A 56,439-nucleotide genomic window follows, 5' to 3' on the forward strand; every position below is an offset into this window, starting at 1 on the left:
TATACGCCCAATATGGATACCGGTGATTTTGTCATCATCGTAAATGCTTCCAAAGCGATCCTGACCGGCAAAAAGCTGGATCAGAAAATCTATTATCATCACAGCGGATATGCCGGCGGCCTGAAAGAGACCAAATACCGGAAGTTGATGGCTGAAAAGCCTGAATTCGCTGTCCGTCGTGCCGTGGTCGGCATGCTGCCCAAGGGCCCCCTGGGCCGTCAGATGGCCAAGAAACTGAAAGTATATGCCGGAGCCGAACATGACCAGGCTGCTCAAAAGCCTGAAGTGCTCGACCTGAAGTGACGCGGAAAGGAGTAAAACAAAATGGCTAAGGTAGAATACAATGCTGTAGGTCGCCGCAAGAAAGCCGTTGCCCGCGTTCGTCTGGTCGCCGGCGATGGAAAAATCGTTATCAACAAGCGTGATATCGACGATTATTTCGGACTTGAAACCCTGAAGATGACTGTTCGTCAGCCCCTGAATCTGACCAACATCGGAAACTTCGATGTGATGGTGAATGTTAAGGGCGGCGGACTGAGCGGACAGGCCGGTGCGATCCGTCATGGCATCAGCCGTGCCCTGTGCAAGACTGATCCTGAGCTTCGCGGTACGCTGAAGAAGGCCGGCCTGCTGACCCGTGACCCGAGAATGAAGGAACGGAAAAAGTACGGCCTCAAGGCTGCACGTCGTGCTCCGCAGTTCAGCAAGCGCTGATCTCGAGTCGAAATCATCAAAAAACCCTGGAACCTCAACGGTTTCAGGGTTTTTTCATGCCAGGAAATCTTTGATGGTTTTTCATGGCGTTCCATGGTTTTCGACCGATTTTTTATAGTTAACGAGGGGCTAACCGCCGTTTTGTGGGCCTTTATAGTTAACAAATGGGCTAAATGAGGGAGAGCAAAAAGTGCGTTTTTCGAGGATTGAAGGGCGGCATGTCTCCTCCCCGAAAAGCGGTTTGATCCCTCTTTCCTTGCCTCTATCCAGACTACGATTTGAAATTGGTCCTTTTGGCCGAATCTGGCCGAAACAGACAGTTCCAATCCGGTTTTATCATCATCCAGGACACCTGGCAGAAAGTTCTTCTGCCTGGCGTCTTTGTCTTCTCAGAAGAAAAGCCTCCATTACACAGCCCGGTTGTTGTACGAAACGGCAGCCGGGCTTAAGTTGTGATATCTTATATACTTGTATAATGGCTTTGATTGATTTATAATACATATAATCGCTTGCCTGCAGACTGTAAATGGAATACTGCTATTTAGAGAGGAAAACAATGCTTATTAACGGAATAGAGTACGAACTGAAGCCCCTGGAAGAGGGTGACGAAGACCTTATAGAAGGCAAGGTCGGCGAATACGATCACTCCGTGGCGCTGCCCGTTCCGGGAGCAGAGGAGGAAACGTTGTATTTCAAGATCACAGACGGCGACGGCAGGATAATCGCCGGATGCATACTGGCAATAGACACGTGGAAGGTTGCCGATCTGGACATACTGTGGGTGGATGAAAAGTACCGCAGGAAGGGCCTGGGCTCCGCTCTTATCAAAGAAGCTGAGCGCACTGCAAGAGAAAAGGGCTGTGATCTTATGACCCTTGGCACATTTGACTTTCAGGCAAGGCCGCTGTACGAGAAACACGGTTACAAGCTTTGCGGTGTGATAGAGGACTGGCCGAAGGGGCATTGCAATTATTCGCTGTCGAAGCGTCTGGATCTTCCTTCGAAGGAATATGTCCTGTCAAGGCCGGAAGAAATAATGGAGTGCGAGATCCATGCCGGAACTAAGGAAGACGGAGATGTCATCCTTAAAGGGCTGGGAGATTACAATGATGCCCAGTATCCAAGCGGGGACGATAACGACGAGCAGCTTGGGAGAAAGATCACCGATGAAAACGGGAACATAATCGCCGGGTATATCGCAGGCTACAGCCCATGGGGCAACGCATATGTCGATATCTGGATAGACGAACCGCACAGGAATAAGGGACTCGGCGAATACTTCCTTAAAAAGGCCGAACAGGACACGAAGGAGAAGGGCGCATTGTTCATGCTGCTCGGTACGTTCGACTGGCAGAGAGACTACTTCGTAAAGCACGGGTACAAGATCTGCACCAGAACAGAGGACGATCCGAAGGGACACAGCTACAGCATACTGACTAAGGACCTTTATTAGGGCAGTACGGCCTCAAGGCTGCGCGTCGTGCTCCCCAGTTCAGCAAGCGCTGATTTCAGAATCCCGTTCTCCGGAATCAATCGATTCCGGAGTTTTTATTTGCTTGATTTCATCCGGAAAATCCTGTATACTGCCATTTGCGCTTATGCGTGGTGAGTTCGAGACCTTCCTCACCTAAAACAAAACTAAAGGAGAATTGAAACATGAAAAAGAGTTCCACCCAGTTCGTTGTCTATGGCGGTCTGATTGCCGCACTGTATGTGGTATTAACCCTGGTTTCACAATTGTTCGGTCTCGCTAGCGGTGTGATTCAGGTCCGTCTTTCCGAATCCCTGTGTATGCTGCCCTGCCTTACATCAGCCGCTGTTCCGGGTCTCAGTATCGGATGCCTGATTGCCAATTTCATTATGGGAAGTCCCTGGCAGGACGTTGTCTTTGGAACACTCGCAACCGTAATCGGAGCTGTCGGAACATGGATGATGCGAAAAAAGGCCCCGCAGTGGTCCTGGATCCCGCCGGTTCTCAGCAATGCGATTATTGTTCCGATCGTGCTGATCTATGCTTATCATGTACCGGATGCATGGTGGTTCCTGGTACTGACAGTCGGGGCCGGTGAGCTGATCGCATGCGGACTGATCGGAATATATGTTTATCCTGTCGCACAAAAAGCCCTTGGTATTCAAAAGGTTCAACCACAATGATAAGAGTTTGCCGGATAAAAAAACCGGCAAACTCTTGATTTTGGACTGTTCTGGTGTTAATATCATTATGTTGTATTGAAACATTATAATACAACAGAAAGAGGCATAGCATTTGAGCAAGCTCCTGAACGTCAGTTCCAGTCCGCTCTATCATCAACTGAAACAACGGATTGCCGAAGATATTGAAAAAGGAAATTATCCCGTCGGCAGCCGCATTCCTCCCGAGCATGAGCTGGAAAACATTTACCAGGTCAGCCGGGTAACTGTACGCCGGGCCCTGGCTGAGCTGACGGCAGACGGAATGCTGGAACGCAAGCAGGGAAAAGGCACTTTTGTGTCTGAACCGGTACTGAGCCGCGATATGAAAAGTATCCACAGTTTTCATGATTCCTGCCGGAAAAGCGGCAAACGGGCCGGGACACGCGTAATCCGGATTACGGAAAAGCCAGCAGACTCCGCCGATTGTGAAGAGCTGGGCCTTTCACCCGGGGAGCATGTTATTGAAACCATCCGCGTCTGGCGTGCAGACGGAATTCCAGTCGCACTTGAAACCAACCATTTCCCAATGACCTATGCCTATCTTGAAAATGAAAACCTGAACGGCAGCCTATATCAGGTCCTGCGGCAGTACGGTATTGAACCGGATCAGGCAACCCACGAAATATCCCTGGTTTTCGCAGATGATACCGATGCTTCACTGCTTGACATCCGAGCCGGAGACCCATTGATCCGACTGAGGGAAGTTGTGTATGACCAGAAGGGAAGACCTCTCCACAACAGTATCCAGCTGATATGCGGCGACCGTTACATTACCTATATCTGATATTGATAAAGGAGACTGAATATGGCAGATACCAAGCTTTCTGTAAACCCTGATATTCCGGTATCCGGTCCGGAAGGAAACCTGTCTGTTCCCGAACAGGCGAAAGCTGAAAACGGGGCCCAGAAATTCTGGAACGGCGCCCTGAAACTGGTAAAAGGGGAAAACACTGCCAAGCTCATCGAGGATTTTACCGCTGAAATGACCCTGGTGGCTGAAGGCCTCTGCGAAGACCAGTCCAAACTCCGTCGCGAAGTAGACAAAATGATTACCGATGAAGACCGTCATATCCAGAAGGTTGAAAGCAAAATTGACCTGGTTGAAAAAACAGTTGATGAAGAGAAAAATGCTGTTGACCAGACCATTACCGAGCTTCGAAACCGGATTGCAGTCCTGGAAAAAAAAACAAGTAAAGAATCTTCAAAAATCAAAAACAGCCGAAGCATCGTACGCGACCTGACCTGGCTTGTCGGAATCGCCGCCGGGGCCTGGGTCCTTGTTACCATTATCCAAAAATTCTTCTGAAAAGGATTATCCCAATGAAGACATATGAAGAAATCGTCCATGAATATCGAAAACGCCAACATGATACGGTTGTTGACACAATTGCCACCGGCCTGACCTATGTCGACAAAATCGCCGTGGATACCGGCCTGCTGGAAGAAACCGGCCTGCTGGCAGAACTGAGCAGCAGCATCGGAGGCGTCCTGCCTTTTGTGATTATTTCCGCTACAGAAGGCACCAAGGTCCTGCTGGGGAAAAAACCGGGTAAAACCGGCCTGAAAGACGGTATGTTCCGAATGGTTAAAACCGGTACTGCAATCGGAATCGGTACTGTGGTTACAGGCGCAACCGGCTTATGGGCGGCCATTCCCGTTACCATGGGCGTCCGTGCACTATTTGACCAGTACCGCAGCAAAGCGCTGACCGGCCACCGGGTTCAAAGCCGTATAGCGCGCCTGAAGGAACTGAACCAGTTCATCCGTCAGGGCCATCCGAAGGAAGAAGAGGAAAAGGTTGTCCTTGTTGAAGATAATGACGGGTTTTCAGTATCCGGTTATGTTGAGTAAAAAGGACGGATTGTGAAATGAGATTTACCAAAATGCAGGGGCTCGGCAATGATTACGTATATATAAACTGTTTTGAAGAAAAGGTACAGGATCCTTCCGCCCTTTCCATTCGGGTGAGTAATCGTCACTTTGGAATCGGAAGTGACGGCCTGGTCCTGATCAAACCATGTGAAACCGCTGATTTTGAAATGAAAATGTACAACGCTGACGGGAGCGAAGCGGAGATGTGCGGAAATGCTTCGCGCTGTATCGGAAAATACGTGTATGACCGCGGCCTGTGCCGCAAAACAGAAATCACCCTGAAAACCGGCGCCGGTATCAAACGCCTGATCATCCGGGATGAAAACGGAAAAGCCGCATCCGTACGGGTTGATATGGGCCGGCCTGAAATCGGTCCGATGAATGAAATGCTTTCCGTCTGCGGAAAAACCTATTCATTTACCCGGGTCAGTATGGGAAATCCCCATGCAGTTATATTTGTTGATGATGCAGACCATTTCGATGTGCATACCATCGGAAAGATGATTGAATGTCATCCGCTGTTTCCGAACCGTACCAATGTGGAATTCGCCACTGTGATTGATCCCGGTTGTGTCCGGATGCGTGTCTGGGAGCGGGGGAGCGGTGAAACACTGGCATGCGGGACCGGCGCATGCGCAACACTGGCCGCTGCGGCTATCAGTGGACGGACCGAAAAAAAGGCCGTTCTGAAACTGAACGGCGGGAATCTTCTGATTGAATGGAAAGACGGAATTGTATACCAGGAAGGCCCGGCTGAATTTGTATTTGACGGAGAGCTTCCTGATTAATCCACAAAACCCTTATTCTTCACCCAGGAGGAGATTCAGGAGTCCGTACTCCTCCATGTCATCCATTACACTCTGACAGGCGCTTGCAGGCACTTCATCCAGGAAATTCAGTATTCCGGTAATCAGCGGGCGACGGATTTTCTGGGAGAAATCACTGACTGTCTTGTCGTTTACAGAAAATACATTGAAATGCCTTGTCAGATCGGCAGCATTATATGCAGGAACGGCCTGCGGCTCAACCGGAATAAATGTTCCGCTGCATGTGAGTATGCCAGCCGAATCTGCAGAGCCATCCGCCAGATTATTTACGGAGATTGAAAAATCTCCGCTTTCATTTGTCTCTCCGCGTATCTGAATGTCGAAATTCGGAAGTACTGATCCGATTACTTCCAGATCAGCAGAAAACGATGAATTCACCGGCCATTTTTCCGGAATCGAATGGATTCCCAGCCTGAAATCCAGCAGGGAAGAAGGAATTCCTTCTGTTTCTCCGGTAGCTGCGTTTTCGCCATCCTGCAGATGATATGATCCAATGATGGAAATATCGGATAATCCGTCTGAGGATGCAGACGAATATGACAGGGCAGGTGCATATCCATTATCTGTAAGGGGAAGCGTGTATGCCCACGAATCTCCGCCTGATGACGCTTCATACAGTACCAGTTTATCCTGATTCATCCATTTAATCGTATCGCCTTCAACCCGAACCGTAAGATCGCGATTGACAGCAACATTCTGCAACAGATACTCCGGCAGCTTATTGATTTCATTTTCCAGAATCAGATGATCATCCGAAAGAACGGATAAACCGGTAATCCAGTAAATAAGCCGCTGATCTTCCTGAAGTGTTCTGGACCAGAGATCTGAAATTTTCTTCAGCTTATTCTTCTGGATTTTCTGGCTTTTTGTAACCGTTCCAATGGTTTCCTTCCAGTCTGCTGTCAGCTGATGAAAAGCATTTTCCGTAACATACGGAAACAGCAAAGCAATATACTGCAGGGGGATATGAAGATTGTTCCAGGATTTCAGTGCAAATTCCATCAGCACAAAATTATTAAACCAGATTGTTTCATTTCCGATGAGGGACGATGTCATACAGATGTGTTCCGGAATTCCGAAGAAATGCATGGACACAGCAGCAGACGGATTTGTCAGTGGGATGATATTCAGATTCAGATCCATTGATCCTGTTTCTGAAGACCAGGTCAGATTTCCTTTCAGTGAAAGCATATCCAGCAGCTCAGCATATCCACGGATATGGGAACGGATACGGGGCTGGAATCCTTCCGCATCCAGATGGAAGCGCAGGTCAAAATCATAGGAATATACGTCAAGATCCTGATTTTCCGAAGCAAATGCCTCGGCAGCAGAAAAAAGCAAAACAGCCGATATTATAACAGCCATCAATCTTCTCATGGATATTCCTCCGTTTGATTCGGGGTCTTTTCCGGATCATCAGTCATCGTCTGAATCGATAACCTGCCAGGTATTCGGATCCATGTCCCGTTTTTCTTCATACAATTCATTCAGTCTTTTCTGCGTGGAAAAATTGGCAATTCCGGAAACTTTCAGGTGATTATCCGGATCCTGCTGAAACAGTCGTACGGATTCCGCTGTGGCTGTTCCAAATGATCCGGTAACATGTTCATCTGCAAGCAATCCAAGGTATGCGAGTTTTTCCTGCAGTTCCAGGACCTTTTTCCCTTTACAGCCATATTGCATTGTAATGTCCGCCACATCGTGCACAGTTCCATATCCAAGAATGCGTGAATAGTTCAGGTCATATTCATCCCGTGCAACAGCGGACGGCTTGTTTCCTTCGATCACATGGATCCTGACAGATCCATCTTCTGTATTTCTTGTGCAGTATTCCACCAGCGCAACATGATCGGTATCTGTATCGCTGGTCCAGGTAAAAAAAACCCAGTCTCCCGGCTGCGGGATATAATCCCCGGATGAAATAAATGAATCCTGTCCCTTCAGCCATTCATATCCCCAGCCGTCCACCTGTCCCTTTCGAATGACATACCTGCCGTTTGATATAAACCAGTTCCTGCCGGAATTTGATCCGGAATAGCGCGGATAAACCACATTCAGGAGGGAAGTACCGTATTGTTCATCCACCTGATTCACACACCAGCACTGAAATTCCGCACACCACTGGCAATACGGATCTCCGGCCCAGTCACCATATTTTGTCCATCCGTGTTCTTTTTCCGTATATCCCACTTCTCCTGAAGCGATTTCCAGCAAATGGGTAACATAATCCGGCACCGGCCAAACCGGGTCCAGTCTGATATCCTCGCAAAGGCCCGCAGAAGAAAACAGGCAGGATACAGCCAGGAGGAATAAACCCACCCTTTTGCGGAACTCCATGAAAAACCATTCCTCCCCGCTGATATTTCCAAATATACTTACTTTATTATTATATCATAATATCTGAGATATAAAAGGGGGAGCCTTTCATGTACAAAAAAAGCAGGTGCCTGAAGCACCTGCCTGTAATTGAAATCAGATTATTTGATTTCGACGGTCGCACCGACAGCCTTGAACTGCTCAGCGATCTTTTCGGCTTCTTCCTTGGAAGCGCCTTCCTTGATGGTCTTGGGAGCGGACTCAACGATGTCTTTCGCTTCCTTCAGGCCCAGGCCGGAAATCACTTCACGGACAACCTTGATGACCTTGATCTTTTCAGAGCCGGCATCCTTCAGGACGACGTCGAATTCGGTCTTTTCTTCTTCAGCAGCAGCGGCAGCAGCACCGGCAGCAGGGCCACCCGCAACCGCGATCGCGCCGGTCACACCGAACTTTTCCTTCAGTTCGTCAACGAGTTCCTTAACCTGAAGCAGAGACATGCTCTCAATTGCTTCGAGAATTTCCTGATTCGTCATTTTCAATAACCTCCAATTTTCATCATACAGCTTGTAAACATCCAACAGGAATTAGGCAGCTTCCTTTTTCTCGGCGATCTGCTCGAGCACGGAAACCAGCGCGGAAACAGGGGAGATCAGGCAGCCAACGATTGTGGCCAGCAGTTCTTCCTTGCTGGGCGTCGCAGCCAGCTCCTTGATCATCTTCACATCCGCTGCTTCATTACCGATCAGGCCGCCCTTGATTTCCAGAGAGGTCAGCTTGTTCTTCTCAATGAAGCTGTTAATGATTTTAGGTGCTGCGGTAACGTCCTTTTCACCGAACACAAAAGCATTCGGGCCTTCGAGAAGCGCATCCAGCCCTTCGATGTTCAGTTCCTTTACGGCACGGGCAACCAGGCGGTTCTTCAGAACACAGTAATGCACATCATTTTCACGGCACTGTTTCCGGAGTTCGGTCACCTGTTCAACTGTCAGTCCGCTGTAGGAACAAATCACCATCGATTCGGCGTTCTTCAGCTTCTCAACGATTTCAGAAACGACCTGTTTCTTCATCTCAAGATTACTGCTCATTTCTATTACACCTCCAGCCCGGCTCAGAATAAAGAAACCCTTGCGTGCAGGCGCAAGGGAATATCAAAACAATTCACTTACACCTCGGCAGGCGGGATCATTCCCATTAAACCGTTTCCGGTACCGGCTGTCTACGGCCGCGGGTTCTCAGAACCAATAGAAAAAATACCATAATTACTGATAATTGTCAAGAATTTTTTACCAGGTATGTTTAAGTGCTTCCTTTACACAGTTCTGGTGTGTTTTATCCACTTTTCCCGAACCATGCGTTTTACTTCCGCTGAAGTGAATGCAGAAATGTCCATCAAATTTATTGTCTGCAATTGTTTGAGTACCATGAGGCATACCGTTCATGGATGCCGCATATACATGGCCGTTGTATTTTACCAGAACAGCACGGCGCTTCCAGCTCCAGTGTCCGTAAATGGACTTCATTTTTGAAGTATCGGATGAAGTCAGCGGTTCTGCATCGATGTGATTATATCCGCTCCAGCGTTTCACGGTAAAAACTTTCCCTGTTTTTATATCTTTCACCTTAAAGGTTGCCCCTTTGGGAATTTTTTTTGATCCGCCGTTAAACCAATCCAGTTTTTCAGTCTTCAGTTCCTCTTTCTGGTTATCTGTCCCGGAAGAGGATGCTTTTTTCGCTTTTGAACTATTGAGTTTTTCCAGGGTCTTTTTTCCGACAACACCGTCATTTGTCAGTCCGTTGTTTTTCTGGAAGCTTTTTACTGCTTTTTTGGTCGCATCTCCAAAGTCCCCGTCCACGGAAGCCGTAAAATATCCCAGTTCCTTCAGACGTTTCTGGACCTTTTTTACCGCATCACCCTTATCTCCCTTTTTGCAGGTTCCATCCGAAGAAGACTGTTTCTTTCCGGAATCTGAAGAAGATGATGATGTTTTTTTATCAGAAGAACTTTTCTTATCGGAAGAAACAGTGAGATATTTTTTTGCCGCATATCCGGTTTTTCCGCCTACAGAAACCTTATACCAGCTTCCGCTGGTTCCCTTGATTTCGACTTTTGTGCCTTCCTTTACGACTTTAATCACATCACTTTTCGAGGAGGCAGATTCCCGGATATTCAGGGAACTTGTATTTACAACGCCTGTATCTGCAACGGCTGAAACTGCAAGCATGGAGAAAAGGAGAATTGTCCCCAGAATGGCTCCAAACCGATTCTTCATACAGATTGATCTCCTTTCCAAATAATCGATTATATTTTATTACGTATTTATTACAATGTCAAGTCGATTTAATATTATTTTGTAGCAATTAATTAATCAATATATATTATATATTAACATTTGATATGGTTTCTTTTTTTTGCAATCGGCTCTGATTATGATATAATACGATGGTTTCATCCATAATTGATTTCAAGGGGAGGACCGCCATGCTGACCCAAGCACCCAAAGGAACAAAAGACGTATTGCCCACTGAAAGCTACCGGTGGCATTATATTGAGGAGAAAATGCGCAAAGCCGCGGAGTTATCCGGATACCGCGAAGTGCGTACGCCTGTATTTGAACATACTGAACTGTTTCTTCGCGGTGTCGGCGATACAACGGATATCGTGCAAAAGGAGATGTATACGTTCCAGGATAAAGGGGAGCGTTCCGTTACACTGAAACCTGAAGGAACTGCCGGCGCTGTACGCTGTTTTCTTGAAAGCAATCTTTATGCAGAAGCGCTTCCCTGCAAGATGTATTACCTGAACGCCCCGATCTTCCGGTATGAAAACCCGCAGAGCGGACGTCTGAGAGAACACCATCAGTTTGGCCTGGAATGTTTCGGTGCGAAGGAGCCGACCGCTGATGCAGAATTGATCCTGCTGGCGTACCACCTTCTTCAGGATCTCGGTATTTCCAATCTGAGCGTCAACATCAACAGTATCGGCTGTCCCAACTGCAGGCCCGAATATCACCGTGTCCTCAAGGAATATCTTCAAAGCCGGAAGGACTGCCTCTGTGATACCTGCCGCGGACGTATGGACCGAAATCCCCTCCGGATTCTCGACTGCAAGGAAAAAAAGTGCCAGGAAATCACAAAGGATGCTCCCAGTATGCTGGACATGCTGTGTGATGACTGCAGGGTCCATTTTGAAGAATTGCAGAAATGCCTGAGTGAAGCCGATATTCCATACCGTATCAACAGCCGGATTGTCCGGGGCCTGGACTACTATACCAAGACGGTATTTGAACTGATCACCTCCACACCGGACGGTAATCTGACCGTCTGCGGCGGCGGCCGGTATGACAACCTTGTTTCCCAGATCGGCGGGCCCGATCTGCCGGCTGTCGGCTTCGGGATGGGGATCGAACGGGTCCTGATGCTGATGGATTCTGAAGGGATTTCGATTCCAGAACCTGAACGGTACGATCTGTTTGTCACTTATATGGGTAACAACCGGATGAAAGCATTCAGCCTCGTCCAGAAACTCCGTCGTGACGGATTCAAGGCAGATATGGACCACTGCGGGCGCAGCCTGAAAGCGCAGTTTAAATTTGCCAACAAGACCGGTACAAAATGGACCGGTGTAATCGGCGACGATGAAGCTGCTTCAGATTCCGTAAAACTGAAAAATATGTCAACCGGAGAAGAAACCACTGTTCCAGCCGCCCAGGCAGAGATTATTCTCCGCCAGAATAAATAACAGCGAAAAGAGATGTGATTAAAATGCAGAACAGAACCCATACATGCAATGAATTACGAATTACAGATATCGGTAAAACCGTTCAGCTGAGCGGCTGGATGGAAAACATACGGGAAGTCGGGGGAAGCCTGGCTTTCATTGTCCTGCGCGATTTTTACGGTTCCACCCAGCTTGTAGCGGAAACTGAAGATATCCTGAATATTTTCAGAAGCCTCAACAAGGAAAGCGTTGTTTCCGTTACCGGCACCGTACGCGAGCGCGACAGCAAAAACAGCCGTATGGATACGGGTGATATAGAAGTGGTTCCCACTCATGTCGAAGTGCTAGGAAAATGCCGTTACAATGCGCTTCCGTTCCAGATCAGCCGCAGCCGCGAAGCTGATGAAAGCCTGCGGCTGAAATACCGTTACCTGGACCTGCGCAATCCTGATGTCAAAAAGAATATTGTGATGCGCTGCAACGTGGTATCCGCACTTCGGCAAGCCATGAATGCAGAAGGGTTCCTGGAAATCACGACACCGATCCTGACAGCTTCCTCACCTGAAGGAGCCCGTGACTACCTGGTTCCTGCCAGAAAGCATCCCGGTATGTTTTATGCTCTTCCGCAGGCACCCCAGCAGTTTAAGCAGCTGCTGATGACCAGCGGTTTCGACCGCTATTTCCAGATCGCTCCCTGCTTCCGCGATGAAGACGCCCGGGGGGACCGAAGCCCCGGTGAATTCTATCAGCTTGACATGGAAATGTCATTCGCATCCCAGGAAGACGTGTTCGGTGTGATGGAACGTGTGCTCCCGCCTGTTTTTTCCAGATTCGGAAAATACCACACAGCTTCCTCGGCTCCATTCAGAAGGATACCTTATCTGGAGGCAATGGAAACCTACGGATCTGATAAACCCGACCTTCGGATTGATCTTACCGTACGCGATGTAACCGCCCTGATCGGAGACTGCGGTTTTGAACCTTTTGCCGGCAATACCGTCAAAGCCGTTCCCGTTTCCGGTTTTTCCTGCACTCGGAAGCAGATTGAAAAATTCTGCGCTGATGTTGAGGTTGTAAGCGGAAACAAGACATACTGGTTCAGGCTCGATGAAACCGGTGAGCTTTCAGGCGGAATTGCAAAGTTCCTCCAGGCCCGTAAGGATGAAATTATCCGGACACTGTCTCTTCAGCCCAACACATTTGTCGCTCTTTCTTCCGGTTCCCTGCGGGATGCCCAGAAAACCGCCGGCGTCATCGTGAAAAAGCTCGGTGAGCTCTGCCCGGATCACATGGACAAGGAACGGTATGAATTCTGCTGGATCGTCGATTTCCCGATGTATGAGATCAGTGAGGAAAGCGGAGAACTGGAATTCTGCCATAATCCTTTCTCGATGCCGAACGGCGGACTGGATGTACTTAATAAAGCGGCTTCCGGTGAGATTGATCCTCTGTCCATCACTGCTTTCCAGTATGACCTTGTCTGCAACGGTGTTGAACTTTCTTCCGGCGCCGTCCGGAATCATGATCCGGAAATTATGATCAAGGCATTCGAACTCGTCCGCCTTGGGGAAGAAGACGTAAAAGCCAAATTCCCGGCTATGTATAACGCCTTCTGTTACGGTGCACCGCCGCATGCCGGTATTGCTCCCGGCGTGGACCGGATGGTGATGCTGCTTGCCGGCGAGGATTCCATCCGTGAAGTGATTCCGTTCCCGATGAATAAAAATGCCCAGGATATCATGATGGGTGCTCCCGGAAAAGTTGAACAGAAACAACTGGACGAACTTCATATATCGATTGTGAAGGATGACGAACCCGCTGAATGACCGGAGATTGTCATATCCGTCTTTTTCTGATATAATTATTTGAACTTTGAAGTCCCGATATGAGGAGGAATACGCAAATGGCAGCTAAAAAGAATCCGAATAACACATTGCCTCAGACCGTTGATACGGATTCCGCCCCTTCCTCGACAATTACATATGCAAATGAGGTCGTTGCCATTATTGCCGGTCTGGCCGCCAATGAAGTGGAAGGAATTGCCGGAATGTGCAATGCGAACGGGAGCATCCTGGGGAAAAACCGGAATGTCACCCGTGGGGTCAAAGTGGAAATCGGAACTGAAGAAGCCGCGGTGGACCTCTATGTAGTCGTTGAATACGGTGTTCCGATCCAGCGCGCTGCAATGGATGCGCAGGAAAGCGTCCGGAAAGCAATTGAAAGCATGACCGGTCTGCATGTTGTCCGTGTGGACGTCCATGTGCAGAGCGTCAGTTTTGAGAAGGAAAACAAAGCCCTTCAGGCCGGCGCAGCCAGCGCCGCCCTGGAAGCCGGAGATGAAACAGAAAGTATCCGCACCCCCGTTTCCGATCCTGTTCCCGAGGCGCCTCAGAATGTTCCGGATCCGATTCCCGAACCTGTTCAAGTTCCCGAAACAGCTGCTGAAGCCCCTGCGGAGGCTCCGGGTCCAAAGGCCGATTCTCCAAGCGCCAGAAAGAAATCATCCAAGAGCCGTAAAACTGCTTCTCCCGCCAGTGAATCCCGTGCAGAGGAGAAAAATGAGACTGCCGGCGAAACCGAAGAAAACGGACAGGGGGGTTAATCCCCTCTGTCTTTCTGACTGTCATGGGAATATTTACAGAACGGAGGCAATAGCATGAAAATTCGTGTTTTGGACCGGATTCTGGTAGCGGTTGCCGGAATTGTCCTGCTGGCACTCTGCGCCGCCCTGGTCGCACAGGTTTTCTTTCAGGCAGATGTTGTCCGCTTTATCAGTGACCAGGTCAATCTGAATTCCCGGCTTTTCCGGATTATTGCCGCATGTATCGCCGGAGTTCTCCTGCTGATCGGAATATACTGTTTCCTGATGCTTTTCCGCCACCGCAGCAAGCGGGATAAGTTTATCCTGCAGAAAATGGAAAGCGGCGATCTCGCCATTTCCCTGAAAGCGCTTGAAACCATGGTCTCCAAATGCATGGAGCAGCATCCTGAGATTCAGACCGAAGGAATCCGCCTTGAAAACCAGCGGGACGGACTGATCATAAAAATCCGCGGCAAGGTTGCCGGTGGGATCAGTATCCCCCTGACCATCGATACACTCCAGAAGCAGATCAAGCAATATGTAACTGCCTGCAGCGGAGTGGAAGTAAAAGGAATCCGGGTACAGATTGAGTCCTCGGGTGAAGAAGCACAGGATGCACCTTTTGCGATTGACCCGCCTGCTGCCATTCCGCTGCTTCGCAGCTCCGAAAAGAAAGAAGAAATTCCGGAAGAATTACCCGCTTCAGATAATCCGAAAGAATCTTCCGTCCCCGAAACAGCCATTCCGGAAGAACCGGCTGCTGTTCCTCCATCGAAATCTGCTGCAGAAGCGGCCATGGAGGAAGCAGAAAGCCGGATGAAGGAATACGAAATGGAAAACGAGGATGACCGGCCGATCCACCAGCGCATTTTCAGCACACCGGAAGAACCCTGTATCATGCCCCTTCCTCCGGAAGACCTGATCGAGCCATCCGGCAGTGCTGCAGATGAAACCGATCATGCATCGGATATACTCCCGGAAAAGAAGACGGAAGATGCTCAGATGATTTCACCGGAAGAAGCCATTCCTTCCGGGATCGAAGATCAACCGGATACGAAAGAATAATAAGTGAGGAATCTTAAAATGAAAAATCTGAAATTCGGCGAAACCTCCACGGGCCTGATTCTCGGCGGCATTCTGGTCGCTCTCGGTGCACTTGTGATGCTGATCGGATTCTGGCGGGTACTGATCCTGGTTTGTCTTTTCGGCGTCGGTTATTTTATCGGCACCGTGGACAATAAAGAGGATTTCTTCAAACAGCAGATCCGGAAAGTGATTCCGGACAAATCCGCTCAACCCATCAACCTGAAGGAAGAAATTGCCCGCGAACAGGAACAGGTTCAGATTCCGCAGAAAATGGTTTTTAATTTCGAAGAGGAGAAGACTGAAGACCAGTCTGAGGAGTAATCATATATGTCCCGAACAACAGCTCGTATTGCCGCCATGCAGATGATATTTGAACGTATTTCCGGAGGTCAGGGCGGCGAAGAAACCCTGCAAATGGTTTATGAAGAACTCCGGGAAAACGGAATACCCGGTAACAGGAAAATCGATGGCCGCGAGCCTGATGAAGAGGATCGTGCGTATATCTCGCGCGCCTTTGACGGCGTCCTGAGCCACCAGGACGAGATAGACGGACTGATCAGCAAAACATCCCAGGGCTGGCCGATTGACCGTATGTCGCTTGTTGACCTGACAATCCTCCGTCTTGCCGTATGGGAAATCCTGTATGATCCGTCCATTCCCGGAAGTGTTTCCATATCGGAAGCCGTTGCAATTACAGAGTGTTACTCGGATCCGGAAGACAAAGGCTTTGTCAACGGAATCCTGGGAACCATCCTCCGTTCCTGCGAGGCTGAATCGTGAGCGATGTCGTTATCGGAATAGATACCAGCAATTACCGGACATCTGTTTCTGCAGTAACAATTGACGGCAGAATTATCCTGAATGACCGCAAGCTGCTTCCGGTATCCCACGGTGATCGTGGACTGCGGCAGAGTGACGCGGTTTTTTCTCATATCAGGCAGCTCCAGTCTGTCGGGAATCCGCTGAGGGAAATTGCATCCAGTCACCGGATTGCCGCAGTGGCAGCGAGTGTATCCCCGGCCGACGGAGCTGAATCCTATATGCCGGTTTTCCAGGCAGGAAAAACGATTGCCATGTTGCTTTCATCCGGCCTGAATGTCCCTTTTTTTCCGACCACCCATCAGCGCGGCCACCTTGCAGCTGCAGCTGCCGGGACCATTATCCAGGATCTTGACGATTATCTCGCAATGCATCTTTCAGGCGGGACCACCGATCTGTTATGCGTACAGGGGGATCATATCCGCCGGATCGGTTACGGAATGGACCTGCATGCCGGGCAGCTTGTTGACCGTGCCGGGGTTTCCATGGGACTGGATTTTCCATCCGGTCCGCAGCTTGAAAAACTGGCCGCAGAAGGCGAAGAGCACAGCCTGCTTGGGTGCAGTATGGAAGCAGATGACCTGAACTGCCACCTGAGCGGTGCAGAAGCCCAGATCCGGAGATGGATCCTGGAAGGAAATATGTCCCGGGAAAACATCGCGCGTGAAATATACAGCCTCCTGTCCAGAACATTCGCCCGCATGGCTTATGCCGGATTCCGGACCACCGGATTCCGAAACCTGCTTGTAACCGGCGGAATTGCTTCATCACCATTATTCCGGAAGATGTTTTCCGATCGGATTTCCAAACTCAGATGTCCTGTAAATCCTGTTTTCGGAAAACCGGAATTCAGCGGAGACAACGCGGTCGGAGTTGCACTGATCGGAATTCATAAACTGCTTCAAAGCAGATAAATATCCTGGAGGAACAGAATATATGTCCGCTAAAATACTTGACGGAAAAATCATGTCCGCAGAGCTGAAAGCACAGATTGCCGAAAGAACCCAAAAAATGAAAGAAAAAGGAATTGTTCCCGGTCTGGCTGTTATTCTTGTCGGTAATGATCCGGCCAGTGAGATTTATGTCCGCAACAAGCAAAAAGGCTGTGAAGAAGTCGGCTTTTACAGCCGGACAATCCGTATGGAGCAGAATATCTCCCAGCGGGAACTAGAGGACGAGATTGACCGGCTGAACCAGGATCCCCGGATTCACGGGATTCTGGTTCAGCTTCCGCTTCCAGCCCATCTTGATGAACAAAGTGCCCTTGCCCGAATTCTTCCTGAAAAGGATGTGGATGGTTTCCACCTGATCAATGCAGGCCGCCTGTTGTCCGGACTGCCTGGCGTTACAGCCTGCACACCCAAAGGCGCCCTTTACATGATTAAGCATACCGGGCTGGATCTCAGCGGAAAAGAGGCTGTGGTCGTCGGTCGAAGCAACATTGTCGGAAAACCAATGGCTATGCTGCTTCTTCAGGAAAACTGCACTGTGACTATGTGCCACAGCCGTACCCAAAACCTGAAGGAGCATACACTGAATGCGGATGTCCTGGTCGTCGCTGTCGGCAAGCCCGGGATCATAACGGGCGATATGGTCAAACCGGGGGCAGTTGTCATCGACGTCGGTATTAACCGGGTAGACGGAAAAGTCTGCGGCGATGTGGATTTTGAGTCCGTAAGCCAAAGAGCCGGCTGGATTACGCCGGTTCCCGGCGGTGTCGGAAGGATGACGATCGCCATGCTGCTTTCCAATACGGCTGACGCTGCTGAAAGGGCCGAAAGCCATGCCTGATCCTAACGGCATATCCGTATCAGAACTGAATCTGATGATTGCCGAAGCCATTCGCCGGGAGCCAAGGACCCGAAGCGTTTCCGTCTGCGGCGAAGTCAGCGGTTTCAGGCATCATATTGCTTCCGGCCACTGGTATTTTTCCCTGAAGGATGCCGAATCCTCAATCAGCTGCGTCATGTTCCGGCAAAATACTTTTCGTTCCGCAATCCGCCCGACGGACGGCCAATCCGTTCTGGTTACCGGATATGTGGATGTATATCCCCGAAACGGCACATACCAGCTTTATATCACTTCCATGCAGGAAGCAGGCACCGGAGATGCCTATGCAAGGCTGGAAGCCCTGAAACGAAAACTTTTCAGCGAAGGCCTGTTTGATCCCTCCAGGAAGAAACTCCTTCCGAAGGTCCCACAAAAAGTGGCGGTCATCACGTCAGCAAGCGGTGCAGCGCTTCATGATATCCTGAATGTTTCCGGTATGCGCTGTCCGTTTATTCCGATCGTCCTCGTACCGGTTACCGTACAGGGTGATCATGCAGGTGCCGATATTGCCAATGCCATCCGCCTGGTCAATCAGACATCAGACGCGGATGTGATTATTGTCGCCCGCGGCGGTGGATCCACTGAAGACCTCTGGTGTTTCAACGATGAGGCAATTGTACGTTCCGTTTGCGACAGCCGGATTCCCGTTGTATCCGGTGTCGGGCATGAAATTGATATCACCCTTTGCGACCTTGCCGCTGATGTCCGGGCATCCACCCCCAGCAACGCAGCTGAAATTGTTTTTCCGGACGTTCGTGAACTCCATGCCGTAATCCGCTCTGTCCGGACCAGACTTGTCCAGTCTGTCCGGATGAAGATGAGTGACGCGGAAAAGAGTATCCATGAAAAACAACTGATTCTTTCCTCAGTATCCCCGGAGAGGAAAGTCGCAAAGCTTTCAGCAGAAAGCATGCTGAAACGAACTGCTTTGCTCAGCGCCGTACGAATCCGGATCAGCCAGATTGGAACCGGATTGCAGAATTCATCCCGGGAACTTGATTCCGCCATCCATCACCGTACAGAACATGCGATGATCATCCTCGATCGTCTGCGTGAGCGCCTCCGGGCGATCAATCCGTCTGCTGTACTGGATCGTGGATATGCACTTGTAATAAGTCCTGAGGGAAAAATCATTACCCGAAAATCCCAGGTAAACGGCATTCCTGAAATGAAAGTCCGATTTGCGGACGGAGAAATTGAGGTGGAACACCATGGATAACAGTCAAAATCCCGCCAGCTTTGAAGAGAAGCTCCAGGCCGTCCAGGATATGATTGCAGGAATTGAAAGCGGAAAACTGTCTCTGGAAGAATCCGTACTTCAGTATGAAAAAGGAATCAGGATGCTTTCCGAACTTGACGCAGCACTGGAAAGCATGAACAGGCGGATTACCGCCCTGCATGACGGGAAGGAGACGGAAATTGAAAGCGCAGAGCTATGAAGAATACCTGAAACTGGTTGAAGAAAACCTGCTTCCGATGCTTTCGGGTCTGGGAAGTATCCCCGAACGGCTGAAGAATGCCATGTGCTACAGTCTTGAAGCCGGCGGGAAACGGATCCGTCCCGTACTTCTGCTGGCAGCCTGCGAAATGGCAGGCGGTTCCTGCCGGAATGCACTTCCATATGCCTGCGCGCTGGAGATGATCCATACATACAGTCTGATTCATGATGATCTTCCGGCAATGGACAACGATGATCTGCGCAGGGGAAAGCCCACCAACCACCGTGTATTCGGTGAAGACATGGCCATTCTTGCCGGAGACGGTCTCCTGAATGCCGCTGCTGAACTGATGGCCAATACTGCAGCGGAATCCGGAGATATCCGCGGAGTCCAGGCTATGGCTTCCATCATGATGCACGCCGGGGTTACCGGTATGATTGCCGGACAAACCGCCGATATATCCGCTACCGGACAGAAAGCAGATCCTGATACGCTGACCTATATTCACACCCATAAAACAGCCGACCTCCTGATGGCAGCTATGGAAGCCGGTATTATTCTCGGCGGTGCAGGCAAAAAAGAAATTGCATCCGCATCCGAATACGCGTATCATATCGGTATGGCATTCCAGATGACCGACGACCTGTTGGATGTGACCGGTCAGGCGGAAATGATGGGGAAGAATCCCCACGCTGATGCGGAAGCAGACAAAATGACCTGGGTTTCCCTGAAAGGGATTGAAGGAACCCGTCAGGATGCCGAAAGAGAAATCATGCTTGCAAACAAGGCACTGGAGAAATTACCGTACAATACTGAATTCTTTACTGCGTTTGCCGGTAAAATAATCGGAAGAAATCATTAATTGAGGTGAGTATCATGGCTATGGATCGTTTCTGGGAAGAAGTTGCTGTAAAGCAAAAGAATACGTTAAACCGAATCCTGTATCTGTTCAGCTGGGTTGTAATTGTTTTTTCCGGCATTATTGCCGTGATGTCCTTCAGTTCCCTGACTTCCGGTTTCTCCATGGGAGCCGGTATTGACTGGCCGACGGTTGTTATTCTCCTGGTTTCCGGCGGTATTGCTGTTTATACCTACTTTATGCATGACAAAATCCTGACCGAATATGAATACACCTTTACAAACGGTTCCCTTGATTTTGCCGAAGTATACAACAACAAAAAACGGAAATCCCTCGGAAGCCTGAACGTCAAAAATGTGGAATCTTTCGGCAAAGTCAATTCCGACAAATTCCGCCGTTACGTCAATATGCCCGGAATCAAGCGAATGAACTGGTTCCTGAACCGGGAAGCAGAGCTCTACTATTTCTACTTTACAAAGGATTCGGACAAGAAGATGATTATTCTTGAACCGAGTGAGGAACTGGTTTCCTACATCAGGGAGTATCTGCCCCACGGCGCCTACCAGGAGTAACAAATGAACGTTTATCTTGACAACAGCGCGACGACAAAACCCTGCGAAGCTGCCGCTGCGCTTACGCAGGAATACCTTGAAAGCGGATGGTATAATCCATCCGCTTTATACAGGCCTGCCCTGGAAACTGAAAAGAGAATCAATGCTGTCCGTGATAAATGCCTTTCCGCTGCCGGCGCTGCCGGGAACCGGATGATTTTTACGTCCGGCGGAACGGAAAGCGATAATCTCGCCATTTTCGGATATATGCGGGGACGCCGTGAAAGCGGCACCGTATTGATCTCTTCCATCGAGCATCCTGCCGTTTCTGCCTGTGCGGATGAACTCCGCAGGATGGGGCATCATACAGAAGAATTACCTGTTCGCAGAGACGGTATCATTGACTGTGAAAAGCTGGAAACCATCCTGAATTCCGATACCGCGATGATCTGCGTAATGCAGGTCAATAATGAGACCGGTGCGATACAGCCGGTCCGCGAGATTGTTGAACTGAAAAACCGGATCTGCCCGGAAGCAGCGGTTCATATTGACGGTGTGCAGGGTTTCCTGCGGGTGCCGGTCGATTTTAACCGGATCGGTATCCAGTCCTATGCTTTTTCCGCCCATAAGATCCATGGCCTGAAAGGAACCGGCGGGCTGATTGTTTCAAAGGATTTCCCGCTTCATCCGGTAATCTTCGGCGGCGGACAGGAAAAAGGGTTCCGTTCCGGAACGGAAAACACCCTCGGCATCCTTGCCCTCGGTGCCGCAGTCGATGCATGGAATTCCCGGGACACGGAGAATATACGCAGACTCAAAATCCGCCTGTGGCAAAAACTTTCCGAACAGATTCCGGGAGCCGTTGTCAACGGCCCGGTGCCCGATGCGGCAGAATCGGCTCCGCATATCCTGAACATGGCCTTTGAACCGGTCCGTAGCCAGACCATGCTGTTTGCCCTGGAAGGAAACGGTATTCTTGTTTCTGCCGGCAGTGCCTGTGCCAGCCGGAAGCAGAAGATTTCTCCGGTGCTGAAAGCCATGAATATCCAAACTGTGCGCGCAGACTGCTCCATCCGTTTCAGCCTGAGCCGGGAAACGACGGAAGAAGAGATCGACTATACCGCAGAATGCGTCGTAAAACAATATGAAGCACTGAAAAGATTTGTTCGCAGATGAGGTGTTATCCATGCAGGAGCTTTTACTTGTCCGTTACGGGGAAATCTTCCTCAAGGGCCTGAACCGGCCTTATTTTATCCGTTCCCTGATCCGGAAGATCCGTTATGCCGTCCGCGGGATGCACGCGGAAGTATGGATTCATGACGGACGGATTTTCATCCGCGGTTTCGATGACCTGGATGAATGCATCGACCGGGTTACCCGGGTTTTCGGTGTGCACAGTGTCAGTCCGGCCCTTGAAATGCCCAAGGATGACTTCGATGCGATCTGCGACCAGGCGATCCGGATGACCAATGACCTGAAGGGAACCTTTAAAGTCAACGCGCGCAGGAGCGACAAGCGCTATCCGATGAACTCCCCGGCGATCAACGAAGAAGTCGGATACCGCATCCTGAACGCAAATCCGAACCTGAAGGTCGATGTCCACAATCCGGATTTCCTGATGAATATCGAGATCCGTGACATGGCTTACCTGTATGTCAAAATCATCCCCGCTGTCGGCGGTATGCCCGTCGGCACCAACGGAAACGCTACGCTGCTGCTGTCCGGTGGTATCGACAGCCCGGTTGCCGGATGGATGATTGCCAAGCGCGGCGTCCAGATCAATGCCGTGCATTTCCACAGCTATCCTTATACTTCAGACCGTGCAAAGGAAAAGGTGCTGGACCTGGCCCGGAAACTCAGCTTCAGCTGCTGCGGAATCAAGGTGCATGTCGTTCCGTTTACGGAGATCCAGATGCAGATTCATGAAAAGTGTCCGGACGAGTACACGACCCTGATCATGCGCCGCTATATGATGCGGATCGCTGAACGGATTGCCCGGCAGGAAAACTGCGAAGCCCTGATCACCGGCGAAAGCATCGGCCAGGTGGCCAGCCAGACAATGACCGCGCTCGGAACAACTGATTCGGTTGTGAACATGCCGGTATTCCGGCCCCTGATCGGTTTTGACAAGAGTGAGATCATCGAGATTGCGCGGAAGATCGGTACGCTGGAAATTTCCGAACTGCCCTATGAGGACTGCTGTACAGTGTTCACTCCCCGGCATCCTGCCACCCATCCCAAGATGGAAAAGATTCTGGAAGGGGAGAAACACCTGGATGAGGAAACCCTGATCCGGGAGGCCCTTGACGGCACGGAAATCATCCGTGTCTGATCCTTTCCGCCGGATTACTTCACAAAGATTTAACTTGTTTTCAGATATTGGATATGGTATGATTATTGGGACAGGTATCGCCCATGAGGGCGGTTTCTGTCCCACTATTTCTGCAGGAAGGGAGCCATGCATCCAATGGACCGAGATTTTATCTCCCTGATGCGGAAGCTGGCGCCCGATCTGACGGATGAAATGACACGGCGCGCCTTGATCCTGGAACGGATTTCCGCGCTTCAGCCAGTGGGCAGAAGACAGCTTGCCATGAAGCTGAATCTTCCGGAGAGAGAAATACGGAATACCGCCCTCCTGCTGAAGGATCTAGGTTACCTGGAGCTTGATGCAAACGGAATGTGCCTCAGCCGGAAAGCAGAAGAAGTGCTGAACAGTGCCCGTGAGTTTTCACGGGTGATGAGCGGCATTACCGAAATGGAAAAGACCCTGGCTGAACTGCTGCAGGTTGACCGTGTCATGATTGCCCCGGGGAACGCGGATGAAGATCCGCATGTTCTCAGCGATGTGGGACGAATCTGTGCTGCCGGCCTGCGGAACATGCTCCAGAACGGCAACACCCTCGCCGTTACAGGCGGAAGTACTGTGGCGGCTGTTGCCAGAAACCTTCAGAGTCCGGTTCCGCTGAATGTCATGGTAGTACCTGCACGCGGCGGTATCGGACGAAACGTGGAGCTGCAGGCCAATACACTGGCTGAAGAAATAGCCGGACGTCTTGGCGGACATTACCGGCTGATCCATCTTCCGGATAACCTGGACGCTGTTGCCATGCAGGAAATGCTGAAAATGCCGGAAGTCAGCGAAGCGCTGGAACTGCTGGAACGCGCAGATGTCATTCTCCATGGTATCGGCACTGCCCGGGATTCCATGAAAAACCGGTATATCGACCGGACAAGGCAGACCCGGCTCATCCAGGAAGGAGCAGAAGGGGAGAGTTTCGGTGCATTTTATGATATAACCGGCAAATGCCTGCTGACCGCATCCAGCATGGGTGTAGACCCTGCCCGGCTGAAACCCACCTGCCGGATGATTGCAGCCGCAGCCGGCGCCAATAAAGCCGAAGCGATCATCTCTGTAATGCGGCATAAAAGGCACCAGCTTCTCGTTACGGATCAGGCAGCAGCCGAGAAAATGATCCGTATTCTCCACTCATGATTGCAGATCCCAGTGGGATTTATGCGATACATTTTATGCTAAACTATTTGCAAAGGAGCGTTCATCCATGGCAAAGAAGACAGTTGACGACATTCAGGTAAAAGGAAAACGGGTTCTGGTTCGCTGTGATTTCAACGTACCCATGAAAGACGGTGTCATTACGAACGACAAGCGTATTGTCGCTGCGTTGCCCACCATTAAAAAGCTGATTGCTGACGGCGGCAAAGTGATCCTGTGCAGCCACCTCGGCAAGCCGAAGAACGGTCCGGAAGAAAAGTTCTCCCTGGCCCCTGTGGCGGTCCGCCTGAGCGAGCTTCTCGGACAGAACGTCGTTTTCGCCAATGACGACAATGTCGTCGGTGAGAATGCCAAGGCCGCTGTCGCTGCCATGAAGGACGGCGATGTCGTGCTGCTGCAGAACACCCGTTTCCGCAAGGAAGAAACCAAGAACATCGAAGACTTCAGCAAGGAACTGGCAACCCTGGCCGATGCCTATGTGGACGATGCTTTCGGCTCCTGCCATCGCGCACACTGCTCCACCGCAGGCGTAACTGCCTATACCAGCCCCAATGTTGCCGGTTATCTGATCGGCAAAGAACTCTCCATCATGGGCAAAGCCCTGGAAAATGCGGACCGTCCCTTCGTCGCAGTACTGGGCGGCGCGAAGATCGAAGACAAGCTGAACGTGATCAACAACCTGCTGGAAAAGGTTGACACGCTGATCATCGGCGGCGGTATGGCGTTCACCTTCCTGAAAGCGAAGGGCTATGAAGTCGGCAAGAGCCTGCTGGATGAAACCAAGATCGATTACTGTACCGAAATGATGGCAAAAGCTGCCGAAAAGGGCGTCAAGCTGCTGCTGCCCATCGATACCGTATGCGCCGCCGGTTTCCCGGATCCGATCGACGGACCCGTGGAAGTCACCGTTGTGGATTCTGACAAGATTCCGGCCGATATGGAAGGCCTGGACATCGGACCGAAGACCCGTGAACTGTTCGCGGATGCTGTGAAGACCGCCAAGACCGTGGTCTGGAACGGACCGATGGGCGTTTTCGAAAATCCCACCCTGGCGCAGGGCACCCTGGCGGTTGCCCAGGCAATGGCGGATTCCGAAGCTGTGACCATTATCGGCGGCGGCGACAGCGCTGCGGCTGTTGAACAGATGGGCCTCGGCGACAAGATGACCCATATCTCCACCGGCGGCGGTGCCAGCCTGGAATTCCTGGAAGGGAAGACCCTGCCCGGTGTTGCCTGCCTGGATGATAAATAAGAAAGGAATCATAGCCATGCGTAAATCGATTATTGCCGGAAACTGGAAAATGAACAAAACTCCCGAAGAAGCAAAAGCGCTTGTGACGGAACTGAAGCCCCTCGTGAAGGACGCGATCTGTGATGTCGTGGTCTGTGTGCCCGCCGTGAACTTTGCCGCGGTGAAAGAAGCTGCCAAAGGCAGCAACATCCACCTGGGCGCGGAAAATGTGCACTGGGCCAAGAGCGGCGCTTATACCGGTGAACTGAGCGCTGATATGCTCAAGGCCTGCGGTGTGGAATATGTTATCATCGGCCACTCTGAGCGCCGTCAGTACTTCGGTGAGACCGACAAGACCGTGAACCAGCGTGTGCTGGCTGCTGTTGAAGCCGGTCTGAAGGTCATTATGTGCGTAGGCGAGAACAAGGAAGAACGCGAAGCAGGTTATACCAACGCATTGGTTGAATACCAGACCCTGATCGGCCTGAACGGACTGACCAAGGAACAGGTTGCCAAGGTCATCATCGCTTATGAGCCTGTCTGGGCGATCGGCACCGGCCTGACTGCCACCGATGAGCAGGCTAATGAAACCATCGGCGTAATCCGTGCTGCGGTTGCCCGCAAGTACGGCAAGGGAACTGCCAACAAGGTCCGCATCCAGTACGGCGGAAGCATGAATCCCAAGAACGTCAAGGGCCTCATGGCCCAGCCGGAAATCGACGGCGGCCTGATCGGCGGTGCCAGCCTGAAGGCTCCTGATTTCAGCCTGGTCGTCAACTACGACAAATAATCCGGTTTATTCAATAGGGGATCCGGTATAATTGCCGGATTCCTTTTTTAATATAAAAAACAGGCAGCTTATCCGCTGCCTGTTATTGTGTATGCCCGGCAGGATTCGAACCTGTGACCTTCAGAGTCGGAGTCTGACACTCTATCCAGCTGAGCTACGGGCACTCAACGGATGGTATAATACCACACCGCTGAGCGAAAGTCAATTGCTTATTCGATTACCAGAGAATATCTCCTGCGGAAACGGCGGAAGCAAACGGCCCGGGAATGGTATCAATTCCCCTGGGTGCTCCGAAATAGTCCTGATTGAAGATAATATCCGTTCCATCCGGATTTTCAAAGCGCTGTTCCGGTTCGAATGCCTTTCCGAGGGATTCTGTCGCAATTATCCCATCTGTGAAGTTTTTCAGGTATGTGTACAGATTCGTCTTGATTGAATATTTTCCGTCCTTCTCTACCAGCTGAACCTTCACTTTTGCAGTCTTGTTTTCCAGACAGTGCTTTTCCTTCGCATAGATATTGCATCCATTGAAATAGGCGTTTCCATCCACCCAAACCGGCAGATGGCCAAAGTGGGCTTTCCCCAGGCCGCCCATATTCGGTTCTGCACCGGGCAGGAAAGGCGCAATCCATTCGTCATAGGTCGGGAAAATATCGAATGCTGCCGTGCCAACCGCCTGGTAATCCGCATCCGTCGGTTTTTTGTCCGGATTCGTAACCGGATATGCCTGGACAAAGATATTGTTATAGATCCGGTCATCCCCGTGAAGTATGGTCATAAACCCAGCTACTTCTGTCCGATGGCGGATATGATATGGCGTATACCGCGGTTCGCGCTGTCCGTTCACAATGCTGTCCACACCGCTGTTGATCAGGCTGAAGGAGCCAAGCATCAGGTTATGGATTACTGCAATTCCTTCGCTGGGAATTGTCACATTCACCGGGCTCATCAGTACATTGTTGTCAATCAGGGTCGGGCCATGTCCGACTTCGATAAAGATATCCGTGGAGAACATGGCTCCCATGGCTTTTTCACGTTCATCCGGTTTCCAGTTGTCATGCATGAGGTTCTGGGTAATCCGCGCCCCCTGCGCTTCCCAGTCGAGCCATACGCCCATGATACAGTTATGAATATGATTGCGCCGGATTGTCACGTCAATACCCGCATGAAGCTTAATTCCGGCTGTTTCCGCGCCTCCCAGCTGCTGGGAATTGCAGATATGATGAATATGGCAGTCTTCAATGATGGAAAACACGCCGCCCATCCGGCCCACAATACCGGTCTGCTCACAGTGATGCACCTCACACCGGCGGACAATATGGCTGCCAACATTTTCTTTCAGCCAGCCATGATACTGACCGCGGCAGACTGCATCCCGCTCCATCTGGGTCGGGCTCTTCACCCGCTTATGGTAGAAATACATGTCATTTTCCGGATCGAGGTATTTTCCGAGGGAGATCCCGCAGCAACGGCTGTTGCTGACTTCGCAGTCTTCAATAATCCAGCCCTTGGACCAGTGCGGACCAATCAGCCCGTCCTGATACGCTGCCGGAGGAGCCCAGGTTGTCGCCGCTTTTGTCAGCACAAATCCGCTGACTGTAATATATCCAACACCATTTTTATCGGGCATGAAAACATTCCGGCGGACACTGATTTCCACATTTTCCCGGTTGGGATCATATTCCTGGAAGTTTGCATAGAACACTGTTTCGTCGCCGTCCTGCTCCGAATACCAGAGGTATTTCGCCTCATCCTGGTCCCAGGCATATTTATCCGGCTTTCCGGCCTGGCATTCCTTGAGCGATGTGGTTTCATACATCATCCTGTCATTCAGGAAAACCGAGCCTGTATGACGGACAGTCGGCGCAAAATACCAGTCACCGCATACCATTGTCGTATAAGGATTATAAGCGCCGAAAATGCTGTTCCTGACACGCGCTGTCCATACTTTCCCTTTGACTTTCTTCCATCCGGTGAGAACTTCAGCACCGGTAATCACTGCCGCTTTCGGAGATTCGCTGCGATATACAATCCGCTTATCCTCCGTACCCGCAAAAACCGGATTGACATATTCCCGGTAAGTTCCCGGCGCAACAACCACCTCATCGCCGGGGCGTGCGATTTTAGCCGCATCATTGATGTGCCGGAAAGGAGTTTCCCGGCTTCCGTTTCCTTCACAGCCGGCATTAATGTTGACGTAATAGATCATTGTTCTACCTCCTTTGTATTATCGATAAATCCGGTAATGCCCGGAAAGCATCATCAGGCAGAAGAAATACAGGCAATTGTCATAATACCGGCGGACGCCTTTCCGGAGCGGAGTATTCACAAAGGCTTCCATGAAATATTTCCGGTGCCGGCTCCGGCTTGCAATGGATGATGCGCCGAGAACGGCAATGATTGCAACCGGATGCATTGCAGGTTCTTTTTCCGGAGTCCCGTCCAGTTTGTAGGCACGCAGATCAGCCAGATCCTGTTTTGCGAAAAAGTCCTGAATCCGCGTACAAATATCGTCTTCTTCCTCATGCGGCCCAAACCACAGATGATCCAGAGCAATATTTTCAACCACGCGATATGCATCTGAATAGTATTCCCAGGGTTTCCTGAACAACAGAACTGTTTTTCCGTCATAACCGGCATATTCAGGGCTCAGCCCTGTTACCGGGTGGGCAGACAGCACGATATACTTCCTGCTTGCTTCCGCTGCACATTTCCAGAATTCCCGGTCCTCAGGATTGGCTTTTTCCGCAAATAGGTCATAGAAATGGGGAAGATGATAACTGGGATCAGAAATCTTCATATTCGGTACAAACCGGATATAACGGTTCTCCGGTTCCCACATCGGTTCACCGCCGATGACAATTTCGTGCTGGTGGACCGCATGATGAAGGATGTCCCGTGCTTCCGCCGAATAGTTGAAAATACCTTCTCCATCCCCCCAGCGGGCTGACGCCATAAACAGCGCCATGGCAAAGTATTCTTCCCCGTCCGGAGCCGGCCCGTTTGAATTGGATGTCCCGTCCGGAAGGACCGACCATGCAAAATATCCGGCATTGGGGCCTTCTTTCATCCGCATATAGCGGTCAGAAAACATCCAAAGTTTATCGAAGATATCCTTCCGGTCCATCTGTACACACATCATCATGCCATAGCTCATGCCTTCCGTACGGGCATCATTGTTGCCCGTATCCACCATGCACCATGCATCCGGATCCGTATGATGGCAGAAGTTTTCCTCCGGATCAAAGAAAATCGTCTGAAATGCCTGGTTTACAAGTGTATCCGCCTGCTCATCAGTTATACCGATTTCACTCAGAAAATTCGGATAATTCCGGGTTTCAAAGGATCCTGCGTTCATTTTCCCTCCAGATTTTTCAAGAATATTGATATCAAAAATTGTACTTACAACTTATCTTCATTATAAACATCTGAAAATGACTGTCAAGCTTGAATTCCGGCGTTTGTTCGAATAAAATAAAGACTGATCAGATTTTCATGGGAGGTTGCCATGCGGATACTGCTCATCAGGCATGCAGAGCCCGATTACACAAACGATTCCATCACGGAAAAAGGGAAAAGGGAAGCCATGCTTCTCAGTGACCGGATCGCCCGTTATGATATCAGAGACTTTTATGTATCACCGCTCGGCAGAGCCCGGGATACGGCTGCCTATACGCTTCAGAAAACAGGTCGAAACGCCGAAATCCTCAGCTGGCTCCAGGAATTCCGTGGAAAGTATCCCGATCCGGAAACCGGAAGACTTCGCCTTGCCTGGGATATTCCGCCCAGAATCTGGACCGATTATCCGGGGGTGTATGATTTCCGGACATTCCTGAACAATCCTCTTTTTGATACAGGGGATTTTCGTGAAATCTGGACGGAAACAGCAAACGGTGTTCAGGCGCTGATGAAACGTTACGGGTTTACAAAATCCGGCCCGGTATGGCTTTGTGACAACAATCGGTCCGAAACGATCGCACTTTTCTGCCATTTCGGCATCAGTATGGCCGTGATCAGCTGCCTGGCCGACATCTCTCCCTTCATCCTCTGGCACCGGTTCCTTTGCTTTCCATCCTCTGTTACGGAAGTTGTAACGGAGGAAAGGGAAAAAGGGGTTGTTTCCTTCCGGATTACAAAGCTCGGTGATATTACCCACCTTGAAAGTGCCGGTGAGCCCCGTTCCGATGCCGGCCTTTATCCGGAATGCTATACCGGAATTGATACCACGGAAGCCGGTAATTCCGGGCTTTTCCCGGATCGGAATCCGTAACTTTCCCCGTTGCTTCCTCATCCGGATTCCGCGAAAAAATGATCCCTTTCAAATTGACGGAATCCTGAATTTTTGATATACTTTTTGCTAATATTTTACGGGAGGGAAAGAGAATGCTGCAAAACAATATCAGGGAAGGACTTACTTTTGACGATGTGCTTCTGGTTCCTGCCAAGAGTGAGGTCCTGCCCAGAGATGTCGATCTTTCCATTCAGCTGACTCCGAATATCAAACTCAATATTCCGATCCTGTCAGCCGCCATGGATACCGTAACTGACAGCAGAATGGCCATTGCAATGGCACGGGAAGGCGGTCTGGGTATTATCCATAAAAACATGTCCATCGAGGAACAGGCTGCCCAGGTGGACAAAGTCAAGCGCAGTGAGCACGGGGTCATTACCGATCCTTTTTACCTGAGTCCTGAAAACCTGATCAGCGATGCTGAAGAACTGATGAGCCGTTACCGCATCAGCGGTGTCCCGATTACCCGGGAAGGGAAGCTTGTCGGCATCCTGACAAACCGTGATCTTCGTTTTGAGACGGATTACAGCCGGCCCATCGGCGAAGTAATGACAAGTGAAAACCTGATTACAGCGCCTGAAGGCACTACGCTGGAAGATGCAAAGCGTATCCTTGCTTCCCACCGTATTGAAAAACTGCCTATTGTTGACAAGGACGGTTACCTCCGGGGCTTGATTACAATCAAGGACATTGAAAAGACCTCCAAATACCCCAACAGCGCCAAGGACGCAAACGGGCGTCTTCTCTGCGGTGCCGCTGTCGGAGTGACAAAAGACGTTTTTGAACGGATCGATGCTTTGCTGGAAGCAAAGGTTGACGTGATCAATATCGATACTGCCCACGGTCACAGCCTGGGTGTGCTCCGGCAGGTGGAAGCAATCCGAAGCAGATATCCCGATATTACCCTGTTTGCCGGAAATGTTGCCACGGCCGCTGCCACGCATGACCTGATTTCCGCCGGTGTAAACTGCGTTAAGGTCGGCATCGGGCCTGGCTCCATCTGTACCACCCGTGTCATTGCCGGCATTGGCGTTCCTCAGATTACAGCCGTTTCCGACTGTGCAGAGGAAGCCGACAAATACGGAATCCGTGTTATCGCTGACGGCGGTATCAAGTATTCCGGTGATATTACCAAAGCAATTGCTGCCGGCGGCAGCTGTGTCATGCTTGGCAGCCTGCTTGCAGGTACGGAGGAATCCCCCGGCGCCATGGAGATTTACCAGGGACGTTCCTTCAAGGTATACCGCGGCATGGGCAGCCTGAGCGCCATGGCGGTCGGCTCCAAGGACCGTTATTTCCAGGAAGGCGCAAAGAAACTCGTACCGGAAGGCGTGGAAGGACGTGTTCCGTATAAGGGAACCCTTGCCGACACCATTTTCCAGATGGTCGGCGGCCTTCGCAGCGGTATGGGATACTGCGGTGCAAAGACCGTGGATGACCTGCGTAAAAACAGCGAGTTTATCCGGATTACCAATGCCGGCCTCGCAGAAAGCCATCCGCACGATATTTCCATCACCAAGGAATCTCCCAACTATACCAGAAATAACTGACCGATATGCAGTTTGAAGGATGGGTGACAGATGGGAAAGCGATTTTATAAAGCCGCAAGCGCATTGATCCGTACTTTCTCACACCGGATGACGACCGAGTGGGAAGTGCCTTTTGAGGAAGGCCCGTGCGTATTTGTTGCGAATCACGTCGGCGCAATCGGTCCGGTGAATATGTGCACAAAGTTCCCGATGAGAGACCGCTGCCATCCCTGGATCAACAACGGAATGCTGGAGGCAAAAGAAGTGCCGGCCTATGTCCGTCAGGATTACTGGTGGAGGCCGGGCAACATTTTTGAACCCCTTCTCAATGTCACTGTCCCGTACATAGCCGCCGCCATCCTGCCCCCTGTGCTTCGCAGCGTTCAGTATATTCCTGTATATCATGACCAGCGGATTATGCTGACGCTCCGCCAGAGTATCCGTGCATTGCAGAAGGATGATTATCTGATCATTTTTCCGGAACAGCCCAGCGGGTGGCTGACTCATCATGACTGGATCAATACAAGCTGGCTTCGTATCGGTGAGATGTGGTACCGCGCAAGCGGCCGTGCATTAAAGCTTTATCCTGTCCATATTGACCGGAAAAAGCATCTTTTCAGGGTTGCTGCACCGGTATATTACGATCCGGCACGACGTTTTACAGAGCAGGAAGAAGAACTGGCCGGGAAGCTGGCCAAAGGAATCCGCGGGGAGTAATTCCTCACGGATTCATTTTCTGTTCCGTTTCCGTATTCTTATCCTCAAGCATGTCCCTGCACAGGATCCGAAGGAAAGCCATCGCATTTTCCTCGTTCCTGTTGCTGAAATGTACGGAAAGAAATCCGTTATCGCAGTATGCATACTGAATCAGACCGGGGAGCTTATCCTGCGGAATCCCGTAGAGATGGTTTTCCCCGGTTTCTGTATTTTTACGCCAGCCTCGCTGCAAATCCACATCTTTCAGGATTTCCATCAGTTCCGGGGGAATGAATGCTCCTTCCGAAGACAAGGACAGGAAGTTTTCCCGCGGAAGCAGATAAATATCACCTTCACCAGCAGCAATGTAAGTCATCAGCTGCATCGGGCCGTACTGATCATCTGTATACAGGGTAACCTGCTGGATTTTTTCCAGCCATGGCATCTCCTCCGAGCGGATTCGCTCCGTATAAACATCCAGCTTTTCCGTATCGACGTAGCCGGAAATATAAAAATCCACTTTCCTGTCATCCGGAATCCGCGGTGTCGTGACAGTGTACAGCAGATCCACACCGAAAACCCCGATCAAAAGGAACAGAACGTATTTCCACCAGTTGTAAGTCAGATGCTGTTTCAGGGTACGGCGGTTTACAGGCGTCTTCATAGATCCTCCGGTTATCTTTGCCATATTGGCTGAAATGATTTCAGGATGAAGAATAACACGAATACAGTTGAAAAACAAGCCGATGTTTCCGGAAGGAAAAACCGTTTTTTTTTCGAATTTATATAGTACCGGCATAATCAATCATACTCTATACGGAAAGGGTGGAATGACGATGAAGTTTCAACCGATCATAACCGTAGGACGCCAGTACGGATCCGGCGGGCGATACGTCGCGAAGCTGCTTTCCGAACGGCTTGGAATTCCTTTTTATGACAAGGAACTGCTCGTGGAAGCGTCCAAGGACAGCGGAATATGCCAGGAAGTGATGGAAAACTACGATGAAAAGCAGGAAAAGCGCGGATTGTTTTCCATGCTCGGCGGATACCAGGCTCGTTCTGAAATGAGTATGTACCTGGATATTCCCCTGAATCACCGTATTTTCCTGGCCCAGTTCGACACCATCCGCCGGATTGCGGATGAAGGACCGTGTGTAATTGTCGGACGCTGCGCCGATTATGTACTCCGGGATCATCCGAATGTAATCAATATTTTTATCAAAGCTTCCAACGAGGAACGAATCCGCCGGATTGTCAATATCTACGGAATCGATCCGGCCGATGCTGAAGAAAGCATCCGGAAAGCTGACAAGCAGCGTGCTTCCTATTACAATTATTATGCCACGGGAACATGGGGCAGCGTTGACAACTATCATCTTTGCGTGGATACCGGTGTTATGGGAATCAACGGCGCTGTTGAACTGATCTGCAAGAGTATTGAAATCCGGGAAAAAAAGATCGAAGAGGATAAAACCGAATGGTAATCAGACGTATTTTTCTCCTGTTCATTGTCCTGATCACGGCCTTCAGTTCCGCTTCTGCAGATATTGCCTGGCCGGAAGAAACAAACGGCCAGAAAGTACTGAAACAATACATTGAGAGCGTCAATTCTTTCCTGACGCAGCAGGGCGAAACGCCGGTCAACTCCGGTTTTGATATTTATCCCGGATTTGCCGTCCTTGGAATCACGCATTCAGATAACGCTGACGTGCCTGAAGATGTCGAAATTACTGTGAAACTGAACGATGATACGCTTGATTCGCTGGAGCTGATCGTCCGGGATATCCCCCGGTTTCCTGCAATCGCCTCATCCTTCCTTCGCGCTTTGTTCCAGAATGCTGATTCCGCGACGGACGAAATCTCTGTTCCCTCACAGAAAGCAGCTCAGGTCATCCGGGACCCGGACACTTCTTTCGGGGAGGAAATATACGAAGACAAAGGGAATGCGCCACGTATATACTATAACTATATTCCGAAAAATTATGACGAAAAAAGCTGGCTTGTCATGACAATCATCTTCCCGCACATAGATTCCTGGGACGGATCCGACATCCTGACAATCCAGGATGAGGAAAAAACCTATATTCCGGATGAGGAAGTCGGCGAAGCCTATGAGGGCTACTACTCCAAGGATGATTATTCCCATTTCGACATTTTTACAACGCCGACTCCCGAACCTGATTCTGCTGCCGCTGAATATGATTTCAGATAAACCATCCGTTGTTTCTGTGTTGTTTTTCCGGCCACCGTATTGTGAATGTCCGCCTCAGAGGGTAAAATTCTCTCTGGGGCTTTTTTCAGCCCTAATGAACGGAGGTATACCATGAATAAAATCCAGATGAAAACACCCCTGGTTGAGATGGACGGCGATGAGATGACCCGGATCCTCTGGGCGAAAATCAAAGATCTTCTCATTACCCCGTTTGTAGATCTTCAGACGGAATATTATGATCTGGGCCTGAAGCATCGGGATGAAACCAATGACCAGGTTACAATTGACAGTGCAAACGCAGCCAAAAAATACGGTGTGGCTGTTAAGTGTGCCACCATCACCCCCAACGCCCAGCGGGTGGAAGAGTATCACCTGAAGGAAATGTGGAAGAGTCCGAACGGAACCATCCGGGCCATCCTGGACGGAACCGTTTTCCGCTCTCCGATCCTGGTGGACGGTGTTCATCCTACCGTCCGTACCTGGAAGAAACCCATCGTTATTGCCAGGCATGCCTATGGCGACGTTTACCGAAATTCCGAAATCCGTGTTCCATCTGCCGGAAAGGCAGAACTGGTTTTCACCGGTGAGGACGGGGAAGAAATCCGACAGACTATATTTGATTTCAAAGGCCCCGGTGTAATCCAGGGAATCCACAACCTGGACAGTTCCATCTGTTCTTTCGCCCACAGCTGTTTCCGTTATGCCCTGAGCCAGAAACTTGATCTGTGGTTCTCCACAAAAGATACCATCAGCAAAACATATGACCACCGGTTCAAGGATATCTTCCAGGAAATCTATGACCAGGAGTATAAAAAGGCATTTGAAGATAACGGAATCACCTATTTCTATACACTGATCGATGATGCCGTCGCCCGTGTGGTTCGTTCTGAAGGCGGATTTATCTGGGCCTGCAAGAATTATGACGGCGATGTAATGAGTGATATGATCGCGACGGCCTTCGGCTCCCTTGCGATGATGACTTCCGTGCTGGTCAGTCCGAACGGACAGTTCGAGTATGAAGCCGCCCACGGAACTGTTACCCGCCATTATTACCGGTACTTGAAAGGGGAGGAGACCAGCACCAATCCGGTGGCAACGATCTTCGCATGGAGCGGCGCACTGAGAAAACGCGGTGAACTTGATCATCTTCCTGATCTGCAGGATTTTGCCGACAGGCTGGAAAAAGCCACACTGGATACCATTAATTCCGGAATCATGACCAAAGACCTGGCCGGCCTGTATGACGGCAATGTCCAGGGTGTCAACAGCCAGCAGTTCCTGGAAGCAATCTCCGCCAGAATCACCGCCATGTATGCCTGAACTCATCCGGTTCAGGTATTGACGTCCGGTTTTGTTTTCGCTATAATTTAATCAGCTTCCTGGGGATCGCGACAGCTTTTCGGTTTTCCCCACATTTCATAAAATGGAGCCCGGGTCCATATGGTGATATGCCATGCCCCCGTTCTGAACGTCAGGGGACGGCAGATTCATCAGGCAGGGCACCAGCCTGCTTTACATAGCGGGTGAAAAAACGAAAGCATCGGCTCCCTGGGGCAACAGAAAAACCTGTACAAATCTGTACAGGCTTTTTCTTTTCTGAAAAATGGAGATTCTACCGGGTTGACTGGCCGATCGTCATCCTTTGCGAGAAGGGCATACCCCACAGGTACCAGGAAACAATCGCTTCCCTGACATGATGCACCCCGGACCCCGTCAGTACAGTTATCCTGATCAGTTCATCCCGCCCCGGTTCAATTACTGTTTCTTTCCCCGGTTCCAGCATGGTTTCAACAGTACCATTCAACTGAATGATATCCCCCGAAAGGGGAATAATGCGGATTTCCGCCGCTTTAGCCGGAATTCTGGTCCGGTTGGAGATCCGGACCGTCCAGGTGTACAGGAGGCTGTCTGCCGGGGAAAAGGCTGTTTCCTGTGCCAGTTTCAGTCCGGCAAATGTATCCTCTTCCAGCTGCGTCTTCAGCGATTCCATCAGTTCCGGCCGGGACATCGGATCAGTCGCGACGCAATCAATATAAGTCACCGTCAGGGAAGATGATGCATAATAATATACCACGCCAGCCAGTGCGGCAATGCACAGGATAATCAGAATAATACCCGCTGCTTTCATAATCAGTTACCTGTTCCTTGTTCCTGCTGTGAAAGGATCCGGTTCATTTCGTCAATCATTTCAGCATCTTTCAGGCTGAATTTGAATTCCACCCGGCGGGAAGCGTCCGCATCTTCCTTTCCGTCGACATAGATCAGGTCGGAATAGCTTCGTCCCTTTGCGGTGAGAATTTGCTGCAGGCGTGTTTTTTGTTCCCTGGACAGGGACTGCATATTCAGACAGTACAGCGCCACCTGAAGCGCCCGGTCCTGGCTGAGTTTCAGATTTGTTTCATAGCTGCCCTGAGAATCCGTATGTCCTTCAATGATGATCTCACCCAGATAATCCGAATATTCATCCCGAAGCAGGACGTTCAGGTATACCGGAACAAAACGGTTCAGAAGATCCTGACCTTCCTGCTTGATTGTATACTTTCCGGATTCAAAGAATACGGAACTGTCGAGAACAATATCTCCGTTATTCGGATCGACGGTTGCCTTCAGATTCGCATGGGAAAGGGCAGAGGAAAGCTCCCGGATCATCGCAGTCCTGATCCCCACAAGATCATCGATCCGGCGGGCCTGGCTGGAAAGCAGAAGCTGCTGTTCTTCAAGTCTTGCAGTCGCTTTGTCCAGATCCGCCTGTTTCAGGATCAGTGTGTTCTGAAGTTTCTCCAGTTCCTCTTCCCTGGAAATCAGAATCAGATTGGTCGCATTCAGTTCCTCTTCTTTGGAGGTCAGTGTTGTCTGCAGCTCATCCAGATCCGCCTGAATAATAATCAGCGCTTTTTCCTTTTCGTTCAGCGCATCCTGCGCGATATTCAGCTGGATTGCCTGATTGTCCAGTTCTCTGGTCTTTGATTCCAGCATCGTAAAATACTGGTACAGGCTGTATGTCAGTATCAGTACAAAGATCAGCAGCAATGCCGCCATCATATCCGAATAGCTGATCCAGCTTGCTCCGCCTCCCGGACTTCCGTGTGCGGCCCGCCGGTTATGTATTCGTTGACGCGCCATGATCAGTCCTCCCCGGAAAGCGTTGAAACTGTATCAGAAATTTTGCCTACATTGCGGCTGATTCCTTCCATCAAATCCCGGATGGCATCCAGATCCTTCTGATTCAGTTCCGTCCGGTCGGACAGGGAACGGATTTTACCGCCGAATTCAGCCATAAGTCCGGCCAGTTCCTTATTTTCCTTCTCCATCCGGTCCAGAACCGAGCTGACTCTTTCTTCATATGTTTCATCACGGTGCCGGACTTCATTGATCCCTTTCATATAGTGATCAAATTTGTCCAGGATATGATTGGTCATCTCCTGCAGGGCAAGGGCATTATTGACAATTCCCTGCGCAGCAGCCACATTCTCACCGGCTGCCCGTGATGCGCTGATCTGGTTTTTGGTGAGCGAATCCATGGACAGGGACAAAGCGGAGAACTGATTTCCCAGACTCCGGTCCATTTCATCCAGGAACCGCGCCACAATTCGATTGACTCCGTCGATCTGATTCCGGGTAGCACCGACAATGAAGTGATCCATCGATTCGGATACCGGATTCATTGCACGGGTGATGGAACGGCCGACGTTTTCGGCAAGCCGGTCCACCAGCGTATCATTGATTCCCTGCAGCATGAAATTCCGGTCCTGATTCTGAATAATCATCTGTACATCATTATCCAGAGGCCGGGACATCGCCAGCTGGGTGAAAGAAGAAACAAAATCATCAATCGCGCGGTAGCTTGAGCCCTGGGAAATCCGGTTCATCATATTAAAAACAATACTGCAGCTGATACCTGCCACAGACGTCCCGAACGCGAACCGCATTCCGCCGAGCAGATCCGGAATCCCCTTGATCAATTCTGACGCATCTGCGAAATTCAGGGATGAAAGACCCCTGGACAATCCCATAAACGTACCCAGGATACCCAGGGATGTCAACAGGTTCGGGATCAGCTCCGCCAGGGTCGCATTTCCGGGCCCGTGGGTTACCGTATCATCGTTGATATAGTCCTCCACATTTGTCGGAAGTCCGCGCCGGTCCAGCTGTTCCGCATTCTGCAGAAAACGCAGCCATATATCCTGGAGCCTTTTTCCGACAAACCTGGCTTCCTGCCAGACCGGCTTATCAGTCGTTTTTCCGGCATTGGCCTGGAGCCGGCTGATTGCCCTGCGAAGAGCCCCGGTGGTTTTCCACAGCGGAATGAGGCACTTGAACAAACCGATCAGCGTGACAACCGCAATGGCAGAATATACCAGATAATCGGCAAGATCCGGTAGAATTGCCGTAACGTTCGACAGATCAGGCATAATAACGCCTCCTATAAACAAACATACGTCATTATATCATTTTATATTTGAAATGTAAATGAAACACATTTAACAGATATATAATATTTGGATCATTTCAAAGAAGAGAGAACCTGCCCGACCTTGTCATGAATCACCAGGTCGCATTCGCTGTCCATCGGTGTCGCATCCCGGTTGATCAGAATCAGATGTTTTCCGCGAAAATACCGGACCAGTCCTGCCGCAGGATATACTGTGAGGCTTGTACCAGCAACAATCATCAGGTCGGCTTTGGATATCGCATGAACCGCCCCCGTCACAACATCATTGTCCAGGCCTTCCTCATAAAGAACCACGTCCGGCTTAATCCTTCCTCCGCAGCCGCATTTCGGAACCAGTTCCGGATAATCCCGGATATATTCAGGCGGAAAGAACTTTCCGCAGCGTTCACAGTAATTTCTGTGAATACTTCCGTGAAGCTCAAATACTTTCTGATTGCCCGCTTTCTGATGGAGACCGTCAATATTCTGTGTTACGATTCCAGCCAGTTTCCCTGATTTTTCCCATTCCGCCAGTTTCCGGTGAGCCGCATTCGGTTCAGCGTCCAGGGGAAGCATTTTATCCCGGTAGAAACGAAAGAATTCTTCCGGTTTTCGCACAAAAAAGGTATGAGAGAGAATCTCTTCCGGCGGATAATCGTATTTCTGGTGGTACAGCCCGTCTACACTCCGGAAATCCGGAATTCCGCTTTCAGTTGATACACCGGCGCCTCCAAAGAAAACAATTTTTGAGCTTTCATCAATCCATTGCTGCAGTAATTCATAAGTCATTGTTCCACCTCATTTCTCCGGTTTCTCATCGGTGCAGGCAGTATCCTGAATTCCTTCCGGTTTATTATCTTCCGCCATTCCCGAATCCGGTTCTGTATTCTGTACTTCCACAGGCTGTTCTGTACCGGCAGGAACTGCAGGCTTTTCTTCAGCCGGTTCATTTTCAGCCGGATTCTTTTCATTCAATTCCGTTGAATGCGGAGTATTGAAGTTCTTTTTTATTGCACGGTTCATCATGAAAAGCACAACAATATCAAGGACCGCCTCGAATATCAGCATCAGGCCGATTACAAACTCTTTGTTTTCACCAAGGAAGTCCGGACGAAGCATCGCAAGAATGCCGATCACAAGGGACAAAGAGGCGAAAATGAGCATAATCCACCATCTGGCTATTTTCAGCTGAAGCTGGTCAAAGGCATACTGGATTTTCAGGAATGCTCCGGCCAGAAGCGACAGCCCCCAGATCACCGGGAATATTTCCTGCAGAAACGCCGGATTGAACACAAGCATAGTGCCGGAGAGAAGGAGGATCAGCCCTGACGCCAGCCTGGACTCCACAATCTTCCGCATTACAGGGGAATGCAGGTAGACAAAGATCTGGTAAATACCGCAGATCGCCAGGAATGCTGAAAGGACATAGGCAGCAATCATCAGCGCCGTATCCTTCAGGAAAACCAGCAGCAATCCGAAAAGCAGATCAAATCCGATCGAAAACAGCAGGGAATGCATATGGTAAAGCAGTCCTTTTTTCTTTTCCTGATTCCATTTACGGGCACTCATCCGTGCGTATCTCCCTCCATATTCATTTTCCGGAAGTTCTATTTCTAATTTCAACAAAAGTCAAATCGTTTCCTTCCGTACAACGTTTGTTCTTTTGGTTTCCGCAGCCTGCCGATTTATTGACATGGCCGTATCTTCATGCTATGATGCAACAAGTCAAAGCGGAGGGGTCTGCCTGATGATGATCTCAGGCGGCTTTTTGCTTAGAGTGGAGGAATTGCCGTATGAATCAGTACCGTGTCGGAATTGTCGGTGCCACCGGAATGGTCGGGCAGCGGTTTATCTCACTGCTGCAGAATCATCCGTGGTTTCAAGTGACCTGCCTGGCTGCATCTGCCAGAAGCGCCGGAAAAAAATACGCTGAAGCTGTCGGCGACCGCTGGGCTTTTGACTGGCCAATCCCCGATTATGCCGCTGATATGAAGGTGATGGATGCATCTGATATTGATGCCATCAAGCCCCTGGTGGACTTCGTATTCTGTGCCGTGGACATGAAGAAGGATGAAGTCCGCGCGATGGAGGAAAACTATGCCCGCCATGAGATTCCCGTCGTCAGCAACAACAGTGCCTGCCGGGGAATTGAAGATGTTCCCATGGTGGTTCCCGAAATCAACTCTTCCCATCTGGAAGTCATTGAAACCCAGCGGAAACGCCTGGGCACTGAATACGGCTTCATCGCTGTCAAGCCAAACTGCTCCATCCAGAGCTATGTTCCCGCACTCACCCCGCTGCTCGATTTTGAGCCCGAAAAGGTTATGGTCTGTACTTACCAGGCCATCAGCGGAGCGGGAAAGACGTTTAAAACCTGGCCGGAAATGATCGACAATGTCATTCCGTATATCGGAGGCGAGGATGAAAAAAGCGAAAATGAACCGCTTAAGCTCTGGGGGCATCTTGAGGACAATGGGAATGGCAAGGTTATTGTAAATGCCAAAGCCCCTGTCATCAGCGCACAGTGTATCCGTGTTGCCGCCAGCGACGGGCATATGGCTGCTGTATCTGTTTCATTCGGCAAAAAGGTGACGAAAGAGGAGATCCTGGAGCGCTGGGCCAATTATGAAACAGAAGCGCAGCGTCTTGAACTGCCGAACGCTCCCAAGCCTTTCCTTCAGTATTTTGACGATCCTGCCCGGCCGCAGACCCGCCTGGACCGGAACTTCCAGAACGGATTCGGTGTCAGCATCGGACGCCTGCGGGAAGACAAGATTTTCGACTGGCGCTTTGTATGCCTGAGCCACAACACAATCCGCGGTGCCGCCGGCGGCGCCATCCTGACCGCAGAACTCCTGTGCAGGAAGGGATATATTCAATCCGACCGGGCATAACCTCTTCAATATCTGGTAAACCTGGATCCTTTATGATATGATAGTAAAGATGGATTCGTGAAGGCAGAGTAGCGTTTTCCGCGTCAAGTGTTCATGAACGGGGAGTTGTCATGAAACGAAACAGCTGACAGCTGTGCGGTGGAAAATGCGCATCCCGCTGCTTTTCCGGCAGGAAAGCCTCTGCGAATCACAAGAATTGTTTCTGTGAATTCGAAAGGAGGCTTTTTCTTATGCAGAGAAAAAATGTCAACTACAAAACTTTCAAAACCCCATTCTGCCGGGAATACTGGAAGCTGGCTTTTGCGGAATTCAAAAACACAAAGATGATTGTGTTTGCCGCTCTGATCCTTGCCCTCCGGATTGCCGTCAAACCGCTGAGTATCCCGGTCGCCGGTGACCTGAAGGAAGGAATCGGCTTTATCGTGAACGCTTTCGGTTCCATGATCTACGGACCCATTGTGGCCCTCCTCAGCGGCGCCTTATCCGATACGCTCGGATATCTGCTGTACCCGAGCGGCGTCTATTTTCCTGCATACATGATTACCGAAATGGCCGGCAGCTTTGTCTTTGCACTCTTTTTATACAGAGCAGAAATCACGGTTCCCCGGCTGCTGCTCTGCCGGTTTTCCATCTGCCTATTCGTAAATGTGATTTTGTCATATCCGATCCATGTATGGTACTGGAATGTCGTACTGGGAAAAACTTATTCCATGGCAATGGTCGCAGTAATAAAAAACGTTGCGTTGTTTCCCATTGAAACCGTAGTGCTTGCCGTTGTTTTCCGTGCGCTGATTCCTCCTTTCAACCGTCTCGGGTATGTCTATTCAGGAACGGAACGCCTCGAATTTACCAAAAAGCATGTAATCCTGCTGGCCGCCCTGTTTGTTTTCGGCATCGGAACCGTTGCGGGTTATTCCATCTACAGCTACAACACAACTTCTCTCAGTATCTCCTACAGTGCGGATCAGCGTCTTGCAAGAAACCGTGCAATTGAAGCCCATATGCTGAAAAATCATCCGGAACTGGATTCAGAAGAAACCGTATGCATTATTGAGTCCGCCTACCCGAAAGCGTTTTCTCCGGAGGTGACCTACCAGGTTGCCGTATATAAAGCGGATGTCACCGGATCCGATGAGCCGGAAAAACTGATGACCGAACTGGAGGGACTGAGCAAATCTAAAGCAGCTGCCCGGGATGAGATGTCCCTTCTGTTCAGGGAAGAAATCATCCTTTCAGATGAATTTGCAAAAGAACCGGAGAAGGGTGCTGTAAATCATGAACCGTGAACAGAAATTGAAAATCCTGGAAAAACTGGAACAGATGTACCCGGAAGCAAAGGCGGAGCTTGTTTTTTCCAATCCATATGAAATGCTGGTCGCAACAATCCTCTCTGCCCAATGTACCGACCGGCAGGTCAACAAAGTGACCCCGGCTGTTTTCAGCAGGTATCCTGATCCGGTTTCCATGGCTTCTGCTGATGTAAGTGACCTTTATCCGATGGTCAAAAGCTGCGGTTTCAGCACCAAAGCATCCAATATCATCAGTGCCTGCCGGATCATCCGCGACATATACGGCGGAGAAGTCCCGCATACCATGGAAGAGCTGACAAAGCTTCCGGGTGTGGGGCGAAAAACCGCAAATGTCGTTTTGAGCAATGCATTCGGAATCCCTGCATTTGCCGTGGATACCCACGTTTTCCGGGTTTGCAACCGGCTGGGGCTCTGCAAAGCCGACAATGTGGCCGAAACCGAAAAACAGATGACCCGGATCATCCCGAAGGAAAAATGGGGACAGGCCCATCACTGGCTGATCTGGCATGGCCGCCGCCTGTGTAAAGCCCGGAATCCCCTTTGCCGGGATTGTGAACTGAAGGACCTTTGCCCATACAGAAAGACCGCGGAGTAAATCCGCGGCCTCTTCTTTTCCGGTTTACAGGTAAATCTTCCTGCCTCTTTCATCATCAATACCGGACAGACGGTGGAAAAACGTGTTGATGATATCACACCATTCCCGTGCATTCCGAAGCTGCATATCCATTCGTTGACTGATCACTGTACGGTCCGGTTCCGGAAATGGAATCGAACCGATAGACGCAGCCATTTCCTCCGTTTCCTTCAGCCCCTCAAAATGATCATCATAAATCCGCTGAATCAATGTCCGACCGTCCTTCATCCGGAATGTATAGGGAAGCCGGTGATAGAACAGCAGCATCAGATCCGGGCAGGTTTCCGGAGTTTCATATTTTTTCCGGATTTCTTCGGGATACTGAAGCAGGTATCCGGTACCGTGTTCTGTGCGGTCAATTCCGACCGCATTCCGGTCCGCTTTATGATAGGTACCCCACAGATCATACTCATAGCCCGAGGGATTCGGTCCGTAATGATCATGCGGAGTAACCATCCAGCCAATACCGAGCGGGGCTGTATATTTCTCATAGGTCCTGCGGCTGGAAAGCAGAATGTTCCGCAGGCGCTCCGTATCCGCTTCCGAAAGGCTGTATGACAGCCGGATCCATTCAGTCACGGAGGATTCCATATCCACTTCCGTATTCCAGGCAAGAAGCCCGTACGTATACAGATTGACCGCCGCCAGCGGATGACCTGTATAATTCTCATCCCGGCCCAGATTGGAAACGGCTGCAATGGACATGATATTCCCGGCCGGCATCTCTGCGAACAGTTCCTTCCACATCGGAATCATGGTGTACAGGTCAATCTGATGACCGGTATACTCCTGGGCCAGCTGAAGCTCCATCGCAAGTTTTGTCTTTTTCATTGCAAGGAGGAGCGGGGATAACGGTTCCCGTACCTGGAAGTCAAACGGACCGTGCTTGACCTGGAGGATCACATTGTCACCGAACTGGCCGTCCAGATAAGCATAGTGCTCATATGCGGCTTTGGGCCGGTCTGTCTCCAGATCCCGCCAGTCCTGCCGGCAGTTATATACAAAGCAGCGCCACACAATCACTCCGCCATAGGGTTTCACTGCTTCCGCGAGCATATTGGCCCCTTCCGCATGATTGCGCCCATATGTAAACGGCCCCGGACGGCCTTCACTGTCCGCTTTTACCAGAAAACCAGCCAGGTCCGGAATTGCTTTCCACACCCTTGCGGCGGTATCCTTCCACCACTTCCGCACAGCGGGATCCAGCGGATCTGCAGTCGGAATTCCATGAAGCATCGGCTGGGAATAATCCACGGAGAACATCAGGCGTACCCCAAACGGCCGAAAAATCGCAGCCAGTGCCGCCGCTTCCGGAAGATAATCTTCCAGAAGCTGCTGGGCAGGATCATGAACATTGACATTATTGATGCACAGGACATTCAGGCCGACTGAAGCCAGCAGCCTTCCAAGTTCCCGCATCCTGTCCGGATCGTATGCAAACTGTCCGTTTTCAAAGAACAGACTGCGCCCGGAATACCCGCGTTCCACCGTTCCGTCTGCATTATCCCAGCAGTTGATCATCCGAAGTTCGTATCGGGGCGACGATTCCGTCTCAACCGGAACCTGCTGACCGGAATAAAGCTTCCGGATCATCGCATAAGCGCCGTACAGTACACCGGTTTCCCCTCCGGAAAGCACCCAGCTGCCGTCTTCCTGGTCAATCCGATATCCGTCTTTCATTTCCGGTACGACACGGATCTTCCATGCAGTTTCCGGAAACGTATTATCCAGTTCAAATTTAGCCATTTCACAGGGAGATACCATTCCCTTCGGAATCTCACCGGGGCACTGATGAAGCCATGCTTTCATTTTCATATACCTCATTTTCCATGATTGACTGAATCCAGATTGATATTTTATCATACAGGTATCTGAAAAACAATCAAGACATAGGGGGAGCACCATGAATCCGTCTGATTATCCGGAAAACCGCCTGAATATCATGATTGACGAAAACGGAAATGTTTCTTACCGGCAGGATCCCGCATTTCTCAAGTACTATGTACCCACTGCTGAGGAACTGGAAGAGGAACTGCAGGATCTGGAATATGAGCTGGATATGAAGCTGCTGGATGAACCGGTTGGTCCGTTTGATATGTTTGACACGGAATATGATGACTGGAAGGATGAAGTGTCTGATATCCGGGAAAGGATCCGCGAATTACGGGAATCCATTGAAGAAATCCGCAGGCAGAAATAACCTTTTCAAAAATATATATTTTATCTTGTAATATACCTTGACAGGTGAGGTATATTATGTTATAAATATGCCTGGAGGTGATCCTGACATGATCTCATCGGATCTGCTGAGAGGATATACCGATGCCATCATTCTGAAACGGCTTTCCCGAAATGATGGATACGGCTACCAGATCAGCAAGGAAGTCGCTGCACTCAGCAACGAAAAACTGGAACTGAAGGAAGCGACACTTTACACCGCATTCCGCAGGCTGGAGGCTGCCGGATGTATCCGCTCTTACTGGGGCGATGAAAACATCGGCGCACGGAGACGGTATTACAGCCTGACGGAAAGCGGACGGAAAAAGCTCAGCGAAGACATTGAATTCTGGATTGAAACCAGGGAAGTCCTCAACCGGCTTCTGGAAGGAGATTGATTGTATGAATGCAAGTATTTCAGGGATAATTGACCTTTTGTTCAAGGATACAGCGATGAATAACGAAACCCGTGCGCTGTATGAAGAACTGCTGAACAACTGCCAGGAACACTATGATGACCTGATCGGCCGCGGACTGAGTGAAACAGAAGCACTGGACGCTGTTGTGGAAAGCCTGCAGGGAATGAAGGAAGTCATTGATGAATATCCCAAAAAAGCTTCTCCGGCTCCTTCCGGCATTCCGGAAGCGGATCCCAAGAAGCCGGCTGAGCTTGAATCCCGGCAGCCGGATCCCGTTCCAGGCGACCAGGTTTTCCCTGCAGAAAACCTGCGCAGCATCGTCACAGAACTGAGAAACTGCGATGTGACGCTGAATCGCTCCAGAGACGGACTCATCCATGTCCGTTCCGAAAACCCGGATCTTTATCACTGCGAATTCAACGGAACATGCCTCCATGTGATCCAGAACAATCACAAAATGAATGAAGAATTCAACATGCAGCCTGAGGATATGTCCATCAAGGGTATTCTCAGTTTCGTAGGAAAAGTGATCAGCAAAACCGCCGGCAGCATTACAGAGCAGACCGGAATCTATATCGATATTCCGGAGACTTCACTGGATGAAATCCGTTCAAGCTCTCTGAGCGGCGATATTGACGGATGCCATCTTTCGGCCGAGAAAGTCCTGCTGAGTACGACAAGCGGTGATATTTCCTTCAGTTTTTCCGATACCATGAAAGCCGGCCGTTTTGTTGCCAAATCCACCAGCGGCGATATTTCCCTGCACGGAAATGCGGATGAAACCGAAATCAACAGTATCAGCGGTGACGTGAACCTGTTCGGCAACAGCCAGACCGCCGTTCTGAAAAGCACAAGCGGCGATGTGAGAATGGAAGGCTGCACCAGCCGGCTGAGCGCCCATACTATCAGCGGAGACCAGTACCTGTCTGTCCGGAATACGGATATCCGGAATATTGAAGCCGCCTCAACCAGCGGAGAAGTTGAAATCCATCTTCCGGACGGGATTCCGGGAATCCATCCCGCAATGCGTTCCGTTTCCGGAAGCCTCCGGTGCCGTTATCCTGATTCCGGGAGCGGCGCAAGCCTTCAGATCCGTACTTCCACTGTCAGCGGAAATATCGAAATCTGCTGAAATCTCCCATTCACGGCCATCCGCCGTTCAGGCGGATGGCTTTTTCATATGCTTGATCCCCGGACTGATTTCCGATATAATAAAGAAAAACCTGACAACTGCATAGAAGGAGCTTCGAAATGTTGAAAGATATTGAGAAATCCAAACCGGAAAACAAAGATCAACTGAACGGAGAAATCAGGGAATACCGAAGCCGGCTCTTTGGTATGCTGCAGAACATGCGTGAAAAAAAGATTCCTGTCCTTGTTCTGCTGGAAGGATGGTCTGCCGCCGGAAAGGGAAGCCTGATCAAGGAACTGATCAGCGAAATCGATCCACGCTTCTATAACGTTGTTTCTCCTGCGGTCACAGCTGAAAGTGAAAGCCGTTATCCCTTTCTGTATCCATATGCCTGCGCAATTCCGGAAAACGGAAAAATCATGTTCCTGGATTCCGGCTGGATGGAAAACCTGGTCCGGAAATATATCCGCCGGGAAATAACCGATAACGAATACAAAAACAGAGTCCGCTCCATCAACGAATTTGAACGTCAGCTTCGGGACGGCGGTTATGTCATTCTGAAGCTTTTCCTTCACATTGACCGTGAAGAACAGCTGAAACGGCTTGAATCCCTTTACAGCGCCCCGGAAACAAGATGGCGTGTCACGGATGATGATCTGTGGCAGAACCGGGAATACAGCCGTTTTTTCAAGGCCTACGATGAAGTAATGGAAAAGACTGACAAATCTGTCAAATGGCATATCCTGGACGCAAGGAAACGGAAAACCGCTGTCCGGGATGCCCTGGAACTGCTGACCTCGCGGATTGATTCTGCCATCCGGAAAGGCAGATATACCGGAGATGTTTACGACGCAGATTTTCCGGTTATCAAGATGCCGCTGCTAAAGGATGTGGATCTTTCTCCATCCATCAGTGAAGAAGATTACAAGCATGAACTGAAACGATACCAGGCCCGGCTCAGTGAACTTCATAACAAGATTTATGAGAAAAAAATCCCGGTGATCCTGTGCTATGAAGGATGGGATGCCGCCGGAAAAGGAGGCAACATCCGCCGGGTTGCCTATCCGCTGGATCCGCGGGGATTTGACGTACATCCGATCGCATCCCCGCTTCCGCATGAGCTGAACCGCCATTACCTGTGGCGTTTCTGGACACGGCTTCCCCGTACCGGTCACATCTGTATATTTGACCGAACCTGGTATGGACGGGTGATGGTGGAGCGGCTTGAAGGTTTCTGTACCGAAAAAGACTGGCAGCGGGCTTATCACGAAATCAATGAATTTGAGCGGCAGCTGACTGAATGGGGCGCTGTTGTCCTGAAATTCTGGATCCATATCGACCAGGAAACCCAGCTGGCCCGATTTGCAGAACGGCAGAACACCCCGGAAAAGCAATGGAAAATCACGGAAGAAGACTGGCGGAACCGCGAAAAATGGCCGCAGTATGAAACCGCAGTCAATGAAATGCTGCAGAAAACCAGTACCCAAAACGCCCCGTGGTATATTATTGAATCAAATGATAAAAAATATGCCCGGATCCGTACGCTGAAAATCATTACAGACGCTCTTGAAAAGGCCTGCCGGGAACGGTTCAGGGATACGATGGAATAACCATGGCGCTTGTCACAGGCCTTCCTCAGGGTTATAATCAATATGTTCACCTTTTAAATTCTGTTGACGGAGGACGATTCGAATGGAATGGAAAAACCTTGATCAGCTGTCTTCTTTCCGTACCCTGCAGTCCGATCCGCACCGCGTGGATCTTGTCCAGGCGATGAGCGGCGAAAACGGTGTTGACCGTGTCACACGCTACCGGGTTCCGATGGGAGGCGGCCTGACATATTATTATGCAGCCAAACAGGTGGATGATCAGATCCTTACCCATTTGTGCTCTCTGGCGCAGGAAGCCGGTCTTGCCGAAAAGTTTGCCGAACTGTATAACGGAGCGGTAATCAACACCGGTGAAAAGCGCAAAGTACTTCATCAGCTGACACGCGGACAGCTTGGAAACGACGTAATCGACGGAACCGAAAACAAGCGTGAGTTTTACCTGGAGCAGCAGCGCCGGATTGCCGAATTTGCCGGAAAAGTCCATGCGGGAGACATCTGCAATGAAGCAGGGGAGAAGTTTACCACCGTTGTCCAGATCGGGATCGGCGGGAGCGACCTCGGACCGAGAGCCATGTATCTGGCAATGGAAAACCATGCCCGCAGAACCGGTCATTTCCGCATGAAGGCTGCATTTATCAGCAATGTGGATCCCGATGATGCTGTTTCCGTACTTGAATCCACAGACCTGTCCCGGTCCATCTTCATCCTTGTTTCCAAGTCCGGAACCACACTGGAAACGCTGACCAATGAAACGTTTGTGAAAAACTTCCTGAAGGACAGGGGACTCAATCCCGCAAAGCATATGATCGCTGTCACCAGCAAATCCTCACCGCTGGCCAGCAGCAGTGACTACCTTGCCGCGTTCTTTATGGACGATTATATCGGCGGACGGTATTCCTCCACATCTGCCGTCGGCGGAGCTGTACTTTCGCTCGCCTTTGGCCCTGATTACTTTAACCGTTTCCTGAACGGCGCTGCTGAAGCCGACCGTCTGGATACGTGTCCCAATCCCATGGAAAATCCCGCCATGCTGGACGCACTGATTGGCGTCTATGAGCGGAATGTCCTTGGATACCCTTCCACGGCTGTTCTTCCTTATTCCCAGGCGCTGAGCCGTTTCCCGGCCCATCTCCAGCAGCTGGATATGGAATCCAACGGGAAATCTGTCAACCGCTTCGGCGAGCCGGTGGAATACCCGACCGGGCCTGTGATTTTCGGCGAACCCGGAACGAACGGGCAGCATTCGTTCTATCAGCTTCTTCATCAGGGAACCGATATCATTCCGCTTCAGTTTATCGGATTCCGGAAAAACCAGACAGAGCAGGATATTGTTATCCAGGATTCAACCAGCCAGCAAAAGCTCTGTGCAAATGTTGCGGCACAAATCATGGCTTTTGCCTGCGGAAAGCCGGATGATAACCGGAACAAATACTTTGCCGGGAACCGTCCTTCTTCCATTATTATCGGTGATCAGCTGACCCCGGAAGCGCTCGGCGCACTGCTGGCCCATTTTGAAAACAAGGTCATGTTCCAGGGATTCCTGTGGAACCTGAACAGTTTTGACCAGGAAGGCGTACAGCTTGGAAAAATCCTTGCGAAGCGTGTCCTTGCACATGACTGTGACGGTGCATTGAAAGCATTCAGCGATCTGCTCGGCATCTGATCCCCCAAAACAAAAGACCCGGCTGTTCAGCACAGAACTGCCGGGTCTTCCTTATACATCAATTGCCCTGAAAGCCGCCGCGCGCCCAAGCCGGTTCATAACTGCCAGCCCGACTCCTTCCGGCGGAATCACTTCACTGTAGATTGTCTCCATTCCTTCCTGATCCAGCTGCCGGAGGATGTCAAACAATCGATGGGCGATTTCCGCATGGTTTGCAATGGAACCCATATCGTGCGGACAACAGCTTTCCAGCATGGGAACATGTTCCGTAAAGCACAGGACACAGGATTTCCTGCCTGCTTCAAGATCCTGCCTGCATAAGAGCCTCAGTGTGGATACTACCGCCGTTTCGCTTCCCCTGATGAGTGTCACGTTTCCGGCCGGGGCGTAATGCTTATATCGCATCCCGGGAGACAAAGCCTTCTCATCCGGCTGAAGGGGACGAAGAATGCTTCCAGCCAGCAGAACTTCCTCATGAAGGACTTCCTCCAGCATCGATTTCGTGATTCCACCCGGCCGAAGAATCACCGGCTTCTCATTGGACAAATCCAGCACTGTGGACTCCAGTCCAATTTCACATGCACCTCCATCCAGGATCATCGGAATGATTCCTTTCATATCTTCCATCACATGCATCGCTGTCGTCGGACTCGGCCGGCCGGATCGGTTTGCCGACGGCGCCGCAACCGGCAGCCCGCTTGTTTTGAGAAGGGAAAGTGCAACCGGGTGAGACGGCATCCGGACCGCAACCGTGGATAAACCGGCAGTCACTACATCCGGAATGACCGGCTTCCGCGGAAAAAGAATCGTCAGCGGGCCCGGCCAGAAAGCATCCATCAGAGCCGGTGCCCGGGGTGGAATATCACAAATTTCATCCAGCTGGCTTCGCTCATAAATATGCACAATCAGCGGATTGTCCGCCGGGCGTCCCTTCGCGGTAAATACCGAAAGCACAGCTTCGGCGTTAAACGCGTTCGCGCCCAGACCGTATACGGTCTCTGTGGGAAAAGCCACAAGGCCCCCGGATTTCAGGATTTCCGCAGCTTCCCGAACCGATGCTTCATCTGCATTCCGCAGTTTCGTTAACATTCCAAGTCACTTCCCTGAAGACAAGCCGGAAAGCCTGTCCGTTTTTTCTGCCAGCTGGAGCGCTTCAATAAACGGAGAAAGCTCTCCGTTCAGCACTTCAGCGGTCCTGTTTATTGTCATCCCGATCCGGTGGTCAACCACATAATCATGGTTGAAATAATAAGTGCGGATCCTGTCACTCCGGTCTCCATTTTTGATCTGCTGGCTTCGTTCCGCAGCCACCGCTGCCTCCTGGCGGATCCGTTCTTTTTCCGCCAGCCGGGAACGGAGTACCTTCATGGCTTTATTCTTGTTTTCCAGCTGGCTTCGTTCATCCTGGCATACAACAACCAGTCCTGTGGGGATGTGCGTCAGCCGGACTGCGCTGTCGGTTGTATTGACGCCCTGGCCTCCATGCCCAGAAGCATGGAATACATCCACCCGTATATCAGAAGGATTGATTTCCACTTCAACATCTTTTGCTTCCGGAAGTACTGCAACCGTAGCGGTTGATGTGTGAATCCGTCCGCCGCTTTCCGTAACCGGGACCCGTTTTACACAATGAGTTCCGCTTTCGAATTTCATTTTGGCAAACGGTTCGGATCCGGTTACCATCATCAGCGCCTCGCTGATCCCGCCCAGATCCGTAGGGCTCACCGAAAGCAGCTCGATGGACAGACCGTTTTTATCCGCATATTTCGAATACATCCGCATGAGATCCGCCGCAAACAGGGCAGCCTCTTCTCCGCCCACTCCTGCACGGATTTCCAGAATGACATTCCGGCTGTTCAACGGATCCGGAGGCACCAGCAGCAGACGCAGCTGATCGATTTTCCTGTTTTTTGCTTCTTCCAGTGCGGCAATTTCGGCCTCGGCTTCCGATGAATAATCCGGATCGCTGAGCAAGCCCTTTGCATCCTGTATCTGTCGGATGATTCCGATATATGCTTCATATTCTTCCGCAACCGGCCTGATTGCGGATATTTCCTTCATGCAGGACTGATATCTGCTGAAATCACAGGCAGTATCCGGCTGCAGAATTGCCTCCTGCAGTTCATGATACCGGTCCCGTATTTCCTCCAGTTTCTCAAACATAAGTCCTCCGTCAGCATTTTAAACCGGAAATCATCCGGCTGATCTGCCGGAAATCCTTCCTGATCTCCACAGACTGGAATCCGGATTCTTCCATCATTTTCCCGACAGCACTGTGCTGCCCGTCGCCCAGCTCAAACATCAGTATTCCGCCCCGGCGCAAGTAATCCGGTGCTTCCCGGCATATCCTGCGGTAAAAATCCAGTCCGTCATTTCCTCCATCCAGTGCAGTAAGCGGCTCTTTTTTTACTTCTTCCTGAAGAAGGCTGCATTCATTTTCTGGTATGTAGGGCGGATTGGATATAATCAGGTCGAAATTCCGATCCCGTATATTTTCAAACAGATCACCTGTTCCAACCGAAACATCTGCGGAAAGGCGTTCCGCATTCCTCCGGGCAACGTCTGCAGCTGCTGAAGATAAATCGGACATGTACACAGCAGAAGAGGGAATCCGCAGCTTCAATGTAATTCCAATACATCCGCTGCCGCAGCACAGATCCAGTATCCTCGGGGAAGCATCCACGGGTATTTTCTCCACCGCCCATTCACACAGGAGCTCCGTTTCCGGCCGTGGAATCAGAACAGACGGCGTTACAGCAAAACTGTATCCGCAGAACCTGCTTTCGCCTGTAATGTACTGAAGCGGTTCACGGCGGATTCTTCTTGCGCAAAGCGAACGATACCGGTCTTCCGTTTCCTGATCAATCTCCGTTTCCATATCCAGCCGGAGTGAAAGGGGATTCCTTCCGCACAAGGAAGCCAGCAGTGCAGCGCTGTCAAATTCCGGATCCGGAATGCCTGCAGCACGGAACCGGCGCGTCATCTCCAGGATCAGGCTGCGTGGATTCATATCAGGTTTCCCCTTCGTCCATACCCGGTTCGGAAGCTGCCAGTGCTTTATATCCGGGCTCCGATTCACGGTAATCGCGGAAAACTGCCCAGCCTTCCGGTGTCTTTTCGCATCCTTCCGGGAACCCGTTCAGAACTACATTGACAGAAACAATTGCGCATTCCAGCATGGAACTGTCCGGTTCCCGGGTGGTCAGACGCTGCATCTGCATCCCGGGCCAGCGGAGAATGGATGCCGCTTTTCCGGACGAATGCGCCAGCTTCATCAGTATTTCGTAACTGCAGCCTGCCACAATCGGCAGCATTGCCAGATGGAAAAGGAACCGAAGGATATACACCTTGATCGGGAAAACGATATTCAGAACGAGGAAAAGCAGTATACTGATCATAAATACAATCAGCAGGAATGCCGTTCCGCAGCGGGGATGAAGGCGTGAGAACTCCTGCGCATTTTCCGGAGTCAACGGTTTTCCGGATTCATGGCAGTGAACCGATTTGTGTTCAGCACCATGATACTGGAATGTCCGCCGTACATCCGGAACAAAACCGCACAGAATCATATATCCGACAAGGAGCAGTATCTTGAGAAGCCCCCCCACCAGCGTATAAGCCACCGGACTTGCTCCCGCATTGATCATGAGAGATTCAACACCGGCCGGCAAAGCCATGAACAGCCCCAGCGCCAGAACCACCGCCAGAATGATGGCAAAACCCATCACAACTTTATCCACGCCTTTCCCAAGCTTTGCCGCAAGCCATTTTTCGAACCGTGTGGGTTCTTCATCAAGAAGGCCCAGCATTTTCGTGGAATCTTCGAGCGTATTCATGCCGTAGTAGAGCATGGTTGCCATATTGACCGCTCCGCGGATGAAAGGTATGCCGGTCCAGGGATGCTTCTCCTTCAGCGGAACAAAAGGTGTCCGCTTTGTAACCATGGTACCGTCCTGGCGGCGTACCGTAACCGCTGTAGCGTTCGGTGACCGCATCATGACTCCCTCAAGAACTGCCTGGCCGCCAACATCAAACTTCGCAACTGTCTTTTTATCCATTCATGGAACTCCTTCCGGGATTTCTTCATAATCTTATTATTTTTCGACATTGAAAAAGGGAATCCCTTTGATTCACATAATTTTCACAATAACGGGATACTTCCGGCAAATTCGGATGAAAAAAATGGTTGCAAACGATTCGTATTTATGTTAATATGTGTCTTGCGGTTTACCGCCATTGCATACGCGAAAGAGGTGAAACAGCAATGAAGGAAAACATCCATCCCCAGTACGGCAAGTGTGTGGTTCGCTGCGTATGCGGTGAAACTTTTGAGACGGGTTCCACAAAGAAAGAGATGAAAGTGGATATCTGCTCCAAGTGCCATCCTTTCTATACCGGCAAGCAGAAGCTGGTAGATACTGGCGGTCGTGTTGATCGTTTCAAGAAACGTTTCAATATCGAGTGATATGCAGAGCGCACAGCGATGTGCGCTCTCTTTCATTATTCCGGTATTGAAAAATAATCCAAATGAAGTAAAATAATGAAAGAATGATCTTTGAACAGGGGGACGGATAAATGAGGCGGATGATACTGGTTTTACTGATCTTTGTACTTGCTTCTTCACCGTTCCTTTGCGCTTTCGCCGACCGGATTCCGGAAGAAAAAGGTCCGCGCTATATCGGCGCCATGCAGGTGATCCGCTGCAAAGAATATGTTACGCTTCGCGCAGAACCGTACAAAAAGGCCCGGGCGCTTGCGAAAGTCCCGCTTGGCGCTGTCGTTTACAACTGCAGCACCATCCGCGAGAAAAAAAGCTTTCTCTACGCTGAATATGAAGGCGTTTCCGGATACATCCTTGCTGAATACCTGGAAAAGGCTCCCCAGTATGAACCTGCTGTTACATCCGCCGTTTCCGGGAAGCTGACTGAGGCAGAAATCCGGAGCGGGGGAGAAATAGTCCTGGACTGGCAGGACTACAACATTTCCGTACTGGCTTCCCACGAATTCCGGACAGAAGAGAAAAAGACAACAGAAATCCTTCGCATCGGCTGCTTTAT

General features: G+C 50.5%; 59 protein-coding genes, 1 tRNA gene and 1 other annotated feature (2 of these 61 running past the window's edge). Of the genes, 41 read left to right on the forward strand and 19 right to left on the reverse strand.

The features are described 5' to 3' along the window. The 8 genes from rplM to JNO48_00595 form a co-directional block, all read left to right on the forward strand. Window positions 1-303 carry the 3' portion of a 50S ribosomal protein L13 gene (gene rplM / locus JNO48_00560; GenBank protein ID QTE68439.1) on the forward strand. The gene continues 129 nt to the left of window position 1, outside the view, so the window shows 303 of its 432 coding nt (coding positions 130-432); the start codon falls outside the window, past its left edge; its stop codon occupies window positions 301-303. A gap of 21 nt (window positions 304-324) precedes the next feature. Then, complete coding sequence (gene rpsI, locus JNO48_00565; GenBank protein QTE68440.1) at window positions 325-714, forward strand: 30S ribosomal protein S9; 390 nt, start codon at window positions 325-327, stop codon at window positions 712-714. Window positions 715-1,270: 556 nt separating this feature from the next. Next, entirely contained in the window at window positions 1,271-2,167 is an 897-nt protein-coding gene (locus JNO48_00570; protein ID QTE68441.2) for a GNAT family N-acetyltransferase, read from the forward strand. 203 nt (window positions 2,168-2,370) lie between these two features. Continuing rightward, on the forward strand, window positions 2,371-2,868 hold the full coding sequence (locus JNO48_00575; GenBank protein QTE68442.1) for a QueT transporter family protein: 498 nt from the start codon (window positions 2,371-2,373) through the stop codon (window positions 2,866-2,868). 112 nt (window positions 2,869-2,980) lie between these two features. Continuing rightward, window positions 2,981-3,691 (forward strand): GntR family transcriptional regulator, encoded by a 711-nt coding sequence (locus JNO48_00580; GenBank protein ID QTE68443.1) that lies wholly within the window; start codon window positions 2,981-2,983, stop codon window positions 3,689-3,691. 21 nt (window positions 3,692-3,712) lie between these two features. Next, the gene (locus JNO48_00585) at window positions 3,713-4,213 is read left to right on the forward strand and encodes a hypothetical protein (protein QTE68444.1); all 501 of its coding nucleotides are present in this window, start codon (window positions 3,713-3,715) and stop codon (window positions 4,211-4,213) included. 14 nt (window positions 4,214-4,227) lie between these two features. Beyond that, window positions 4,228-4,758: a hypothetical protein gene (locus JNO48_00590; protein ID QTE68445.1), complete on the forward strand. Its 531-nt coding sequence runs from the start codon at window positions 4,228-4,230 to the stop codon at window positions 4,756-4,758. A gap of 17 nt (window positions 4,759-4,775) precedes the next feature. Continuing rightward, complete coding sequence (locus tag JNO48_00595; GenBank protein ID QTE68446.1) at window positions 4,776-5,567, forward strand: diaminopimelate epimerase; 792 nt, start codon at window positions 4,776-4,778, stop codon at window positions 5,565-5,567. Between the two features lie 12 nt (window positions 5,568-5,579). On the opposite strand, the gene JNO48_00600 is transcribed toward JNO48_00595, so the two are convergent. From JNO48_00600 to JNO48_00620, 5 genes are all read right to left on the reverse strand, one after another. Continuing rightward, window positions 5,580-6,983 (reverse strand): hypothetical protein, encoded by a 1,404-nt coding sequence (locus tag JNO48_00600; protein ID QTE68447.1) that lies wholly within the window; start codon window positions 6,981-6,983, stop codon window positions 5,580-5,582. Window positions 6,984-7,022: 39 nt separating this feature from the next. Further along, window positions 7,023-7,943, reverse strand: a complete 921-nt coding sequence (locus JNO48_00605) for a peptidoglycan-binding protein (GenBank protein ID QTE68448.1) — start codon at window positions 7,941-7,943, stop codon at window positions 7,023-7,025. Between the two features lie 140 nt (window positions 7,944-8,083). Further along, window positions 8,084-8,458 (reverse strand): 50S ribosomal protein L7/L12, encoded by a 375-nt coding sequence (gene rplL, locus JNO48_00610; protein ID QTE68449.1) that lies wholly within the window; start codon window positions 8,456-8,458, stop codon window positions 8,084-8,086. A gap of 51 nt (window positions 8,459-8,509) precedes the next feature. Further along, window positions 8,510-9,010, reverse strand: coding sequence for a 50S ribosomal protein L10 (locus JNO48_00615; protein ID QTE68450.1), 501 nt, complete (start codon window positions 9,008-9,010; stop codon window positions 8,510-8,512). Window positions 9,011-9,032: 22 nt separating this feature from the next. Then, window positions 9,033-9,165, reverse strand: a sequence feature (ribosomal protein L10 leader region). Window positions 9,166-9,208: 43 nt separating this feature from the next. After that, window positions 9,209-10,195, reverse strand: a complete 987-nt coding sequence (locus JNO48_00620; GenBank protein ID QTE68451.1) for a peptidoglycan-binding protein — start codon at window positions 10,193-10,195, stop codon at window positions 9,209-9,211. A 209-nt stretch (window positions 10,196-10,404) separates the two neighbouring features. Here JNO48_00620 and JNO48_00625 point away from each other — a divergent pair, with 209 nt between their 5' ends. From JNO48_00625 to tpiA, 17 genes are all read left to right on the forward strand, one after another. Next, window positions 10,405-11,664 (forward strand): histidine--tRNA ligase, encoded by a 1,260-nt coding sequence (locus JNO48_00625; protein ID QTE68452.1) that lies wholly within the window; start codon window positions 10,405-10,407, stop codon window positions 11,662-11,664. 23 nt (window positions 11,665-11,687) lie between these two features. Further along, window positions 11,688-13,469, forward strand: a complete 1,782-nt coding sequence (gene aspS / locus JNO48_00630) for an aspartate--tRNA ligase (protein ID QTE68453.1) — start codon at window positions 11,688-11,690, stop codon at window positions 13,467-13,469. Window positions 13,470-13,546: 77 nt separating this feature from the next. Next, window positions 13,547-14,245, forward strand: a complete 699-nt coding sequence (locus JNO48_00635; GenBank protein QTE68454.1) for an Asp23/Gls24 family envelope stress response protein — start codon at window positions 13,547-13,549, stop codon at window positions 14,243-14,245. Window positions 14,246-14,299: 54 nt separating this feature from the next. Beyond that, window positions 14,300-15,289, forward strand: a complete 990-nt coding sequence (gene amaP, locus JNO48_00640; protein ID QTE68455.1) for an alkaline shock response membrane anchor protein AmaP — start codon at window positions 14,300-14,302, stop codon at window positions 15,287-15,289. An 18-nt stretch (window positions 15,290-15,307) separates the two neighbouring features. Further along, on the forward strand, window positions 15,308-15,631 hold the full coding sequence (locus JNO48_00645; protein ID QTE68456.1) for a DUF2273 domain-containing protein: 324 nt from the start codon (window positions 15,308-15,310) through the stop codon (window positions 15,629-15,631). Window positions 15,632-15,637: 6 nt separating this feature from the next. Beyond that, a complete protein-coding gene (gene nusB, locus JNO48_00650; GenBank protein ID QTE68457.1) occupies window positions 15,638-16,090 on the forward strand; it encodes a transcription antitermination factor NusB in 453 nt (150 codons plus the stop codon). Next, window positions 16,087-17,043, forward strand: coding sequence for a hypothetical protein (locus JNO48_00655; GenBank protein QTE68458.1), 957 nt, complete (start codon window positions 16,087-16,089; stop codon window positions 17,041-17,043). Before nusB ends, JNO48_00655 begins: the two co-directional genes overlap by 4 nt. A gap of 22 nt (window positions 17,044-17,065) precedes the next feature. Further along, a complete protein-coding gene (gene folD / locus JNO48_00660; GenBank protein ID QTE68459.1) occupies window positions 17,066-17,920 on the forward strand; it encodes a bifunctional methylenetetrahydrofolate dehydrogenase/methenyltetrahydrofolate cyclohydrolase FolD in 855 nt (284 codons plus the stop codon). Beyond that, window positions 17,913-19,178, forward strand: coding sequence for an exodeoxyribonuclease VII large subunit (xseA, locus tag JNO48_00665; GenBank protein ID QTE68460.1), 1,266 nt, complete (start codon window positions 17,913-17,915; stop codon window positions 19,176-19,178). The genes folD and xseA overlap by 8 nt, the downstream gene beginning before the upstream one ends. Next, the gene (gene xseB, locus JNO48_00670) at window positions 19,171-19,398 is read left to right on the forward strand and encodes an exodeoxyribonuclease VII small subunit (protein QTE68461.1); all 228 of its coding nucleotides are present in this window, start codon (window positions 19,171-19,173) and stop codon (window positions 19,396-19,398) included. Before xseA ends, xseB begins: the two co-directional genes overlap by 8 nt. After that, window positions 19,358-20,260 carry a polyprenyl synthetase family protein gene (locus tag JNO48_00675; GenBank protein QTE68462.1) on the forward strand — a complete coding sequence of 301 codons (903 nt, stop codon included), beginning with the start codon at window positions 19,358-19,360 and terminating at the stop codon, window positions 20,258-20,260. Before xseB ends, JNO48_00675 begins: the two co-directional genes overlap by 41 nt. Window positions 20,261-20,274: 14 nt before the next feature. Further along, window positions 20,275-20,829 (forward strand): hypothetical protein, encoded by a 555-nt coding sequence (locus tag JNO48_00680; protein ID QTE68463.1) that lies wholly within the window; start codon window positions 20,275-20,277, stop codon window positions 20,827-20,829. 3 nt (window positions 20,830-20,832) lie between these two features. Then, window positions 20,833-21,984, forward strand: coding sequence for a cysteine desulfurase (locus tag JNO48_00685; protein ID QTE68464.1), 1,152 nt, complete (start codon window positions 20,833-20,835; stop codon window positions 21,982-21,984). 10 nt (window positions 21,985-21,994) lie between these two features. Continuing rightward, on the forward strand, window positions 21,995-23,140 hold the full coding sequence (gene thiI, locus JNO48_00690) for a tRNA 4-thiouridine(8) synthase ThiI (protein ID QTE68465.1): 1,146 nt from the start codon (window positions 21,995-21,997) through the stop codon (window positions 23,138-23,140). Window positions 23,141-23,275: 135 nt separating this feature from the next. After that, complete coding sequence (locus tag JNO48_00695) at window positions 23,276-24,304, forward strand: hypothetical protein (GenBank protein ID QTE68466.1); 1,029 nt, start codon at window positions 23,276-23,278, stop codon at window positions 24,302-24,304. A gap of 67 nt (window positions 24,305-24,371) precedes the next feature. After that, window positions 24,372-25,574 (forward strand): phosphoglycerate kinase, encoded by a 1,203-nt coding sequence (locus JNO48_00700; protein ID QTE68467.1) that lies wholly within the window; start codon window positions 24,372-24,374, stop codon window positions 25,572-25,574. Window positions 25,575-25,590: 16 nt separating this feature from the next. After that, a complete protein-coding gene (gene tpiA / locus JNO48_00705; GenBank protein ID QTE68468.1) occupies window positions 25,591-26,343 on the forward strand; it encodes a triose-phosphate isomerase in 753 nt (250 codons plus the stop codon). Between the two features lie 90 nt (window positions 26,344-26,433). On the opposite strand, the gene JNO48_00710 is transcribed toward tpiA, so the two are convergent. The 3 genes from JNO48_00710 to JNO48_00720 form a co-directional block, all read right to left on the reverse strand. Then, window positions 26,434-26,507, reverse strand: a tRNA-Arg gene (locus JNO48_00710). Window positions 26,508-26,560: 53 nt separating this feature from the next. Further along, the gene (locus tag JNO48_00715; GenBank protein QTE68469.1) at window positions 26,561-28,552 is read right to left on the reverse strand and encodes a right-handed parallel beta-helix repeat-containing protein; all 1,992 of its coding nucleotides are present in this window, start codon (window positions 28,550-28,552) and stop codon (window positions 26,561-26,563) included. Between the two features lie 18 nt (window positions 28,553-28,570). Continuing rightward, complete coding sequence (locus JNO48_00720) at window positions 28,571-29,701, reverse strand: xylanase (protein ID QTE68470.1); 1,131 nt, start codon at window positions 29,699-29,701, stop codon at window positions 28,571-28,573. A gap of 150 nt (window positions 29,702-29,851) precedes the next feature. Here JNO48_00720 and JNO48_00725 point away from each other — a divergent pair, with 150 nt between their 5' ends. The 3 genes from JNO48_00725 to JNO48_00735 all read left to right on the forward strand — a co-directional run bounded on the left by JNO48_00725 (window position 29,852) and on the right by JNO48_00735 (window position 32,880). Then, complete coding sequence (locus JNO48_00725) at window positions 29,852-30,613, forward strand: histidine phosphatase family protein (protein ID QTE68471.1); 762 nt, start codon at window positions 29,852-29,854, stop codon at window positions 30,611-30,613. Window positions 30,614-30,729: 116 nt separating this feature from the next. Next, window positions 30,730-32,184 (forward strand): IMP dehydrogenase, encoded by a 1,455-nt coding sequence (gene guaB / locus JNO48_00730; protein QTE69642.1) that lies wholly within the window; start codon window positions 30,730-30,732, stop codon window positions 32,182-32,184. A gap of 30 nt (window positions 32,185-32,214) precedes the next feature. After that, window positions 32,215-32,880 (forward strand): hypothetical protein, encoded by a 666-nt coding sequence (locus JNO48_00735; GenBank protein QTE68472.1) that lies wholly within the window; start codon window positions 32,215-32,217, stop codon window positions 32,878-32,880. Window positions 32,881-32,884: 4 nt separating this feature from the next. On the opposite strand, the gene JNO48_00740 is transcribed toward JNO48_00735, so the two are convergent. Further along, entirely contained in the window at window positions 32,885-33,523 is a 639-nt protein-coding gene (locus tag JNO48_00740) for a hypothetical protein (protein ID QTE68473.1), read from the reverse strand. A 172-nt stretch (window positions 33,524-33,695) separates the two neighbouring features. Between JNO48_00740 and JNO48_00745 the strand changes: the two genes are divergently transcribed. The 3 genes from JNO48_00745 to JNO48_00755 all read left to right on the forward strand — a co-directional run bounded on the left by JNO48_00745 (window position 33,696) and on the right by JNO48_00755 (window position 36,391). Then, window positions 33,696-34,343: a cytidylate kinase-like family protein gene (locus JNO48_00745; GenBank protein QTE69643.1), complete on the forward strand. Its 648-nt coding sequence runs from the start codon at window positions 33,696-33,698 to the stop codon at window positions 34,341-34,343. Next, window positions 34,337-35,071, forward strand: coding sequence for a hypothetical protein (locus tag JNO48_00750; GenBank protein QTE68474.1), 735 nt, complete (start codon window positions 34,337-34,339; stop codon window positions 35,069-35,071). The genes JNO48_00745 and JNO48_00750 overlap by 7 nt, the downstream gene beginning before the upstream one ends. Before the next feature lie 111 nt (window positions 35,072-35,182). Further along, entirely contained in the window at window positions 35,183-36,391 is a 1,209-nt protein-coding gene (locus tag JNO48_00755) for an NADP-dependent isocitrate dehydrogenase (protein QTE68475.1), read from the forward strand. A gap of 292 nt (window positions 36,392-36,683) precedes the next feature. On the opposite strand, the gene JNO48_00760 is transcribed toward JNO48_00755, so the two are convergent. The 5 genes from JNO48_00760 to JNO48_00780 all read right to left on the reverse strand — a co-directional run bounded on the left by JNO48_00760 (window position 36,684) and on the right by JNO48_00780 (window position 41,072). Beyond that, window positions 36,684-37,199, reverse strand: a complete 516-nt coding sequence (locus JNO48_00760; GenBank protein ID QTE68476.1) for a hypothetical protein — start codon at window positions 37,197-37,199, stop codon at window positions 36,684-36,686. A gap of 2 nt (window positions 37,200-37,201) precedes the next feature. Next, a complete protein-coding gene (locus tag JNO48_00765) occupies window positions 37,202-38,194 on the reverse strand; it encodes an OmpA family protein (GenBank protein QTE68477.1) in 993 nt (330 codons plus the stop codon). 2 nt (window positions 38,195-38,196) lie between these two features. After that, complete coding sequence (locus JNO48_00770) at window positions 38,197-39,483, reverse strand: hypothetical protein (GenBank protein ID QTE68478.1); 1,287 nt, start codon at window positions 39,481-39,483, stop codon at window positions 38,197-38,199. Between the two features lie 92 nt (window positions 39,484-39,575). Next, window positions 39,576-40,292 carry an NAD-dependent protein deacylase gene (locus JNO48_00775; protein ID QTE68479.1) on the reverse strand — a complete coding sequence of 239 codons (717 nt, stop codon included), beginning with the start codon at window positions 40,290-40,292 and terminating at the stop codon, window positions 39,576-39,578. A 9-nt stretch (window positions 40,293-40,301) separates the two neighbouring features. Then, window positions 40,302-41,072, reverse strand: a complete 771-nt coding sequence (locus JNO48_00780; GenBank protein QTE68480.1) for a DUF308 domain-containing protein — start codon at window positions 41,070-41,072, stop codon at window positions 40,302-40,304. A 224-nt stretch (window positions 41,073-41,296) separates the two neighbouring features. Here JNO48_00780 and asd point away from each other — a divergent pair, with 224 nt between their 5' ends. The 3 genes from asd to nth all read left to right on the forward strand — a co-directional run bounded on the left by asd (window position 41,297) and on the right by nth (window position 44,302). Then, window positions 41,297-42,397, forward strand: coding sequence for an aspartate-semialdehyde dehydrogenase (gene asd, locus JNO48_00785; GenBank protein ID QTE68481.1), 1,101 nt, complete (start codon window positions 41,297-41,299; stop codon window positions 42,395-42,397). A 230-nt stretch (window positions 42,398-42,627) separates the two neighbouring features. Then, the gene (locus tag JNO48_00790; protein QTE68482.1) at window positions 42,628-43,683 is read left to right on the forward strand and encodes a folate family ECF transporter S component; all 1,056 of its coding nucleotides are present in this window, start codon (window positions 42,628-42,630) and stop codon (window positions 43,681-43,683) included. Further along, on the forward strand, window positions 43,673-44,302 hold the full coding sequence (gene nth, locus JNO48_00795; protein ID QTE68483.1) for an endonuclease III: 630 nt from the start codon (window positions 43,673-43,675) through the stop codon (window positions 44,300-44,302). Before JNO48_00790 ends, nth begins: the two co-directional genes overlap by 11 nt. Window positions 44,303-44,326: 24 nt before the next feature. Here the strand turns inward: nth and JNO48_00800 are convergent, their stop codons facing one another. Further along, window positions 44,327-46,150 (reverse strand): alpha-glucuronidase, encoded by a 1,824-nt coding sequence (locus tag JNO48_00800; protein ID QTE68484.1) that lies wholly within the window; start codon window positions 46,148-46,150, stop codon window positions 44,327-44,329. A 94-nt stretch (window positions 46,151-46,244) separates the two neighbouring features. Between JNO48_00800 and JNO48_00805 the strand changes: the two genes are divergently transcribed. From JNO48_00805 to JNO48_00825, 5 genes are all read left to right on the forward strand, one after another. Then, entirely contained in the window at window positions 46,245-46,541 is a 297-nt protein-coding gene (locus JNO48_00805; protein ID QTE68485.1) for a hypothetical protein, read from the forward strand. 88 nt (window positions 46,542-46,629) lie between these two features. After that, window positions 46,630-46,956, forward strand: a complete 327-nt coding sequence (locus JNO48_00810; protein QTE68486.1) for a helix-turn-helix transcriptional regulator — start codon at window positions 46,630-46,632, stop codon at window positions 46,954-46,956. Between the two features lie 55 nt (window positions 46,957-47,011). Continuing rightward, entirely contained in the window at window positions 47,012-48,109 is a 1,098-nt protein-coding gene (locus tag JNO48_00815) for a DUF4097 family beta strand repeat protein (protein QTE68487.1), read from the forward strand. Window positions 48,110-48,228: 119 nt separating this feature from the next. Then, the gene (gene pap / locus JNO48_00820) at window positions 48,229-49,719 is read left to right on the forward strand and encodes a polyphosphate:AMP phosphotransferase (GenBank protein ID QTE68488.1); all 1,491 of its coding nucleotides are present in this window, start codon (window positions 48,229-48,231) and stop codon (window positions 49,717-49,719) included. A gap of 82 nt (window positions 49,720-49,801) precedes the next feature. Further along, entirely contained in the window at window positions 49,802-51,382 is a 1,581-nt protein-coding gene (locus tag JNO48_00825) for a glucose-6-phosphate isomerase (GenBank protein QTE68489.1), read from the forward strand. Window positions 51,383-51,433: 51 nt separating this feature from the next. Here JNO48_00825 and JNO48_00830 read toward each other — a convergent pair whose 3' ends face one another. From JNO48_00830 to JNO48_00845, 4 genes are read right to left on the reverse strand one after another with little or no spacing between them, the layout of a single operon-like run. After that, the gene (locus JNO48_00830; protein ID QTE68490.1) at window positions 51,434-52,471 is read right to left on the reverse strand and encodes a threonylcarbamoyl-AMP synthase; all 1,038 of its coding nucleotides are present in this window, start codon (window positions 52,469-52,471) and stop codon (window positions 51,434-51,436) included. Between the two features lie 6 nt (window positions 52,472-52,477). Beyond that, window positions 52,478-53,545, reverse strand: a complete 1,068-nt coding sequence (gene prfA / locus JNO48_00835) for a peptide chain release factor 1 (GenBank protein QTE68491.1) — start codon at window positions 53,543-53,545, stop codon at window positions 52,478-52,480. A gap of 10 nt (window positions 53,546-53,555) precedes the next feature. After that, entirely contained in the window at window positions 53,556-54,392 is an 837-nt protein-coding gene (prmC, locus tag JNO48_00840; protein ID QTE68492.1) for a peptide chain release factor N(5)-glutamine methyltransferase, read from the reverse strand. A 1-nt stretch (window position 54,393) separates the two neighbouring features. Beyond that, a complete protein-coding gene (locus tag JNO48_00845) occupies window positions 54,394-55,440 on the reverse strand; it encodes a DUF1385 domain-containing protein (protein QTE68493.1) in 1,047 nt (348 codons plus the stop codon). 206 nt (window positions 55,441-55,646) lie between these two features. On the opposite strand from JNO48_00845, the gene rpmE reads away from it, so the two are divergent. Together rpmE and JNO48_00855 are read left to right on the forward strand one after the other, a co-directional pair. After that, window positions 55,647-55,847 carry a 50S ribosomal protein L31 gene (rpmE, locus tag JNO48_00850; GenBank protein QTE68494.1) on the forward strand — a complete coding sequence of 67 codons (201 nt, stop codon included), beginning with the start codon at window positions 55,647-55,649 and terminating at the stop codon, window positions 55,845-55,847. Window positions 55,848-55,957: 110 nt separating this feature from the next. Next, window positions 55,958-56,439, forward strand: partial view of a hypothetical protein gene (locus JNO48_00855; GenBank protein ID QTE68495.1) — the 5' portion only. The gene runs 457 nt beyond the window's last position; 482 of the gene's 939 nt are visible here — the first part of the coding sequence; its start codon is at window positions 55,958-55,960; the stop codon falls past the right edge of the window.

Source organism: Clostridiales bacterium (assembly GCA_017569285.1).
GTDB lineage: Bacteria > Bacillota > Clostridia > Christensenellales > Aristaeellaceae > Aristaeella.

What these genes read in the sequence shown, in the direction of transcription:
- JNO48_00825 (QTE68489.1), top strand. Translation starts at nt 49,802, where the DNA reads ATGGAATGGAAAAACCTTGATCAGCTGTCTTCTTTCCGTACCCTGCAG.
- nth (QTE68483.1), top strand. Translation starts at nt 43,673, where the DNA reads ATGAACCGTGAACAGAAATTGAAAATCCTGGAAAAACTGGAACAGATG.
- JNO48_00675 (QTE68462.1), top strand. Translation starts at nt 19,358, where the DNA reads ATGACGGGAAGGAGACGGAAATTGAAAGCGCAGAGCTATGAAGAATAC.
- tpiA (QTE68468.1), top strand. Translation starts at nt 25,591, where the DNA reads ATGCGTAAATCGATTATTGCCGGAAACTGGAAAATGAACAAAACTCCC.
- asd (QTE68481.1), top strand. Translation starts at nt 41,297, where the DNA reads ATGAATCAGTACCGTGTCGGAATTGTCGGTGCCACCGGAATGGTCGGG.
- JNO48_00715 (QTE68469.1), bottom strand. Translation starts at nt 28,552, where the DNA reads ATGATCTATTACGTCAACATTAATGCCGGCTGTGAAGGAAACGGAAGC.
- JNO48_00770 (QTE68478.1), bottom strand. Translation starts at nt 39,483, where the DNA reads ATGCCTGATCTGTCGAACGTTACGGCAATTCTACCGGATCTTGCCGAT.
- JNO48_00575 (QTE68442.1), top strand. Translation starts at nt 2,371, where the DNA reads ATGAAAAAGAGTTCCACCCAGTTCGTTGTCTATGGCGGTCTGATTGCC.
- rpmE (QTE68494.1), top strand. Translation starts at nt 55,647, where the DNA reads ATGAAGGAAAACATCCATCCCCAGTACGGCAAGTGTGTGGTTCGCTGC.
- JNO48_00815 (QTE68487.1), top strand. Translation starts at nt 47,012, where the DNA reads ATGAATAACGAAACCCGTGCGCTGTATGAAGAACTGCTGAACAACTGC.
- amaP (QTE68455.1), top strand. Translation starts at nt 14,300, where the DNA reads ATGAAAATTCGTGTTTTGGACCGGATTCTGGTAGCGGTTGCCGGAATT.
- JNO48_00595 (QTE68446.1), top strand. Translation starts at nt 4,776, where the DNA reads ATGAGATTTACCAAAATGCAGGGGCTCGGCAATGATTACGTATATATA.
- JNO48_00765 (QTE68477.1), bottom strand. Translation starts at nt 38,194, where the DNA reads ATGGCGCGTCAACGAATACATAACCGGCGGGCCGCACACGGAAGTCCG.
- rpsI (QTE68440.1), top strand. Translation starts at nt 325, where the DNA reads ATGGCTAAGGTAGAATACAATGCTGTAGGTCGCCGCAAGAAAGCCGTT.
- JNO48_00830 (QTE68490.1), bottom strand. Translation starts at nt 52,471, where the DNA reads ATGTTAACGAAACTGCGGAATGCAGATGAAGCATCGGTTCGGGAAGCT.
- xseA (QTE68460.1), top strand. Translation starts at nt 17,913, where the DNA reads ATGCCTGATCCTAACGGCATATCCGTATCAGAACTGAATCTGATGATT.
- JNO48_00570 (QTE68441.2), top strand. Translation starts at nt 1,271, where the DNA reads ATGCTTATTAACGGAATAGAGTACGAACTGAAGCCCCTGGAAGAGGGT.
- JNO48_00735 (QTE68472.1), top strand. Translation starts at nt 32,215, where the DNA reads ATGGGAAAGCGATTTTATAAAGCCGCAAGCGCATTGATCCGTACTTTC.
- JNO48_00845 (QTE68493.1), bottom strand. Translation starts at nt 55,440, where the DNA reads ATGGATAAAAAGACAGTTGCGAAGTTTGATGTTGGCGGCCAGGCAGTT.
- JNO48_00620 (QTE68451.1), bottom strand. Translation starts at nt 10,195, where the DNA reads ATGAAGAATCGGTTTGGAGCCATTCTGGGGACAATTCTCCTTTTCTCC.
- JNO48_00760 (QTE68476.1), bottom strand. Translation starts at nt 37,199, where the DNA reads ATGAAAGCAGCGGGTATTATTCTGATTATCCTGTGCATTGCCGCACTG.
- JNO48_00600 (QTE68447.1), bottom strand. Translation starts at nt 6,983, where the DNA reads ATGAGAAGATTGATGGCTGTTATAATATCGGCTGTTTTGCTTTTTTCT.
- JNO48_00615 (QTE68450.1), bottom strand. Translation starts at nt 9,010, where the DNA reads ATGAGCAGTAATCTTGAGATGAAGAAACAGGTCGTTTCTGAAATCGTT.
- prfA (QTE68491.1), bottom strand. Translation starts at nt 53,545, where the DNA reads ATGTTTGAGAAACTGGAGGAAATACGGGACCGGTATCATGAACTGCAG.
- aspS (QTE68453.1), top strand. Translation starts at nt 11,688, where the DNA reads ATGCAGAACAGAACCCATACATGCAATGAATTACGAATTACAGATATC.
- JNO48_00625 (QTE68452.1), top strand. Translation starts at nt 10,405, where the DNA reads ATGCTGACCCAAGCACCCAAAGGAACAAAAGACGTATTGCCCACTGAA.
- nusB (QTE68457.1), top strand. Translation starts at nt 15,638, where the DNA reads ATGTCCCGAACAACAGCTCGTATTGCCGCCATGCAGATGATATTTGAA.
- thiI (QTE68465.1), top strand. Translation starts at nt 21,995, where the DNA reads ATGCAGGAGCTTTTACTTGTCCGTTACGGGGAAATCTTCCTCAAGGGC.
- xseB (QTE68461.1), top strand. Translation starts at nt 19,171, where the DNA reads ATGGATAACAGTCAAAATCCCGCCAGCTTTGAAGAGAAGCTCCAGGCC.
- JNO48_00810 (QTE68486.1), top strand. Translation starts at nt 46,630, where the DNA reads ATGATCTCATCGGATCTGCTGAGAGGATATACCGATGCCATCATTCTG.
- folD (QTE68459.1), top strand. Translation starts at nt 17,066, where the DNA reads ATGTCCGCTAAAATACTTGACGGAAAAATCATGTCCGCAGAGCTGAAA.
- JNO48_00800 (QTE68484.1), bottom strand. Translation starts at nt 46,150, where the DNA reads ATGAAAGCATGGCTTCATCAGTGCCCCGGTGAGATTCCGAAGGGAATG.
- pap (QTE68488.1), top strand. Translation starts at nt 48,229, where the DNA reads ATGTTGAAAGATATTGAGAAATCCAAACCGGAAAACAAAGATCAACTG.
- JNO48_00805 (QTE68485.1), top strand. Translation starts at nt 46,245, where the DNA reads ATGAATCCGTCTGATTATCCGGAAAACCGCCTGAATATCATGATTGAC.
- prmC (QTE68492.1), bottom strand. Translation starts at nt 54,392, where the DNA reads ATGAATCCACGCAGCCTGATCCTGGAGATGACGCGCCGGTTCCGTGCT.
- JNO48_00780 (QTE68480.1), bottom strand. Translation starts at nt 41,072, where the DNA reads ATGAGTGCCCGTAAATGGAATCAGGAAAAGAAAAAAGGACTGCTTTAC.
- JNO48_00790 (QTE68482.1), top strand. Translation starts at nt 42,628, where the DNA reads ATGCAGAGAAAAAATGTCAACTACAAAACTTTCAAAACCCCATTCTGC.
- JNO48_00685 (QTE68464.1), top strand. Translation starts at nt 20,833, where the DNA reads ATGAACGTTTATCTTGACAACAGCGCGACGACAAAACCCTGCGAAGCT.
- JNO48_00755 (QTE68475.1), top strand. Translation starts at nt 35,183, where the DNA reads ATGAATAAAATCCAGATGAAAACACCCCTGGTTGAGATGGACGGCGAT.
- JNO48_00680 (QTE68463.1), top strand. Translation starts at nt 20,275, where the DNA reads ATGGCTATGGATCGTTTCTGGGAAGAAGTTGCTGTAAAGCAAAAGAAT.
- JNO48_00695 (QTE68466.1), top strand. Translation starts at nt 23,276, where the DNA reads ATGGACCGAGATTTTATCTCCCTGATGCGGAAGCTGGCGCCCGATCTG.
- JNO48_00745 (QTE69643.1), top strand. Translation starts at nt 33,696, where the DNA reads ATGAAGTTTCAACCGATCATAACCGTAGGACGCCAGTACGGATCCGGC.
- JNO48_00700 (QTE68467.1), top strand. Translation starts at nt 24,372, where the DNA reads ATGGCAAAGAAGACAGTTGACGACATTCAGGTAAAAGGAAAACGGGTT.
- JNO48_00740 (QTE68473.1), bottom strand. Translation starts at nt 33,523, where the DNA reads ATGAAGACGCCTGTAAACCGCCGTACCCTGAAACAGCATCTGACTTAC.
- JNO48_00590 (QTE68445.1), top strand. Translation starts at nt 4,228, where the DNA reads ATGAAGACATATGAAGAAATCGTCCATGAATATCGAAAACGCCAACAT.
- JNO48_00635 (QTE68454.1), top strand. Translation starts at nt 13,547, where the DNA reads ATGGCAGCTAAAAAGAATCCGAATAACACATTGCCTCAGACCGTTGAT.
- JNO48_00645 (QTE68456.1), top strand. Translation starts at nt 15,308, where the DNA reads ATGAAAAATCTGAAATTCGGCGAAACCTCCACGGGCCTGATTCTCGGC.
- JNO48_00725 (QTE68471.1), top strand. Translation starts at nt 29,852, where the DNA reads ATGCGGATACTGCTCATCAGGCATGCAGAGCCCGATTACACAAACGAT.
- JNO48_00720 (QTE68470.1), bottom strand. Translation starts at nt 29,701, where the DNA reads ATGAACGCAGGATCCTTTGAAACCCGGAATTATCCGAATTTTCTGAGT.
- JNO48_00750 (QTE68474.1), top strand. Translation starts at nt 34,337, where the DNA reads ATGGTAATCAGACGTATTTTTCTCCTGTTCATTGTCCTGATCACGGCC.
- JNO48_00775 (QTE68479.1), bottom strand. Translation starts at nt 40,292, where the DNA reads ATGACTTATGAATTACTGCAGCAATGGATTGATGAAAGCTCAAAAATT.
- JNO48_00585 (QTE68444.1), top strand. Translation starts at nt 3,713, where the DNA reads ATGGCAGATACCAAGCTTTCTGTAAACCCTGATATTCCGGTATCCGGT.
- JNO48_00605 (QTE68448.1), bottom strand. Translation starts at nt 7,943, where the DNA reads ATGGAGTTCCGCAAAAGGGTGGGTTTATTCCTCCTGGCTGTATCCTGC.
- rplL (QTE68449.1), bottom strand. Translation starts at nt 8,458, where the DNA reads ATGACGAATCAGGAAATTCTCGAAGCAATTGAGAGCATGTCTCTGCTT.